Source organism: Methylorubrum rhodesianum, assembly GCF_014199985.1.
Lineage (GTDB): Bacteria > Pseudomonadota > Alphaproteobacteria > Rhizobiales > Beijerinckiaceae > Methylobacterium > Methylobacterium rhodesianum.
The window spans coordinates 1-56,773 of the sequence record NZ_JACHOS010000003.1; the positions used below are offsets into that span (position 1 = coordinate 1).

The window sequence follows — 56,773 nt, forward strand, 5'->3', positions numbered from 1 at the left end:
TCGACGACACCCTCACAGCAATTCCACCTCAGGCCGCCTGACCGATGGCCGCTCCAACTCCACCCCGAATTTCCACCTCATTGACGGACACGACCCGACCGGACCGTCATGCCGGTGCTTTGCTCCCTTTTGGCAGGACGCATCACGCGCCGAGGGGCGCCTCATACACCGGGATATGGATGTGGGTTTCTCCGGAAGCCTCGCGACCGTGCCGACGCGGGTATGCAGCAGCGCCCACAGGGTCCGAGTCCGGTTACGCGCTCTCAACCACGCCATCGTTTTTGCGGCGCGGGTAGCCTGGGCGTTCACGACTGCGAGTCTTGTTCCGTGCACCCTGTTCGCAACTTGGGGGGATACATGGACCAGCGGCTCCTGGCACAGCTAACCGGAATGGCCAACAAGCACGCTCAGGCGTTGAACGCCTTACCCGTTCGGGAACGCATGGAATACATGCGCTCGCTCGTCGGGTCGGCTGACTGTGCCTGGGCCGTGTTCCCGGACGGGGAGGGATCGGGCGTCCCGCACGTGATCCTCGTCAAGGGGAAGCGCGTGGGCCGGCGTATGGAGAAGTCCGGCCGCCTCAAGGGGAAGGTGACCGCGGTTCCATGCATCGACCGCTTCATGGCGGAGGCGTTGAACGATGCCTTCGGCGACGGGTCCACCACCTTGCCAGGAACTGCGCAACCCTCTCCTGAAGTCGCGGCCTTGCTGCGTGCGAACACGACCGAGATGCGCCGCCTTGTCGATGAGGCGAACCGAAACGGCGATCTCGTGAGGGACGGAAAGGTGACCGTGGAAGACCTTTTCCTCCGGGCCGACGTGGTGCACGCGGTCTGGTCGGACCCATCCTCTCCCGGTGGCGTCGGCAAGATGCTGGCCAAGGGCGAAGGCCGGCTCATGCTCATCAGCCAGGGCACCAAGGGCGTTCCCACCAGAACCGTGGCCCTCCGGTTCCTCGACCGCGTCCAGGCCGAGCAAGCTTGGCTCATTTACGGCGACGGACGCGGCGCGATGAGCCAGGCATCCTGAACCGGCCTTCGCGTTCGGCTTCACCCGTAGTCGCGGGCGAGCGGCGTGGCATTGCCGACCCGGGGTCACACGGGCCATCGGCACATGGGCTTGCGGTTCTCGCCGGGGACGACGGAGGCGGCATGACCTGCACGCGCCCGGGATCGAGGACGGTCGGCAGGCTTCGCGGTCTGCCACCCTCCTCAGGCGGACGAACGACGGCGCTGTCGCAACCCAAGAACGGTCCGATCAGGCCGGGGCGGTGAAACGCGTCGAACGGACCCCTGCCGTATCACGGACCGCGAACGCGCATGCTCCAAGGCAGAACAGGCACGCCGGCGAAGGCCGCTCCCTTGACCCGTGCGGCGCTTCGCACGAGGGCGAGGCTGTCCCTACACACGAACACGTCGATGCGTTGTTCCGGGGTGGGGCTCTCGAAGCGTCGCCGCTCCGGCATCCGAGCTGGATGGAACCACGACGGACCGGGTCGAGCATGACCGCGGGATCTGGCGGCGAAGGCCGCTGATCCCCATCCGAGGCGGGGAACCCCTGGCGGTGGTAGGACGAGGCCCAAGGATCCATAAATCCCATGGCCCTCCCAAGCCATCTCCCGACAAGTCACGGAGGGGAAAGAGTATTTTTCCAGTTCAATGGCTTAGCTCCGACCGGGGTAACGGTCCCCTCAGCTCCACCAGGTTTTCCCGGCGCGGAAAACCGAATGGTGGCAGGGACGTGGCGGATCAGCCGTCCCGGATTTTACACTCTCAAGCACAAGACGGATCGGCCGAGACCTTTGGCCTGAGAAGCTGGCGCGATCCGATCGCGCGCGGGCCGGGTCGGGCGGCTCCCACGGATACCGCGGCACGCGCTGAGAGCTGTGTCGGCGACCGGCGCACCGGCCGAACACACCGGATCCTCACCGCCGCGATGATCTCGACGCGGAGGCCAAGCTTGGCAGTTCCTCCGGCGGGATGAAGCGCTCGGCCCAGCATTCGAAATCGCCCGGCAGGTCGATCTCACGAGGCACGAGCGATGTTGGCCACAATAGCCAAGCTTGTATACATACAGCAATTCACCTGCGTCGCCGCAGACTTTTCCTGACAGCGCATTTTTTCACAGAACCCTTTCGACATTTGTGACGTTTTGAGGCGTCTTAAGATTTCGGAGGTCACGTCATGAAGACGATTGCGATAGGTCTCGCCGCGCTGTTGATGAGCACCTCGGTCTACGCTCAGAGCGCGGCCACTGGGGGGTCCGAGCGCGGCGGCATGCGGGCCGGCAGCGAGCAGTCCGGCGGGCAATCCGCGATGTCGGGCGGCGAGCGCGGCGGCATGGGAGCCAGGGGCAGCGAGGCCCGCGGCGCCATGGGCGGCGAGCGCAGCGCCTCCCGGGGCGATATGAACCGGGGAGAGACCGGCCAGGGCGGGGCGGATCGCGGCGACATGGCCCGCGGCGAGCGCGGTGCCGAGCGGGGCATGGAAGGCCGGGCCGGCCGCGACGCCGCCGAGCGCAGCGACACGGTCCGCAGCGGCGCGCGCGCCGAGCGTACCGACCGTGTCCACGATCGCACGCACGACCGCACGCATGTCAGCAGCCGCACCGATGTGCGCTCGACCACCGTGGACGGCGGCTATCGCCGCGAGGGCCGCTACGTCTTCATCGGCGGCCGCCGGGTCGTGTACGGCTCGCCCGAGTACCGCCGCCTGATCGTCACCGAGCGCCGCAGCACCGGTCCGCGCCGCTACGTCACCATCCGCGGCCAGCGGGTGATCTACGGCTCGCCCGAGTACCGCCGCCTCGTCAGCGTCGGCGAGACGCGCCGCTACGTGACGATCCGCGGCCAGCGCGTCCTCTACGGCTCGCCCGAGTATCGCCGCCTCTCCACCACCGTCTCGACCACCGAGCGGCGCGGCGGCACCGTCAACGCCGGCTTCCGCGAGCGCAGCGAGGTCCGCGGGTCGGAGACCCGCACCGACCTGCGCAGCCGCAGCAGCGAGACCCGCGGCAGCGAGCGCAACGAGACCCGCGCCTCCGATCAGGCCCGGAGCAGCGAGCGCGGCGGCCGCTCGATGGAGCAGGGCCGCGGCGGGGAAGGCATGCGCAACGTCGGCATGCGCGGCGAGGGCGGTGAGCGCGGCGTCCGCAACGCCTCCGAGCAGGGCGGCACCATGGGCGGCGAGCGCGGCGGCAGCCGTGGCGGCGCGCAGCGCGGCGGCATGGAGTCCGGCTCGCGCGGCGGCTCCGAGGGCGGCGCCGGCATGAGCGGCCGCTGACCGCCACGTCCCATCGCGGGATTCCAGAGGGATCATCCTCTGGCGGGGTGCCGGGGCAGAGCCCCGGCACTCGTCCGTTCAAGAACTCCGCAAGAAGTCGATCAGCGCCGCGTTGACCGCCTCCGGCGCGTCGTGCTGCACCCAGTGGGTCGCCTGCGGAAACCGCTGCAGACGGCCCCGCTCGCACAGGGCCAGGCTCGCCTCGGCGAGGCCCGTCTGAAGCGCCTGGTCGCGCTCGCCCCACAGGATGAGCGTCGGCGCGGAAATCTTCGGCGGGTGCCGCGCGCGGGGCAGGCGGGCGAGCGCCCGGTACCAGCTCAGCATCGCGGTGACCGCGCCGGGGCGCAGCCACTCCCGCGCATAGACGTCGAGGTCGGCCTCGCTGAAGGTGCCGGGCCGGCTGGAACCGCGCATCAGCGCCCGCAGGAGCCGGCCGCGGCGCGCCGTCAGTAGACGTTCGGGCAGCAGGGGGAGCTGGAAGAAGCCGGCATAGGCGCTGCGCAGGGCCTGCCCCGGATGGCGCCGGAGATAGGGACCGAACACGCCCGGATGGCAGGCGTTCAGAACGGCGAGCCGCCCGACCCGCTCGGGGTGGAAGCTCGCCACCCAGAACGCGACGAGCCCCCCCCAATCGTGCCCGACGAGGTTGACGCGCGCGAGCCCGCAGGCATCGGCCAGCGCGATCACGTCCTGGGCGAGCCGGTCGAGATGGTAGGCGGCGATGCCCTTGGGCCGGTCGCTGAGTCCGTAGCCGCGCTGGTCGGGGATCAGGAGGCGCAGGCCGCTGCGCGCGAGCGGCTCGATCTGATGCCGCCAGCCGAACCAGAATTCGGGGAAGCCGTGCAGCAGGATCGTCGGCGCCCCGTCCGCCGGCCCCGCCTCGGCGACGTGCAGGCGCAGACCCCGGAGGTCGATGTGACGGTGGCTGACGGCCGGTTCGGGCATCGTTGGGAGCAAACTCTCGGACTGGGGTTCGGGATGGGGATGCTCGGCCCAACCCGAGAGGGCCGGCGCGGTTCGGGAGCGGACGCGCTATAGGTAGCATCCGATCACGGGAGACGCCCTTCCCCGATGCCGCTGCTCCGCTGCCTTCTCGCCCTCGCCTGCCTGTGGCCCGCCCTGCTGTGGTCCTGCCTCGCGGGGTCCTGCCTCGCGGCGGCCCGGCCCTTCACCGACGCCGCCGGGCGCCGGGTCGAGGTGCCGGAGCGGGTGCTCCGGGTGCTCGCCGCCGGGCCGCCCGCGGCGGTCCTGCTCTCCACCCTGGCGCCCGACAAGATGATCGGCTGGCCGCGCGTGCCGAGCCCGGAGGAGCGGGACTTCCTCGCCCCCGCGCTGCGCGACCTGCCCGCCACCGGGCGGCTGACGGGGCGGGGCGGCAGCGCCAATGTCGAGGCGGTGCTGGCCTTGAAGCCCGACCTCATCGTCGATGTCGGCAGCACGGCGGCGACCTACGCCTCCCTCGCCGACCGGGTTCAGGCGCAGACCGGCATTCCCTACCTGCTGCTCGACGGGAGCTTCAAGGCGACGCCGGAGACCTACCGGACGCTGGGCCGGCTCATCGGCACGCCGGAGGAGGGCGAGGCCCTCGCCGCGGAGGCGGAGAAGATCCTGAAGTCGGTGGCCGACGCGGTGGCCGCGGTGCCGGAGGAGAAGCGCCCGCGCGTCTATTACGGCCGCGGCCCCCGCGGACTGGAGACCGGCCTGTCCGGCTCGATCAACACCGAGATCATCGAGGCGGCGGGCGGGCGCAACGTGGCGGGCGCCGGCGCGGGCGGGCTCGCGGCGGTCTCGCCGGAGCAGGTGCTGGTCTGGAATCCGGACGTGATCATCGCCCTCGATCCCGACTTTCCGAAGCTCGCCGCCGCCGACCCGCTCTGGAACGGGCTGAAGGCGGTGCGCGAGGGCCGCGTCCACGCCATCCCGACGCTGCCCTTCGGCTGGGTCGATGCGCCGCCGGGGGTCAACCGCCTGATCGGCCTGCGCTGGCTCGCCGGGCTGTTCTTCCCCGACCAGTTCCCGCAGACGCTGGGCGATGCCGTGCGCGACTTCTACCGGCGCTTCTACCGGGTCGATCTCACGCCCGCGCAGCTCGACCGCCTCCTGCGCGACGCCGCCGGACCGGGGCCGGCCCGGTGAGCGAGGCCGCGAGCGCCGCGCAAGGCCGACCCGCGCGGCGGCGCAGCCTCTCCCTGGCGGTCCTGCTGGCATCCCTGGCGCCGGTCGCGCTGCTCCTTCTCGTGCTGGTCTCCCTCGGCGTCGGCCGCTACCCCGTGCCGCTCGTCGACGTCTTCTCGGTGCTCGTTGCGAAGGTCTTCGGCCAAGCCACCTCGCTCGACCCCGCCCTCCAGACCGTGGTGCTGAACGTGCGCCTGCCGCGGGTGTTCGGGGCGCTGGTGATCGGGGCGGGGCTCGCCGCGGCGGGGGCGACCTATCAGGGGCTGTTCCGCAATCCCCTCGTCTCGCCGGACATCCTCGGAGTTTCGGCGGGGGCGAGCCTCGGGGCGGTGCTCGGCATCGTGCTCGCCCTGCCGGTGGCGGCGATCCAGGGGCTCGCCTTCGCCGGCGGGCTCGCCGCGGTCGGCGCCGTCTACGCCGTCGGCCTCGCGGTCCGCAGGCACGATCCGGTGCTGACGCTGGTGCTGGCGGGCGTCGCCGTGGGGGCCCTGCTCGGCGCCGGCATCTCGCTCCTCAAGGTGCTCGCCGACCCCTACAACCAGCTTCCCGCCATCACCTTCTGGCTGCTCGGCAGCCTCGCCTCCGTCAACACCGGCGACATCGCCGCGATCCTGCCGGCGACGGCGCTCGGCCTCGTTCCCCTGGTGCTGCTGCGCTGGCGCGTGAACCTGATGAGCCTCGGCGACGAGGAGGCGCGGGCGCTCGGGCTGGAAACGCGCCGGCTCCGCCCGGTTCTAGTGGCGGGCGCGACGCTGGTGACCGCCGCCGCCGTCTCGGTGACGGGGGTGATCGGCTGGATCGGGCTGATCGTGCCGCACGTCGCCCGCCTGCTGGTCGGGCCGGATTTCCGCCGCCTGCTGCCGGCCTCGATGCTGCTCGGGGCGAGCTACCTCACCGCGGTCGATCTGATGGCCCGCACGGTGGCCGCGATCGAGGTGCCGCTCGGCATCCTGACGGCGCTCGTTGGGGCACCGTTCTTCCTCTGGCTGCTGGCCGCGGGCAAGCGGGGCTGGGCATGATCCTGGAGGTTCGGGATCTCGCCTTCGGCTACGGCGCCCGCCCGGTCGGCTCCGGGGTCAGCCTGACGCTCCGCGACAGCGAGACCCTCTGCCTGCTCGGGCCGAACGGCGGCGGCAAGACCACGCTGTTCAAGACCCTGCTCGGGCTGCTGCGCCCGCTTGCCGGTCGCGTCCTCCTGGACGGTGCCGACCTGTCGGTGCTGCCACGCCGCGAGATCGCGAAACACATCGCCTACGTGCCGCAGGCGCACGCCGCCTTCTTCCCCTTCACCGTGCGCGACGTGGTGGTGATGGGCCGCGCGAGCCGGCTTCCCGCCTTCGCCAGTCCCGGCCCGGCCGACCGCGCCGCGGCCGAGCGGGCGCTGGCAACGCTGGGCATCGGCCATCTGGCGGAGCGGATCTACACCGAGATCAGCGGCGGCGAGCGCCAGCTCGCGCTGATCGCCCGGGCGCTCGCGGGCGAACCGCGACTCCTCGTCATGGACGAGCCGACCGCGAGCCTCGATTTCGGCAACCAGGCCCGGGTGCTGACCCAGGTGCGGCGCCTCTCGGAAACCGGGATCGCCGTGGTTCTCTCGACCCACGATCCCGGCCACGCCTTCCTCTGCGCCGACCGGGTCGCGCTGCTGCATGGCGGGCGCCTGGTCGCGCTGGGGCCGCCGGCGGAGACGGTGACGCCGGAGACCCTGCGGCTGCTCTACGGCGTCGAGGTCGCGGTGGTGCCGCTGCCGGGGCAGGGCCGGGCGGTCTGCACGCCGCTGATCGGGTGAAGCCTCTCAGATTCCGGCGTACCAGGAAAATCCCAGCTCCGAGACCATGCTGCCCCGGCCCTGGCCGAGCCCGTCCACCCGGTCGGTGGCCTCGATGCTGGCGAGGTATTTCAGCGACTTGTAGCCGAGCTGGCGCTCCACCCGCAGGCGCACCGGGGCGCCGTGGGCCACGGGCAGGTCGCGGCCGTTCATGCCGTAGGCCAGAATCGTCTGCGGGTGCAGGGCGTCGAACAGGTCGTAAGTATCCCACCAGCCGTCCACGGTGCGGATCACGATGAAGCGCGCCTCCGGCTTGAGGCCGACGCTCGCCAGCACGTGCGAGAGCGGCACCCCGGTCCAGCCGCCGATCGCCGACCAGCCCTGCTCGCAGGCGTGCAGCGTGATCTGCGTGCGGGCCGGCATCGCCCTCAGCTCGGCCAGCGTGAAGGCGGTGGGCCGCTCCACGAGGCCGCTCACCGGCAGGCGCCAATCGGAGAACCCGGCCGCCTTCGAGCGGCGGTAGGCGGGATCGTCCGGGTCGGTGGTGTTGATGGTCGGAAACACCGCCGAGATCGCCTCCGGGCCGAATTCCCGCACCAGGGGCTGGTCGCGCAGCAGGAAGCGCTGGGTGGCGAGGGTCAGGGTGTCGCTCAACCCGTAGAGACCCGGCCGGCGCGGGCCGTTCTCGATCAGCTCGCAGCCGCCGAGAAGGCCGCCGAGGGCACCGCCAAGTCCCAGCGTCGAGGAGCCGAGGACCAGCCTGCGGCGCGTGATCTTGCTCATCGCGGATCCTCCCCTGATGTCGCTCGATCGGCGCTCGTTCGGGCGGAGCGTCCGGTGATCATGCCCCGCATCAGGTCGAGCGGCCCGTTGGCGAGCACCTGCCAGACGTGGATGAGGAGAAAGCCGACGAGCAGGACCGCCGACAGGAAGTGGATCGTGCGCGCCGATTGCCGGCCGCCGAACAGGGTGAACAGCTCCGGGTAGGCCGCCGTGACGCCGGGCGCCATGGTCAGCCCCGAGAGCAGCATCATCGGCGCCAGCACGAGGATGACGGCGAGATAGGCGAGTTTCTGCAGGACGTTGTAGCGGCGCGCTCCCGCCGCACCCGAGCCGGTGAGCCGAAGATGCGCGCGGAGGTCGGCCGCGATGTGCCGGGGGTGGAGCTGATCGCGATCGGGCGTCAGGCGGCGCAGGAGATGCCCGCTCGCCAGCGCGATCAGCAGGTAGAGCGCGCCGTTGAGCACGAAGATCCAGGCGGCCAGGAAATGCAGGTTGCGGCCCCAGCCGGTCTGTTCGAGGTTCACCGGCAGCGGGAGCACGATCCAGGCCGGCGCATCGTTGGCGCCGGTCTCGCCCCAGAACAGCCGCGGCAGGGCGAGCAGGATGGCGACGCCGCTGACCGCGAGGGCCGCGAACGCGCCGGCATTCACCCAGTGGGCGAGGCGGACCCAGAGCGGGTGGCGCCGGACGGCCATTTCTGCACGCGCCGTCATCGCGCCGCTCATTGTGCCGCGCGTGGCATCGCTCATCGCACCGTTCGTGGCATCGCTCGTGGCATCGCTCGTGGCATCCGTCACGGCCTGTCCGTCCGCCGCAGCACGTCGAGGCGATAGGCCTCCGTTCGCGCGCCGGGCAGCCGCCGGCAGAAATCGGCCGTTCCCGCGAGGAACCCCTCCGCCGCCGCGTCGCCGGAGAGGGGATAATCCGTCTCGCCAAGCCAGTGCACGAGGAGGCAGTCGCCCCCCGGCTCCAGGCTCGCCTCCACCCGCGCGACGAGCCGCGCCAGATCCGGGGCGCTGAGGAAGTAGAGCATCTCGCCGAAGACGATGAGGTCGAACCGGCCCTCGGGCCAGACCTCCGGCACCGCGCCGCGGACGAAGCGCACCTGCGGGCAATCGGCGCAGCGCGCCCGCGCCGCCTCCAGCGCCGCCCCCGCGATGTCGAGGGCGGTCAGCGCCCCGCAGCGGGGGGCGAGCGCCCGGGTGAAGACGCCGATGGAGCAGCCGACCTCCAGGGCCCGGCCGTAGCGCGCCCGCGGCAGGGCGCGAAGCGTCGCGGCGTACTTGTCGGCCTCGTAGGCGCTGGAGGTGAAGCGCCAGGGATCGGGATCGGAGGCGTAGATCTCCGCGAAGTAGCGCTCCGGCAGCGTCTCCGTCCGCCGGCCGCTCATCCCACGGCTTCCGCGCTGCGCGGAGCGTCCGCGTCGGGCCGCATGCCGGGCTCCGGATCGGGTTCCATTTCGGGCCACAGGGCATGGAGCGGTTCGAGCGCCGCGAGCGCGTGCGCGGCCATGCCGGTCAGGGCGAAATCCGGGGCCGGCTGGCGCAGATAGGTCGCGAGATCGCGCATCCGGCGCTCCAGGGGATGGCTCTCGAGGAATCCCGCGAGGCCGATGGAGCGCTGCGCCAGGGCGATCACGTCGAGGCCCGCCTGCTCGACCGCGGTGCGGGCGAGGTTGACGTAGGCGATGACCCGCTCCGGCGATCCGGCTTCCGCGGCGGCGATCCGGGCGGCGCGGGCGACGAGCAGACGGCTCGTCTCCGCCGCGACCATGGCCTGTCCGAACCGGGCCTGCTGGTGCGGATCCTCCGCCCGGTCGGTGGCGGACAGATGCGCCCGGTGGGTCTCGATCACCGCCTCGATCCCGCCGAGTTGGACCGCCAGGAAGCGCCACGCCCCGGCGAAGAAGAACGGCTGGCGCCCGTAATCGTCGGGCGCGCCGATCACCTCGCCGTCGCGAAGGCCGAGGCCCGAGAAGTCGACCGTGCCGGTGGCGGAGGCGCGCATGCCGTGGGCGCGCCACGCCGACAGATCGGCCCGCGCGCCGGGTTCGAGGCGCATCACCAGCATCAGCCGGCGCCCGTCGGCGAGCCGCGCCGTCACGAGCGGCCGGGTGACGAAGCCCGCCCCCGAGGCGTAGCTCTTGGCGCCGTGAAGGCCGCCTGCGCCGTCGAGGACGAGACCGCCCTCCGCCGGCTCGGTGTTCCACACGCCGAAGAGGTGCCCCTGCGCCGCGTCGCGGGCGAGGCGCCCGGCGACGGCGGGCTCGGCGTAGCGCAGCACCAGGGCGAGGGCGTTGACGTGCCCTTCGTAGAGCCGCCCCACCGCGAGGTCGTCGCGACCGACCTCCGTCAGCAGCGCCCGCAGGGCGTCCACCCGGTCCGGCTCGCACAGACCGCGCCCGCCGAGCGCTTCGGGCAGGGGGGCGGCCAGCAACCCGATCCGGCGCAGCCGGGCCATGGCCCGGGTGGGAAAGCCGCCCTGCGCATCCTCCGCCCCGTCGCACAGCCCGTCCCCCGGTGCCGCAGGACGCCGCGCGAGGGGAAGGAGCAAGGTGGGGGACAAGAGCGGCTCAGGGTTCGAGACGGAACGACAGGAGCCCGTCCGGCGGCACCGGCGCCCGGGCGGGGGAGCGTTCGGTCCGCGGGCGGGCCGCACTTCTCGTGGGAGAGTTGCTGCAGCATCAACTAGAACACCGATCGCGTCTTCCTATGCGGCGCGGTTGCGGCAGATTGGATTCGTCACCGGCCTGCCGGCGGCGGAACCGCGGGGCGCCCCCCCGGCGTTCAAGCCTTCAGCCGGGCCATACGGGGCCGGGACGGCACCCGAAGAGGTCCCGGCGAGAACCCGGAGTGGACCCGGAGAGAACGATGGCGGACGACACCGATCGGCTCGGCCTCCTCGTGGGCGTGTTCGAGCTGGCGCTCAACCGCCTGTTCGAGGCGAGCCCGGAGGGCGGGCAGGCGCGCGACCGGTTCGTGGAGGACGTGCGGCGGCTCCTCGCCGACACCCGCGAGCTTCAGGCGGATTCCCCGGCGGCGCAGACCTACGAGGCGCTGCTGCGGCGTCTCGGCGCCACCCATCCCGGCGATGCGGACGGGCTCGGCGTCGTGCCGACGCCGGAGCAGGGCGTGCCACCGGTCGGGTCGGGCGTGTAGGCGGCGGAGGGCGACAGCGTGAGCGACACCGGAAACGAGACCGATGCACCCGGCGAACCGAAGCTCGCCGGCATCCTGACCTTCCCACCGGAGGTGGTGGCGGCGCTCGACGAGCATTGCGCGGTCGAGCGCCTGCCGCGGGACCGCGCGATCTGCGAGATCGTCGCCGAGTATCTGCGCGTCAAGGGCTATCTGCGGCGGCGGCCCGCCCACGCGCACCGCTCGCCCCAGGGCGAGACGACGGAAGGGATTTGAGCGATGGCCACCGCGTTCAAGGGCCTCCATCTCTGCCCGCCGAAGCAGCCGCGCCCGAGCCATGTCCGGGTTCGGGACGGGGAGGGCGGCGAGACGACCCTGCCCCTCGAGGAATACGAGGCCCGCGCCGGCCAGCCGCCCTGGCAGAGCCTGCCCTGGGAGGGCGAGGCCGGCCCCGTACCGGATGACGGCGAGAAGCACGGGCCCGAGATCAGCATGTGAAGGCCCTTCTCGGCTGATCGCTTCGACCGTGGCCGCATCCCCGCTCCCCTTGTGCGGGGAGAGGGGGTGCGGGCCCGCCTCACCAGGCCGTGGGCTTGGGGTTTCTCTCGTCGAAGCCGATCTGGTGCCAGTAGGGATAGATCGGCGTCTCGCGGCTCGCCGCGTCGAGGCGGGCGATCTGGTCGGCCGTCAGCGACCAGCCGACCGCTCCGAGATTCTGCTTCAACTGCTCCTCGTTGCGGGCGCCGATGACGATGTTGCACACGGTCGGTCGGGTCAGCAGCCAGTTCAGCGCCACCTGCGGCACGGTCTTGCCGGTCTCGGCGGCGACCGCGTCGAGGGCGTCGACCACGTCGTAGAGGGTGTCGTCGGACACGGTGGGCCCGCCCTCCGCGCCGGCGGCCGTCGAGAGGCGCCCGCCCGAGATCGGCTGCCCGCGCCGGATCTTGCCGGTGAGCCGGCCCCAGCCGAGCGGGCTCCACACCATCAGGCCGACGCCCTGGTCGAGGCCGAGCGGCATCAGCTCCCACTCGTAGTGGCGGCCGATCAGCGAGTAGTAGCCCTGATAGACGACGTAGCGGGCAAGCCCGTACCGCTCCGAGGTCGCCAGCGCCTTCATCAGCTGCCAGCCGGAGAAATTCGAGGCGCCGATATAGCCGATCTTGCCCGAGCGGGTGAGGTCGTCGAGGGCCCGCAGCGTCTCCTCGACGGGGGTGAGCGCATCGAAGCCGTGCATGAAGTAGACGTCGATGTGGTCGGTGCCGAGCCGTTTCAGGCTGGCTTCGCAGGCGCGGATCAGATGGTGGCGCGACGAGCCGACGTCGTTGACGTCCTCGCCCACCCGGAAGGTCGCCTTGGTGGAGATCAGCAGCCGGTCCCGGCGGCCCTTGATCGCCTCGCCGAGGATCTTTTCCGAGTCGCCGCTCGAATAGAGGTCGGCGGTGTCGAGGAAGTTGACGCCCGCATCGAGGCACAGATCGATCAGGCGGCTCGCCTCCGCCACGCCGGTGCTGCCCCAGTTCTGGAAGAACGCGTCCGTGCCGCCGAAGGTGGCGGTGCCGAGGCTGAGCACCGGCACCTTGAGGCCCGAGCGTCCGAATTGCCGGTATTCCATTGCGTCACTCCGCTGTGGCTGTCTGGAAACGGCCCCTGAAAGGCCGCCGGTCGCCGTCTCGAGAGGCCCGGCCCCGGCGGCGAAGCGGCGGGCCAGGCGGGCACCCCACGGGCCGCGAACGGCGCCGCTGCCATCATACCGCCGCCGGACGTCCGCGGTTCCGCCACCGAAAGGGTCAGGTTCCGCAAAGACTTCGTCAACCAAGAGCCACTATTAAAGCTCAAGTTTTACGGAACCCGGACACGGGTCGGGCCTTGTTCAGCGCACCCGGCGGCCCTGTCGCCAGCCGGCATCAACATTGGGATGTCGTCCGTGAGTTTCACCGTCAGCGCCGGCACCGCGTCGCGGAACTATTCCTGGCAGCACGGCTCTCTGCTGAGCGCCCTGGAGCAGGCTCTGTCGCTGACCACCTCCGGCCTGAGCGATGTCCGCATCGTCGATTCGGAGGGCCGCAGCCACAGCCCCTCCGCGCTCTATCAGCGGATGTTCGGGCCGCGGACGACGGACGAAGCCGCGCCGGCCCGCGCCCGCGCCGCCTGATCCGCTCCGGTCGGATGCGGCTCTAATCCCGGATCGCCGCCGCATCCGGCGCCACCACCGCGAACAGGTCGCTCAGCGCCGCGAGGCTCGCGGCCTGGAGCGCGGCCGCGGGGACGGTCGCGCCGTCCGGCCCCGGCAGAGCGCGGGTGGCGGTGGCCGCGGCCACCACGGTGGGGCGGAAGCCGAGATTGAAGGCGCCCCGCGCGGTCGAATTCACGCACATATGCGTCATGAAACCGGCCAGGATGACGTCCTTGACGCCCGCCGCTTCCAGCTGCGCCTGAAGGTCGGTGCCGACGAAGGAACTCGGATAGGCCTTGGTGATCACCGCCTCGCCCTCGCGCGGCGCGACCTCGTCGCTGATCTGGCCGATCGGCGCGCCGACGTCGTAGGGCGAGCCCGGCCCGGCATCGTGGCGCACGTGGAAGACCGGGATGCCGGCGTTGCGCGCCCGCTCCAGCAGGGTTCTGGCCTCCCGGATCGCCGGCTCGACGCCCTCCAGGCGCATGATCCCCTCGCGATAGGTGTTCTGCAGATCGATCATCACCAGCGCCGAGCCCGAGAGCGCGGCGGGCTCCGGCGGCAGGCCGGAGACGTGGCGAAGTGTCGTGAGATCGGTCTTGAGGTCGCTCATGGCTGAAGCCTTTTCCTGGGATGCGTTTCCGGGCGGGATGTGAGCCGAGCGGGGTCTCCCGCGCAACCTGCCGATAAGGCCAAGCGGGAGGCGGCCGCCGATCCGTTCGCCCCGATCGCAGCGGCGACCTCGCCCGGCGAGGCCGGCAGAAGGCCGCCGCGCGGGAATTCCTGCCCCTGCGCAAAAGCCCTTAGCGCTGCGCGAAAACCCTTCTCGCTGCGCGAAAGTCTTTATCGCTGCGCGGCTTGCATCGGCTTGTCCGATTTCGGCTGCTGCGGCGCGATGCGTCCGCCGTCCTTGAGATCGGCCGGGGGGCTCAGCACAAGGCGCTCGCCGCCCGAGAGCCCCTTGTCGACCTCGACCACCGTGCCCTTGTCGCGGGCGATATGGACGTCCGTCCAGGCGACGCGATCATCCTCGCGGGCGATGGCGACGCGGGTGCCGGACTGGTTGAACACCAGGGCCTCGGCCGGGACCGCCACCGTGGTGCCGCCGCTGCGCGGGATCGCCAGCGTCACGTAGACGTAGAGACCGGGCCGCAGGGTCCGCTCGGGGTTGGGCACGTCGACCTGCGTCGTGAGCGTGCGCGAGGAGGCGAGCAGCGCCACCGAGCTGCGCTCGACCTCGCCGGAGAAGCTGCGGTCGGGCATCTGCGGCACCTTGATCTGGGCCTTGATGCCGGGCTGAACCCCCACCGCCGCGTTCTGGGGCACGTTGACCGAGATGCGCAGCACGTCGTCCCGGTCCATCGACAGGAGCGGCGTGCCCGAGCCGGCATCGGCCTGGACGAGGTCGCCGACATCGACGTTGCGGGTCGTCACCACCCCGTCGAAGGGCGCGGTGACGATCTCGAAGCCGGTCAGCGCCTTGAGGCGGCCGACCGTCGCCTGCTGCGCCTTGATGTTGGCCTCCGCCACCTTCACGTCGGCCTGCGCCGAGGCGAGGTTGGCGGCCTGCGAGAGCACGCCGGCCTGGGTGTTGTCGGCGTTCTGCTTCGAGGCCCAGCCCTGGCCGGCGAGCGTCGAGGTGCGCGCGTTCGTGACCTGGGCGAGGTTCACGTTGGCCTTGGCCTGATCGACCATGGCTTTCGCCCGCAGCAGCTGCGCCTCGAGCTGGCCGAGCTGGGCTTCCGCCTGGGCGAGCTGCTGGTCGAGGTCGGGCGCGGCGATGCGCAGGAGCACGTCGCCCTTCTTCACCCGCGCGCCGATGTCGACGTGCCGCTCGGCGATATAGCCGGTGGCCCGGGCGTAGATCCGCGCGGTGGCGAAGGGCTCGGTCTGGCCCGGCAGGGTCAGCTCGATCGGTCCGTCGAGGCGCTTGGCCTCCTCGGTGCGGACCTTGGGCACGAACTCGATCTGCTTGGACCGCGTCGCCTCGGCCCGGGCCGCCCGCTGCCAGTGGCCGTAGCCGCCATACGTCAGGAGGCCGAGCGCGATCAGCCCGGCCAGCACGAAGCCGCCCTTGCCCGGCGGCGGTGGAATGTCCTTGTCGTCCCCGGTCCGGGCGGGCTGACTCACGGGCGGGTCCTTCCCTTTGCGCTGCGGCGGGGATTGGCGGTCATCATACATAATCCTCGAGCGGCTTGGCCTCGCCCCGCCGCAGCAGGCTGTAGAGGAACGGCACGAACAGGAGCGTCGAGGGCGTGCCGAGCGCGATGCCGCCCATCACGGCGCGGGCGAGCGCCGCGTTCTGCTCGCCGCCCTCGCCGGTGCCGAGCGCCATCGGCACGAGGCCCAAGAACATCGCGCTCGCGGTCATCAGCACCGGCCGCAAGCGCGTCTCGCCCGCCGCGATCGCCGCCTCGTGCGCCGAGCATCCGGTGGCCTCCCGGTGCTCACGCGCGAAGGTGACGAGCAGGATCGAGTTGGCCGAGGCGATGCCCACCGACATGATCGCCCCGAACAGCGAGGGAATCGAGAAGGCGGTGCCGGTGATGAACAGGCTCGCGACGATGCCGCAGAAGGCGACCGGCAGGGCGGCCAGCACCACGAAGGGATCGCCCCAGCTCTGGTAGTTCACCGCCATCAGCAGGTAGACCGCGACGATCGCGATGCCGAGGCCGATCCCGAGGCGGAAGAAGGCCGCGCGCATGTTCTCGATCTGCCCGCGCACCGTGATCTTGTCGGGCGCCGGCAGGGTCTTCTGCTCCTCGGCGACGATCCGATCGATGTCGCGGGCGACCGCACCCAGGTCGCGGTCCTGCACCGCGGCGTAGACGTTGAAGGTCGGCTGCGTGTTGACGTGGTTGATCACCGTCTGCGTCGGCTGGCGGGTGATCGTGGCGATGCTCGACAGCAGCGTCAGCGCGCCGGGGCCGTTGCCGGCGGCGCTGGCCCGGGCAAAGAGCGGGGTGTTCTGCAGCGCGGTGAGCGAGGCGTTGCGGTATTCCGGCGTCTGGACCCAGAGCTGGTAGGGAATGCCGGTCTTCGGGTCGGTCCAGAAGTTCGGATTCACCTGGAAGGAGCCCGACAGCGACACGTTGAGACTCTGCGCCACCTGCTGCTGGGTCAGGCCGAGTTCGGAGGCGAGCCGCCGATCGACATCGACGAAGAATTGCGGCGTGTCGACGATCTGGTGCAGGTGCACGTCGACGAGGCCGGGCGTCTCCTTCAGCCGCGCCTCGATGCGCCGGGCGGCCTCCAGGTCCTTGACGGTGTTGCGCCCCGAGACCTGCACGTCGATCTGGGCGATGACGCCGAAATTGAGGATCTGCGTGATGATGTCGGAGGGCTGGAAGTAGACGACCATGTCGGGGAAGCGCTCGCGCAAGACCTCGCGCAGGCGCCGCTGATACTCGGCCACTGGACCGTGCTCGTCCTTCAGGTCGATCAGCATCTGCCCGTCGTTGTAGGAAACGAAGGAGCCGTCGGAGAAGGCGAAGTTGTAGTTGTTGGAGGGCAGGCCGATATTGTCGAGGATCTGGTCGATCTCCCCCTCGGGGATCACCTCGCGCACCACCTTCTCGACCTCGGCGAAGGTTTGCTCGGCGGTCTCGATGCGCATCCCCGGCCGGGTGCGCAGGTGCAGCGTCATCTGGCTCGATTCGACCTGCGGGAAGTAATCCTGCCCCGTGAAGACGAACAGGCCGCCGGTGCCGGCAAACAGCAGACCGACCACGACGATCGTCGCGATCCGGTGGCGCAGGACCGCGTGCAGCAGGCCGACATAGCCGCGGTGGAAGCGATCGAACCGGGCCTCGAAGCCGCGGCGGAAGGCGCCGGCCAGGCGGAAGACCGGGGAGAGCAGCCAAGCCAGCGCCCGCTCGATCCGACCGCGGCGCGGGGCCTCCTCTTCGCCGCCATGGTGCTGGAGGTACTCGCGCGCCACCAGCACGTCGATCAGCACCGGCACCAGGGTGCGGGTCAGCAGGTAGGAGGTCAGCATCGCGAACACGACCGCGAGCGCCTGCGGCGTGAACAGGTATTTCGGGGTGTCGGTGAGCGCGAAGACCGAGACGAAGGCGGCGCAGATCGACAGCGTCGAGATCAGCGCCGGTTTGGCGATGCCGGCCGCGCCCTCGACCACGGCGTTGCGGAACGGCTTGCCCTCCTCGAACAGGCGGTAGGTGTTCTCGATCGCCACCGTCACGTCGTCGACGAGGATGCCGACCGCGAGCGCGAGACCGCCCAGCGTCATCACGTTGATGGTGTGGCCGAGCGCCGCCAGGAGCGCCAGCGAGGTCATCAGGCAGAGCGGGATCGAGATCAGCACGATCAGCGTCGAGCGCCACGATCCGAGGAACAGGAGGATGGTGAGGCCGGTGAGGCAGGCGGCGATGACGGCCTCGTGCCACACGCCCTCGATCGCGTTCGAGACGAAGACCGACTGGTCGAAGAGCGGCTTGATCTCCATCCCCTCGGGGGCCGCCGCGCGGATGTCGGGCAGCGCCGCCTTGACGTTGTTGACCACGTCGAGCGTCGAGGCGGTGCCGTTCTTGAGCACGCGCATCAGCACCGAGGCCTGCCCGTCGGCGCGCACCACGTTGACCTGCGGCGGGCCGCCGTCGCGGACATAGGCGACGTCGCGCACCAGCACCGGCTGGCCGTTGACCACCTTGATCGGGATCTCGTTCAAGGCCGCGATCGCGTCCGGCGTGGCGTTCATCTGCACCGGGTATTGCTGCTCGCCGATCTTGGTCAGGCCCGAGGGGATCGTCAGGTTCTGCGAGGTCACCGCGTTGGTGACTTCCAGCGGCGTCAGCCCCAGCGCCTGGAGCGCGTGCAGATCGAGATCGACCATCACCTGCCGCGGCGCACCGCCGAAGGGGGAGGGGAGCGTCGAGCCCGGCACCTGGGTCAGGCGCTGGCGGATGCGGTACTGGGCGTAGTCGTAGACCTTGTTGAGGCTGTCCTTGGCCGAGGTCAGCGCGAGCTGGATCACCGGCACCGAGGAGGCGGAGAAGCGCACGATCACCGGCGGCTGCACGCCCGGCGGCATCAGCGCGCGGATCGAGTTCGTGGAGGAAACGACCTGGGCGATGGCGAGATCGATGCTGACGCTCTGGTCGAAATAGATCTTCATCACCGACGTGCCCTGGAGGCTGGTCGATTCCATCCGGGCGATGTTGTTGACGTTGTTGGAGATTCCGAATTCGGAATAGGTCGTGATCCGCTTCTCCATCTCCGGCGCGGACAGGCCCGTATAGGTCCAGACCACGACAACCACGGGGATGTCGACGGCGGGCAGCACGTCCTTCGGGGTCACGACGATCGCGCCCGCGCCGCCGAGCATCATCAGCACGGCGAGGACGTAGGTCGTGACGCGGAACTTGAGGGCGTACTGGACGAGTCCCATGGGTCTCCGGTGGGTGATCCGGTGAGAGTGCCTCTCGAAGCTCCCGGCCGCCGAGAACCCCTGTCCCGGCGATGCCGGCGGGGCGGGCGCTTCGTGAGGGACACGCGCCTGCCGGAGCCGGGGCGGGGCGACCCCACGGATACCGCACGGCCACTGTTTCTGTTCTATGTCCGATTGCCGCCAGAAACACAGGCGTGCCGCGATGCCGCATCGGCGTCTGTCCCCGCTGTTCAGGCGCGCTCCCTTCGCCGGACGGAAGTAGGGTTAGACTGAAAATAACCTTTGCAACGATCGGCTCAGGCCGTCCGCGACGGCATCGGGGCCGGATGGGCGTCCGTTCGCAGCGCTTGCGCCGCCTCTTGCTGCGCGACCTCCTGTTGCTGCGCGACCTCCTGCCGACGCGCCTGCGCTCGGCCGAGCCAGAGCGCGTTGAGGAGCCACGCCGCCGAGAGCGGCACCGCCACCACGGCCGCGGCGTGGCCGCCGAAGCCGAGGGCGGAGAGCCCGGTATAGGACCAGGCGCCGACCTGATCGCCGAGGCGGTAGACCACCGTGTCGATGAAGCTCTTCGCCTTGTAGCGATCCTCGCGCGGCACCACCGTGAACAGCACCTCGCGCACGGGGCGAGCGATGGCGAAGTTGCCGGCCCGGCGCAGCACGTAGATCACCACGACCGAGGCGACGCTCGGCGACAGCGCCAGCGCGGCGAACCCGACGATGCTCGCCGCCGGCAACAGCGCCAGGGTCACGCCGACGCCGAGCCAGCGGGTGATGCGCCCGGTGAGGAAGAGCTGCACGCCGAGGGTCAGCACGTTCACGGCGAGATCGACGCTGGCGAAGAAGGCGGTCTGCGCGCCGCGGTCGGGGAAGCTGCGCTTGGCGATCCCCGCCTGCTCGAAATACAGGAAGGTCGCGGTGACCGAGAACAGCGCGAGAAACAGCGCGATATTGAGGAGGTAGGGCGAGGCGAGGGTGCGCCGGATGCCGGCGAGCACGTCGCCGCCGATCACGTCGCCCGCGCGGGACGCCTCGGGCACTTCGTGCAGCCGCCCGATCAGGCGGGCGAGCCCCCGCATGGCGAAGACCGCCGCCTCCAGCAGGACGGCGGCCGCCAGCAGCAGCGCCCAGGTCGGCACGTCGCGCGCCAGCGTCGCCGTCACCGCCGAGCCGCAGATGGCGCCGAGCGTGGCGCCGGCGGCGATGAAGCCGAACAGGCGCTTGCCCTGTTCGGTCGAGAACACGTCCACCACCGTGGCCCAGAAGATCGAGACCACGAACAGGTTGAAGATCGAGAGCCAGACGAAGAAGGCGCGGCCGACCCAGAGAGCGGTTTCACCCTCGGCGACGGCGATGAGGCCGGCGAAGACCAGGATGTTGAGGATGAAGAAGCGGTAGGTGAGGGGCACGAACCGTGCCCGCGGCAGGCGCTTGACCAGCCACGCGAAGGGCAGGTTGAGCGCCAGCATGCCGACCAGCGTCGCCAGGAACAGCCAGGGCAGGTTTTCGAGGCCGCCCGCCACGCCCATCTGGTCGCGGATCGGGCGCAGCACGTAGTAGCTCGCCAGCAGCGCGAAGATGTAGGCCCAGGACCAGGCCAGCGCCGGGCCCTCGCCCGGCCTCACGTCGATGAGGCGGGCGAGGCGATGGGAGAGAGGGGAGCCTGCCGAAGAGCCTCGGGCCTCGCTCAAGGCTTCACCCCGAGCTTCTCCTTCAGTTCCGCCGCCGAGAGGTCGTGGCCGAAGCCCGGCGAGCCCATGGCGAAGGTGTCGGCGGCCTTCAGTTCGCCGACGACCACCGGATCGAAGCCGGCATCCGAGACCAGGGTGCGGGCGGTCTCCAGCGCCTTGGGATCGTTGCCGGCGATCGGCACCGCCATGCGCGGCTCGGGCCGGCCGGCATTCTTCTGGAAGATCTTGTAGTTCGCCGCGTTGAAGGCGCGCACCACCCGCGCTCCGGCGAGATACTTGGCGGAAGTCGCGCCGATGCCGTCGCGCTCGACCTCGTCGTAGACCGCGCCGTCGCGGGCCTTCACCGCGTTGCCGGCATCGATCACTACCTTGTTCTTCAAGCCGGCGGCGTTGTCCTTGCCCAGTTCCGGATAGGCCTTGTAGGGCACCGCGATCAGCACGGCGTTGCCGAAGGCGATCGCCTCCGCCGGGGTGCCCGCCCGGGCCTTGGGCCCGAGCTCCTCGATCAGCGCCTTCAACTGCTCCGGATGGCGGGAGGCGAAGAACACCTCGTAGCCCGCCTTGATCCAGAGCCGGCCGAGCGTGCCGCCGATATTGCCGGCCCCGACGATCCCGATTCTTTTGGGATTTTCGGATTGGGCGAGAGCGGGCAGGGCCGGGAGGACGAGCGCGCCGGCGAGCAGTGCCAGCGCCCCGCGCCGACCCAGGCAAGATCCGAAAAACTCAGACCGCATCGATGAAGGCCTCCATCTTGCGCCGCTCGGCGGCGTCCGGCAGCCGCCCGGTCGCGGCGGCGAGGTTGTCCTCGACATAGGCCGCCTTCGCCATGCCCGGGATCGGACAGGTGACGGCCTCGTTGGCCAGCACGTATTTGAGGAAGAACTGCGCCCAGCTCCTGCAGCCGAATTCGGCGGCGAAGTCGGGCAGGGGCTTGTCCTTCACCGCCTTGAACAGGCGGTCGCGGCCGAAGGGCACGTTGACCATCACCGCCACGCCGCGCTCGGCGGCGAGCGGCAGGACGCGCTCGGCCGCGAGCCGGCTGTCGAGGGCGTAGTTCACCTGCACGAAATCGAGCCGTTCGCGCTTCATCACCGCCTCGAGCTCGGGGAACTGCTCGTCGCGCCAGACCGTGACGCCGACATAGCGGATGCGGCCCTTCTCCTTGAGCGCGCGCAGGACGGCGAGGTTCGTCTCCGTATCGATCAGGTTGTGCACGGCGATGAGGTCGATCGTGTCCGTGCGCAGGCGCTGGAACGAGCGCTCGATCTCGGCCTGCGCCGCCTCCCGGCCGCGGGCCGCGACCTTGGTGGCGAGAAAGACCTTTTCCCGGAGCCCGTCGAGGATCAGGCCGAGAACCTCCTCGGCCGTTCCGTAGCTCGGGGCGGTATCGATCACCCGCCCGCCGAGCGCCACGAAGCGTTCCACCGCCTCCCGCAGGGGCGCCGTGGCCTCGGGCGTCACCGCCACCTCGTAGCGGCGCGAGGTGCCGATCCCCATGGCCGGCAGGCGCTCCCCGGAGGAGGGGATCGGCCGGGTGATCAGGGCATCCGCCGCGCGGGCCGGGCGCAGCAGGGCCGGTGCGAGGCCGGCTCCGGCGAGGGCGGCGGTGCCCAGCAGCAGGGTTCGGCGGGAGAGCGGCGACAAGACGGGCGGCATGGGCGCGAGCCTCTTTCGCGGACGGGCATGGCCCGAGCGAGATAGGGCAACCTCAACGCATCGGCGACGCGCTCACCCCTCGAAGCGTCCGAAGGTCACCGCCGTCTCGCCGTAGCTGCGCCGCTCCAGCTCCTCGAAATCGGGCGGCAGGACCGGACCGGCACCGGCCGCCTCCTCGACCAGGATCAGCGCGCCGGGAGCGAGCCAGCCGCCGCCCGCCGCGGCCGTGAGCGCCGCGGGCGCCAGGTTCTTCCGATAGGGCGGGTCGCAGAAGACGAGGGTCGCCGGCCCCTCCGTCGCCGGGCCGAGCCGGGTCGCGTCGCGGGGGATCAGCCGGGCGCGGTCCCCGCAGCCGAGGGCGGCAATTCCCTCGCGGATCAGGCCGCCGGCCTGGCGCCCCTCGTCCACGAAGATCGCGCGGGCCGCACCGCGGGAGAGCGCCTCGAAGCCGAGGGCGCCGGTACCCGCGAACAGGTCGAGCACCACCGCATCCTCGACCGCGTCCTCGTAGGCGTGGGCCAGCACGTTGAACAGGGCCTCGCGCAGGCGGTCGGAGGTCGGGCGGATGCCCTCCGCCTTCGGCCCGGCGAGCCGGCGCCCGCGCCATTCGCCGCCGACGATCCGCACGCGTCAGGCCTCAGGCGCCGCCGCGCGGCGGACGGCCGCCCCCACGGGGGCCCGGCTTACCCCCGGGACGGCCTCCGGGGGCGCCGCCGGGTTTGCCGCCGGGGCGCCCACCCGGGCGCCCGCCAGGCCGGCCACCACCGCCGGGTTTGAAGTCGCCCCGCGGGCCACCTTTCGCACCGCCCTTGAAGTCGCCGCGGGCCCCGCCCTTGAAGCCGGGCTTGCCGCCCGGACCGGCACCGGGACCCTTGCGGAATCCGCCGCGCTCGGGCGCGTCGGCGCCGCGCGGGGCGCGGGCCGGACGCTCGCCCTCGGCCGTACGGGGACGGTCGCGCGGGGGACCGCGGCGCTCCGGCGCCCCCGCCTCGGCGGGACGCTCCCGGCGGGGCGCCGCCTCGCCGCGATCGCGCGAGGGACGCCCCTCGCTGCGCTCGCGCGGCGGACCGCGCCGCTCGGCCGGTGCGGCGTCTCCGGCCTCGCGGCGGCGGGGGCGGGCATCGCCCGCGGGCGCATCCCGGCGCGGCCGGTCCTCGCGGGGGCGCTGATCATTGCGGCCGCGCTCCTGGCGCTCGGGCCGCTCCTCGTCCTTGCGGAAGCGGACGCGGCGGTGCGGCTCGGGGGCGGGCGTCTCCAGCGTGGGCTGAAGGCGCTCGACCAGCACCCGGCGCTCGCCGGCCGCCTGGATCGCGCCGACCCGCTCGCGGCCGCGCTCGGCCGCCGCCGCGCGGGCGGTCTTCGGGTCCAGGCCGCGGCGCGGCACCTTGCTCGCGCGGGGGCGGGCCTCGTCGTCGGCCCGCCACACGGTCGGCGAGGGCGCCCGCTGGGCCGGGCGGGCCGCGCGGGCGGGAGCGGCGGGCCGGGCCGGGTCGCGGGGCGGACGGCCCGGCCCGTCGGCGCGGGCTTCCCCCCGGCCGCCGGAGCGGGTCTCGCCGCGCGTCTCCGGCCGGCCGCGCCCGGCGGGCGCCTCGGCCTTCGCGGCGCGTGCGGCCTTCTTCGGGCTTCCGAACGGGGCGATGGTCTCGCGCACCGGGCTCTCGAAATCGACGCCGGCCTGCTCGGCGAGGCTTTTGCCGAGCTGCTCCTTCAGGACCTTGGTGCGAATCTCCTCGACCAGTCCGACCTCAAGGTCGCCGAGCTGGAACGGTCCGAACGAGAGCCGGATCAGCCGGTTCACGGAGAGGCCGAGATGTTCGAGGATGCGCTTGACCTCGCGGTTCTTGCCCTCGCGCAGGCCGAGCGTGAGCCAGAGATTGTCGCCCTGGACCCGGTCGAGCGTGGCCTCGACGGGGCCGTACTCCATCCCGTCGACGGTCACGCCCTTCTTGAGCCGGTCGAGGTCGGCCTGGGTGATGTCGCCGAAGGCGCGCACCCGGTAGCGGCGCAGCCAGCCGGTATCGGGGTGGGCGATCACCTTGGCGAGCCCGCCGTCGTTGGTGAGAAGCAGCAGCCCCTCGGTGTTGATGTCGAGCCGGCCGATGGCGACGACCCGCGGCAGGTCGTCGGGGAGCCCGTCGAACACGGTCGGGCGCCCTTCCGGGTCACGGGCGGTGGTGACGACGCCGCGCGGCTTGTGCAGCAGCCAGAGCCGGGTGCGCTCGCGGGCGGGCAGGGGCTCGCCGTCGACCGTGATGCGGTCGGCTTCGGTGACGTTGATCGCCGGCGAGGTCAGGACCTTGCCGTTGAGGGTGACGCGGCCGGCCTCGATCATCGCCTCGGCGTCGCGGCGGGAAGCGATGCCGGCGCGGGCGATGGCCTTGGCGATGCGCTCGCCCTCGGGCGCGGCGGGCTGGTCCGCGGGCGCGGCCGGGGAGGGGTCTGAATGGTCGGTCATCCGCGCCCCTTACCAGAGCGGCGGTTCCCGCAAAAGGAAAAGGCGGCCCCGCGCGGGGCCGCCCTTCCGTAGATGCTTGCGACGAAGAGGTGTCGTCACAACCGCGGGGAGCGGCCGCGCACGGCGCCCATCACCGCCGAGATCAGGAACAGCGCGATCGCGACGAAGAACACGATCTTGGCCGCCTCCATGGCGGTGCCGGCGATGCCGCCGAAGCCGAGCAGAGCGGCGATCAGAGCGACGACGAGAAAGGTAACAGCCCAACCGATCATGGTATCCTCCTGACGTGCGTCTTGGACGGTGCTTGGACGGTGTCTTGAAAGTCTGTCCTGGCCTGGAAAATTGCCAAGCTGCCGGAATCGTTCCGTCGATGGGGCTGAAAACGGTTGCCGGCACGAAGCGTTCCGGAGCGCGCGGCCGGCACACGGGGCCAGCAGGCGCGGTTCCGGGGGCCGTTCCCGGGGACGCGTGAGACGATTTCGTCCGGACGATCTCGTCCGAAGGTCCGTCAGGCCGCCAGCGTCCGTGCCGGCCGCCCCTCGGACGCGGCACCGGCCTCGAGCAGGGCGGCGATCTCGTGGACCGGCCGGGGCGGGCTGAACAGGTAGCCCTGCACCTCCTGCGCGCCCTCCGCCCGGATGGTGGCGAGCTGCGGCTCGGTCTCGACACCCTCGACGAGCGTGGTGATACCGAGGCTCGCCCCCAGGCTGACGATGGCGCGGATGATCGCTCCGGCCTCCGACTGGGCCGCGCAGTCGCGCACGAAGGACCGGTCGATCTTGATCTTGTCGAAGGGGAAGCGGCGCAGGTAGCTGATCGAGGAGTAGCCCGTGCCGAAATCGTCCATGGAGATGCGCACCCCGAGCTTGCGCAGGGTGTGCAGCGTCTCGAGATTCATCTCGGTGTCGTCGAGGAGCACGCTCTCGGTGATCTCGAGCTCCAGGCGGCTCGCCTTCACGCCGCTGCTCGCGAGGGCGCCGAGCACGCTCTGGACGAAGCTGCGGTGGCGCAGCTGCAGCGGCGAGACGTTGACCGCGACGCTGATCCCGTCGGGCCAGGCGGCTGCATCCCGGCAGGCTTGGCCCAGCACCCACTCGCCGATCGACACGATCAGGCCGGTCTCCTCGGCCAGGGGGATGAACACCGCCGGGCTCACGAGGCCGCGCTCGGGATGGCGCCAGCGGACCAGCGCCTCCATCCCGGTGATGCGATTATCGGACAGGTCCACGAGCGGCTGATAGTGCAGTTCGAAGCGGTTCTGCGCGAGCGCCTCGCGCAGTTCGCGTTCGAGGTCGAGCCGCTCGCGCAGGGTCTCGTCCATCTGCGGCTCGAACAGGCGGACGGTGCCCCGCCCTCCGGCCTTGGCCTCGTAGAGGGCCATGTCCGCCTCCTTGAGGAGGCGCTCGATGTCCTGCGGCACGCTGCCCTCGGCCAGGGCGATGCCCGCGCTCATCCCGATCTCGACGGTGACCCCGTCGAGGCGGTAGGGCGCGGCGACCACGGCGATCAGGCGCTCGGCCAGCACGATCGCTCCGGCCGCATCCTCGACGCGGGAGATCACCGCGAATTCGTCGCCCCCGAGCCGGGCCACCACGTCGTGGCCGCGCACGTGCCCCCGCAGCCGCTCGGCCACCGCCCGCAGCAGGGAATCGCCCACCGCGTGGCCGAAGCTGTCGTTGACCGGCTTGAACCGGTCGAGGTCGAGACAGAGCACGGCGACCCGCGTCCCCATGCCGGTGCTCGGCATCTCGATCAGCTCGGCGCCGATCTCGCGCAGGCGGGTGCGGTTGGGCAGGTCGGTGAGCCCGTCGTGGCGGGCCATGTGGATGATGCGCGCCTCGTTGCGCCGCCGCTCGGTGATGTCCTCGAAGGTCGCCACCCAGCCGCCGCCGGCCATCGGCCGGTGGGTCACGGCGATGACCCGTCCGTCGGCGAGTTCGCGCAGGACCGAGTTCAGCCCGACTTCGGTGAGCGAGGTGCGGGTCCCCTCGCTGATCGCATCGACGGTGGCGCCGCGCTTGTAGCGCCCGAGCGCCACCAACGCCTCGATGATCGCGCGCTGGCTCATGCCGACATGAACCGCGTCCTCCGACAGGCCGAAGATCTCCAGGTAGCGCCGGTTCCACACCAGGAGACACTGCTCCGCATCGAACATGCACAGGCCGTGCGTCATGTTCTCCAGGGCGGCATCGAAGCGCCGGTTCTGCTCGCTGAGCTGGGCATGCGCCTCGACGAGGGCGCGCCGGGTCCGATGCTGCTCGGTGACGTCGCTGCCGACGCCCTGATACCCCAGGAACTCGCCCTCGGGCGAGAAATGGGGCCGGCCGCTGATCTCGAACCAGCGCGGCGCGCCGTCGGGATGGCGATAGACGTAGGTCAGGTCGCGGAACGGGCGGCGGGCGGCGATCGCCTCGCGGTATTGCGGGAGGTTCGCCTCCTCCCCGGCCAAGGCCAGGGTCTCGCGCGCGCGCCCGATCAGGCTCTCCGGCGGGCGGCCCAGAAGGCGCTCGGCACCGGGGGAAAGATAGCGGAAACGGTCCTCGGCATCGGTGGCCCAGAGCCAGTCGAAGGCGATCCGCGCCAGTTCTTCAAGGTCGTTCAGGGGCATGGCACCACCGTAGGCGTGCCGGATTCTGCGAGGTCAAATGTAAATATTTCCTCATGCCCACATCTTCGCCATGTTGCCTAAATTCTTGCCTGACCTGCATCGATCCAAGTGCAGCGGAGACGGATGACCGTCACCTGGATTGCGCAGGCACGTGGAAATACCGCCAGGTTGCATCGACCAACCTCAAGTTCGTGATGGCCGTGACGACCCTGAATGGCCCTGCCGCCACCGGCGCCGGAGACTTCCCCGCGCGGAACCGTTATCCGTGGCACGGGAGCAGCGGAGCGGGAAGGACGGCGGATGGCGGAAGGCGACGATCTGTTTCCCGGCTTCGAGCCGCTCTGGATCGAGGGGCCGGCGGACCGCTGGTTCGGACGGGCCGGCGGCCCGCGGGACGCACCGCCGCTCCTCCTGCTGCACGGCTTCCCGCAGAACCACGCCATGTGGCACCGCCTGGCACCGGCGCTGGCCGAAACGCACCGCGTCATTGCCCTCGACCTCAAGGGCTACGGCTGGTCGGCCGCACCCGACTCGCGAGGCGGGGAGAACGCCTACGCCAAGCGGCGGCTCGGGGCGGAGATCGTCGCGGTGATGGAGCGCCTCGGCCATGTGCGCTTCGCGCTGGCCGGCCATGATCGCGGCGCCCGCGTCGGCTACCGGCTCGCCCTCGACGAGCCGGGCCGGATCGAGCGGCTCGCGATCCTCGACATCGTGCCGACGGACGTCCAGTGGACCCGCATCGAGGCGAAGCCGGGCGCCAATCCGCACTGGCCGTTCCTGGCCCGCCCCGCCCCGGAACCGGAGGAGGCGATCCGCCGCGACCCGGACGGCTATTTCGAGGGGCTGCTGCGCGGCTGGAGCGCAGGCCGCGACCTCGCCGCCTTCGACGCCCGCGCGCTCACCCTCTACCGACAGGCCTGGAACGTGCCCGAGCGCATCCACGCCATGTGCGAGGATTACCGGGCGGGCGGCGCCGACGGACCGGACCGCGCCGCCGACCGCAACGACCTCGCCGCGGGACGGACGCTGGCGATGCCGGTGCTCGTGCTCGCGAGCGAGTCCTATCTCGATCACGACAAGCCGGAGACCGCGCTGGCGGCATGGCACCGGACCTTCGCGCCGCAGGCGCAGGGCGCGCGGATCGCCTCCGGCCACTTCATGGCCGAGGAGGCGCCGGAGCCAACGCTGCGGGCGCTGCAGAGCTTCCTGGCGGCGTAGATGTCCGACCGATCGCCTCGGTGCCGGCTCCCGTCATCCCGGGGCCGCGGAGCGGAACCCGGGATCTATCGGTGATGCGGGAAACACGGCGCCGTCGAGGCCCGCCGTGGATTTCGAATTCGCCTATCGCGCCTCGGAATGACGGAAGCCGCACCGAACCAACGACCGGCGACGGCCCAACCCCTCAGAAGCTCTCGACCCACGGGCGCAGGGCGATCTCGTCGGCCCAGGCGCTGCGATCCTGGCGCAGGAGCGCGAGGTAGCTCTTGGCGATCGCATCCGGGTCGAGGGTTGCGTCGGGGCGCCCCTCCGGATCGGGACGGGCGGCGGAGCGGATCGCGCCGTCGATCACGATGTGAGCGACGTGGATGCCCTGGGGCTGCAACTCGCGGGCAAGGCTCTGGGCGAGGCCCCGCAGGGCGAACTTGCCCATGGCGAAGGGGGCGGAGCCGGCGAACCCCTTCACGCTCGCCGAGGCACCGGTGAACAGGATCGCGCCGTGGCGATGCGGCAGCATCCGCCGGGCGGCGGCCTGGGCCACGAGAAAGCCGCCATAGGCCGAGACCGCGAGCGCGCGGGCCACTGCCTCCGGATCGAGATCGACGGTGGCGCCGCGCAGCCGGCCGCTGGCATTGTAGACCACCACGTCCGGCGCGCCGCCGAGGGCCGGTTCGAGCCGGGGGAATAGGGCCTCGACCGCGCCCGGATCGGTGGCGTCGCAGGCATGGAGCACGGCCCCCGTCTCCGCGGCGAGGCCGCCGAGTTTTTCGGTGTTGCGCGCGGCGAGCCCGACCTTCAGCCCCTCCGCCGCGAACAGGCGCGCCAGCGCGGCGCTCAGGCCGGGGCCGGCCCCGACGATCAGGGCGCGCTGGTAGGTCGGGACCATGCGAGGGCTCCGGTTCGGTTTGGAGGACGAGGGATCGAACGCGCCGCAGGCCGCCGCGGTTCGACGCCCGACGCGGCGCCCCCGTCGCCGGGGCGCCCTCCGGATCACCGCCGCTGCGTGAAAAACGCCCTGAGGAGGCCCGCCGCCTCGCCCTCGCGAAAACCCGAATACACCTCCGGGGCGTGGTGGCAGGTCGGCTGGTTGAACACCCTCGGCCCGTGCTCGACGCCGCCACCCTTGGGATCGGCGGCGGCGTAGTAGAGCCGGCGGATGCGGGCGAAGGAAATCGCGCCCGCGCACATCGGGCAGGGCTCCAGGGTGACGTAGAGGTCGCAGCCGGTGAGCCGTTCGTCGCGCAGCGCGGCGCAGGCGGCGCGGATCGCCAGGATCTCGGCATGGGCCGTGGGGTCGGACAGGGTCCGCGGCCGGTTGCCCGCGACCGCGAGCACGGTCCCGTCCCGCACCACGGCCGCACCGACCGGCACCTCGCCGAGCGCCGCGGCCTCACGGGCGGCGGAGAAGGCGAGGTCGAGGAAATCGGGCATTACGCGTCGGTGGAAGCCGCCTCGCGGGCGACCTCCCGGCCGCCGATGTCGCTGCGGAAGAATCCGTCCGGCCAATCGATCCGCCGCACCGCCGCGTAGGCGCGGTCCTTCGCCTCCCGCACGCTGGCGCCAAGCGCCGTGACGGCGAGCACCCGGCCGCCATCGGCGAGCAGCCGGTCTCCGTCGCGGCGGGTGCCGGCCTGGAACACCAGGACCGTCCCGTCCTCCGCCACGCCCCCCGCCGCCTCGGCGCCGCGGATCTCGGTGCCACGGGTCACCGCGCCGGGATAGCCCCGCGCCGCCATCACCACGGTGAGCGCGGCGCGGGAGGCGTCGAAACCGATCGAGACGCCGGAGAGATCCCCCTCGGCCGCCGCCAGCAGCGCCGGCACGAGGTCGCCGGACAGGCGCGGCATCAGCACCTGCGCCTCCGGATCGCCGAAGCGGGTGTTGTACTCGATCAGCTTCGGGCCCTCATCCGTCAGCATCAGCCCGGCATAGAGGATGCCGGCGAACGGCGTGCCCCGGGCGGCCATGCCGGCCAGGGTCGGCGCGATGATCCGCGTCATCACCGTCTCGGCGATCTCCGGTGTGACGATGGAGGCGGGGGAATAGGCGCCCATGCCCCCGGTATTGGGGCCGCGGTCGCCGTCATGGACGCGCTTGTGGTCCTGCGCGGTGCCGATCGGGATCGCGCGGGTGCCGTCGCAGAGCGCGAAGAAGCTCGCCTCCTCGCCGAACAGGCATTCCTCGATGACGAGAGCGCCCCCCTCGCTGCCGTCGAGGATCGCCCGCACGGCGGCCTCCGCCTCGGGCAGCGACTCGGCCACCGTCACGCCCTTGCCGGCGGCGAGGCCGTCGGCCTTGACCACGATCGGCGCTCCGCGCTCGCGCAGATAGGCGAGCGCGGGCTCCAGTTCGGTGAAGCGGGCGAAGGCGGCGGTCGGGATGTCGTGCTCGGCGCACAGATCCTTGGTGAAGCCCTTCGAGCCTTCGAGCTGCGCTGCAGCCTTGGTCGGGCCGAAGGCGGGGATGCCGGCGGCCTGCAGGTCGTCGACGAGCCCGGCGACCAGCGGCGCCTCCGGCCCCACCACCACCAGCCCGACCTTCTCGGACCTGCAGAAGGCGACGACGGCGGCGTGATCGGACACGGCGAGATCCGGCCGGTTCTCGCCGTGCCGGGCCGTGCCGGGATTGCCCGGCGCGACGAACAGCTTCGCGCAGAGCGGCGATTTGGCGATGGCCCAGGCCAGGGCGTGCTCGCGCCCGCCGGAGCCGATGAGCAGGATGGAGAAAGGCTCGGTCATGACGAGACCCTATCCAAAAAATCTTGGGCCGGGGGAAGGGCGTTTCGCGTTTGCCCCGGCAACGCAAGGGAGAACCCGCCGCATGGCACCGCGAGATCGTCACCAGGACAACCATCGGCGACCGGATCGGACGCGGCGCCGGCTCGGCCTGGAGGGTGCCAACACCCTGGTGCAGACCCTGGCGATCCTCGGAGCCGGGGCCTGGGGCGTCTACACCTTCGTCTACGAGGCGCGGATCAAGCCGGGGCTCGCCCCGCCCTCGGTCTCGGTGAAGACGGACCTCGCCCGGGTCGGCGAGCGTGGCGACCGGGTGGCAATCCGCTCGACCGTGACGCGCACCAATGTCGGCCAGGCGGGCGTGCGCGTGCTCGGGCTTACCTACACCGTGGTCGGCCTGCGCACCCGCTTCTCCGAACCGGGCGCGCAGGGGGAGGCGGAGCGGGCGGAACGGGCGGCCGCCTTCCGGGCCTCCCTGTCCGGCACGGCGAGCGTCGATTCCGCCCGCGACTACCGGCGCGAGAACGGCGCGCCGATGCTGCGTCAGGGGCTGCTGTTCTCCGGCGCGACCGCGCTCCCGAGCGAACCCTCCGAACTCAATCCGGGCGAGTCCGTCTCCCGCGACGTCATCGTCTACGCCGACCGCAAGGCCTTCGATGCCGTGCGCTTCGAGGTGCGGCTCGCCTACGCCAGGGAGGACGACCCGCCGGTGCGCCTGCGCTTCGAGGAGGGGGCGGATGGAGGGCTCGCGACCGTGCCGGCCGATCCCTGCCCGGCGCCGAAATGCCCGTTGCGAACGACGGATTTCGCCACCGAGTTCTCGCTGTGGTGAGCGGCCGGTGCGGCCTCTCGTCCGCCTTGCGCCCGGGATCACCTTATCCCGCGCGCCGGACGGAACGGTTAGCCGGACTCGCCTGTTGATGATCGCCATGCCGATCTGTCGCCACTCGATCGCCTCCCCCTCCCGCCCGCCCCGCGAGCGTCCGATCGTTCGGCTGTCGCACTACGTGGTCCAGCGCCGTTCGGCGCCCCGGGCCGCCAACGACAACCGTCACTCCCGCCTCGGCCCGGTCTGGCCCTGGGCCATGGCCGCTGCGGCCGCTCCGACCGTGATGGCGGCGCTGATCCTCACGCGTCTGATCTGATCACCGGGCTCCCCTCGCCGCCGACCGCACCTCCTTGAGGGTCCGCCGCATCCGGAGCGCCGTCTCGTGCAGGACGTGCGCGCCTCCGCCCAGGCCCGGCCGCCGACGCAAGGCGGCGGCCTGCCACTTCGGAGCGATGCGTTCCACCTCCTCCGGAGATGCCAAAGCACCCGATCCCGCCTCACGTCGCGGCTCGCCCGGATCTTCTCCGCATCCGCCAAGCCGGCGCGCGCCCGGTCGAAACCGACCTGCTCCGGCGATGATCTGATGACGCGGCTGCGTGCCGGTCTCCGATTGAGCCTTTACGGCCTTCCCTTTCGTCGGCACCGCAGGTCCGCCAGACGGCAGATGTATTGATGGCGTTTTTGTCGCGATTTTTCCCTTCTTCGACGCCGTAGCGGCGGATTTCAAAATATCGATCGCGCGCAATCGGGAATATGCCAACCTTTTAACTGCTACCCGTGCCGAGCAAAACGATTTAGGTCTTCCACATGGGCAAATTTGCCCGATTATTGCGCTTCGACATCGAAGATGACGGCGCCGATTGCTGGGTATGGCTCGTGCCCGCCCAGGGGCGAAGAGGGATGCGGACGCGGCCGCCGCGCCACACCCGCCCGCCCTTCCCCAACCGATCGGCTGCCCGGCCTTTACCTCCCCGAGCCCGTTCCCTAGCGTCCGGAGCCATGCCGCTCGTGCCCCCGCCACGTCCTGCGACCGCCGCCGCAGCCCCGTCGCCGGGGGAGCCGGCGCCCTCGGCGCTGCTCCAGGCCAACGCCCCCGAATGGTCGGTCGGCGACCTCGCCGCCGCCCTGAAGCGCACCCTGGAGGACGCCTTCGGCCATGTCCGCCTGCGCGGTGAGATCTCGGGCTACCGCGGGCCGCACGGCTCGGGCCACGCCTATTTCTCGCTGAAGGACGGCACGGCGAAGATCGACGCGGTGGTGTGGAAGGGCGTGCTCGGGCGCCTGCGTCAGAAGCCCAAGGAGGGGCTGGAGGTCGTCGCCACCGGCAAGATCACGACCTTTGCCGGAAAATCCTCGTACCAGATCGTCATCGACGCGATGGAGCCCGCCGGCATCGGCGCCTGGATGGCGCTCTTGGAGGAGCGCAAGCGCCAGCTCGCGGCGGAGGGGCTGTTCGAGGCGGACCGCAAGCGGCCGATCCCGTTCCTGCCGCGGGTGATCGGCGTCGTCACCTCGCCCACCGGCGCGGTGATCCGCGACATCCTGCACCGGCTGGAGGACCGCTTTCCGCGCCCCGTGCTGGTCTGGCCGGTGCGGGTGCAGGGGGAGGGGGCGGCCGAGGAAATCGCCGCGGCGATCCGGGGCTTCAACGCGCTCGCCCCCGACGGGGCGATCCCGCGGCCGGACGTGCTGATCGTCGCCCGCGGCGGCGGCTCGATCGAGGATCTCTGGGCCTTCAACGAGGAGGCGGTGGTGCGCGCCGCCGCCGAATCCGGGATCCCGCTGATCTCGGCGGTCGGCCACGAGACCGACACCACGCTGATCGACTTCGCCTCCGACCGCCGCGCGCCGACGCCGACGGGCGCGGCCGAGATGGCGGTGCCGGTGCGCGCCGAACTCAGCGCACAGATTCACGATCTCGGCGCCCGGCAGGCGGGTACGATGCTGCGGCGGATCGAGCGCGAGCGGGCGGATTTCCGCGCGCTCGTGCGGGCGATTCCCGGCGCCGACGCGTTCCTTGCCGCCAAGCGACAGCGCCTCGACCTCGCCGACGCGCGGCTCAGGCCCGCGCTCGCCGCCAACGCCCGCGATTCCCGCGAGCGCCTGAACCGCCTCGCCGACCGGCTGACCCGGCGCTCGCCGGCGATCGCGCTCGCCGAGGCGCGGGCGCGGCTCGCCGGGATCGACCACCGCCCGCGCACGGCCATCGCCCGCATCGTCGAGCGCCGCCGCGACCGGCTCGGGGCGCAGGCCGGCCTGCTCGGGGCGCTGAGCTACAAGGCCGTGCTCGCCCGCGGCTACGCGCTCGTGCGCGACGCCAACGGTCTGCCGGTGCGCTCCGCCGAGGCCGCCGCCGAGGCCGCCCGGCTCCAGCTCCAGTTCGCCGACGGCGCGGTTTTCGTGCGTCCCGAGGGTGCGCCGACCGATCCCGCTGCCGCGCCTCTTGCTGCGCTCCCTGCCGACGCCCCGACCCCGCCGCGCCCGAAGCGCGCCCCGCGCCGGGCCGCGCCCGAGCCGGCGGCCAAGGCCACGGAAGGCCCCACCGAGCCGGCGGCGCGTCAGGGATCGCTGTTCTGATGCGGTGAACCCCGCGTGATCATGCTCGCCCCGCCCCCGCGTCACCCCCTCCCTGCACGGAAGGCGGCTTGACCGGCCCGGCCGGCTCTGCGACCGAGCGGCACGGCTCCTGCCTCAGTGGCGGCGGGCCCCGGCATCCCGCAGGAGAGGCGCGTGACCACGACGATCGACTCGGACCAGAAGCTCCACCTCGTGTTCGGCGGTGAGCTGGAGGATGTCTCGGGCGTGCGCTTCCGGGACATCAAGGATCTCGACATCGTCGGCATCTTTCCCGACTACGCCTCGGCCCAGACCGCGTGGCGCTCCAAGGCGCAGGCGACCGTCGACAGTGCGCAGACCCGCTACTTCATCGTCCATCTCCACCGCCTGCTCGAACCGTGACCCCGGTTGAGCGGGACCGGATCCACGAAACCATTGTGACGGCAGGGTGTCGCTGGTATGAGCCGCGCGGCCGGATGCTTGTGCGGTCTCGGACGTAATCGTTTCGCGCGCGTCCCGCGAATGACTGAAGAGTGAGCCGAGAGACGCCCGGCATGACGTCGTCCATCAAGATCATCGCCGGCAACGCGAGCCGCCCGCTCGCGGAGGCGATCGCCGCCTACCTCGAATTGCCGCTGGCGAGCTGCATGGTCCGGCGTTTCGCCGACATGGAAATCTTCGTCGAGCTGCAGGAGAACGTGCGCGGCGAGGACGTGTTCATCGTCCAGTCGACCTCGTTCCCGGCCAACGACCACCTGATGGAGCTGCTGATCATGATCGACGCCGCGCGTCGGTCCTCGGCGCGGCGCATCACGGCGGTGATCCCGTATTTCGGCTACGCCCGGCAGGACCGGCGCACCTCGGGCCGCACGCCGATCTCGGCCAAGCTGGTCGCCAACCTCATCACCGAGGCCGGCGCCGACCGCGTGCTGACCCTCGACCTCCATGCCGGCCAGATCCAGGGCTTCTTCGACATCCCCACCGACAACCTGTTCGCCGCTCCCGTGATGGTGCGCGACATCAAGGAGCGCCTCGCACCCGGCGAGCGCATGGTGGTCTCGCCGGACGTCGGCGGCGTGGTGCGCGCCCGGGCGCTCGCCAAGCGCATCGACGCCTCGCTGGCCATCGTCGACAAGCGCCGCGAGCGGGCGGGCGAGTCGGAGGTGATGAACATCATCGGCGACGTCGAGGGCCAGTCCTGCATCCTCGTCGACGACATCGTCGATTCCGGCGGCACCCTGGTGAACGCGGCCGAGGCGCTGCTCAACGCCGGCGCCCGGGACGTATCGGCCTACATCACCCACGGCGTGCTCTCCGGAGGCGCGGTCTCGCGCATCGCCGCCTCGCGGATGAAGGAACTCGTCATCACCGACTCGATCCTGCCGACGCAGGCCGTGAAGCTCGCCCGCAACATCCGCGTGATCTCGATCGCGCCGCTGCTCGGCGAGGCGATCGGACGCACGGCGACGGAATCGAGCGTATCGAGCCTGTTCACCTGATCTGAGTTCGCGCTCCCAAAGGGCGAGCCCTTTGGCGGGGTGCCGGGGCAGAGCCCCGGTTTTCCTTAGACCAGGGCTCTGCCCTGGACCCGTGGACTGGTCCTTTCGAAAACTTTCGACCTCCGCCTCAGCGGATCTCGGCGATCTCGAATTCGTGGTCGTTCACCGTGACGGTGTCGCCGACGCTCTTGCCGGTGAGCGCGCGGGCGAGCGGCGCGACGTAGGAGATCGAGCCGGACGCGGGGTCGGCCTCGTCCTCGCCGACGATGCGGAAGGTCTGCCGGGTGTCGTCCTCGCGCAGGACGGTGACGGTCGCGCCGAAGCGGACGACGTCGCCCTCGAACGCCTCGACGAGCTGCGCCGAGTTCTTGCGCGCGCTCCAGTAGCGCAGGTCGCGCGAGAGGCGGGCATGGTCCGCCTTGTCCTGCTGCGGCGAGAGCCCCGACAGCTCCTGTTCCAGCCGCACCACCTCGGCCTCGATCTGGGCGAGCCCCTCGGGCGTCACGAAGTTGGTGTGGGACGAGATCGGGCGGTCGGGAAGATCCTCGAAAGCCTCACCGCCTTCCGGTTCACGGACGAATGCTCTGCTCATAAGATACGCAATCTCTAAGCCTGCACCGCGGTTCCCGCGCGTGCGGGTTCAGCCGATGGCGACGACCGTGCGGCCCCGCACCTGCCCCTCGAGCAGGGTCTCGGCGAGGCTCCCGGCTTCGTCCAGGGCAACCGTCCGCGTCATCCGCCGCAGAAGGTCGCGGTCGAGGTCGCGCGAGAGCCGGGCCCAGGCCTCGCGGCGGGGCTTTTGCGGCGTCGTCACGCTGTTGATGCCCAGCAGCGAGACGCCGCGCAGGATGAAGGGCGCGACGGAACTCGGCAGATCCATGCCGCCGGCATTGCCGCAGGCAGCGATGGCGCCCCCGCCACGGGTCATCGACAGGGCGTTGGCGAGAACCCGTCCGCCGACCGCATCGATCCCGGCGGCCCAGCGCTCCTTGGCCAGCGGACGCGGCTCGCCCGCTAGCGCCTCGCGCTCCAGGATCTCGGCCGCGCCGAGGCTCTTCAGGTAATCGGCCTCGCCGGCGCGGCCGGTCGCGGCGATCACGTGCCAGCCGGCCTGCTCCAGGAGGGCCACCGCCACCGAGCCGACGCCGCCGGAAGCGCCCGTCACCAGGGCCGGCCCGGCCTCGGGCGTGAGCCCGTGCCGCTCCAGGGCGAGAACGGAGAGCATCGCCGTGTAGCCGGCGGTGCCGATCGCCATCGCCTCGGCCGGGCTCAGCCCCTCGGGCAGCGGCACCAGCCAGTCGCCGCGCAGGCGGGCGCGCTCGGCCAGCCCGCCGAGATGGGTCTCGCCGACGCCCCAGCCGGTGAGCACCACCGCATCACCGGGCTTGTAATCGGGATGGTCGGAGGACTCGACGGTGCCGGCGAAGTCGATGCCGGGGATCATGGGGAAGCGGCGCACCACCGGCATCCGGCCGGTCATGGCGAGCCCGTCCTTGTAGTTCAGGCCAGAATGGGAGACCCGCACGGTTACGTCGCCGTCCATCAGGTCGGCTTCGTCGAACTCGCGCAGGGCGAGGCTCTGACCGGTCTCGCCCCTCTCGATCACCCAGGCTCTGAACGCCGCCATGATCTGCTCCCTCCCGCTCGCGCCGGAGAAAGAGCTACGGCGATCGCGCCTCGAATCAAGCCCGCCGGCGCGGGCGTCCGAGAGGGCGTCTCAATACCCGTCGTAGATGCTGCCCCGCGAGAAGCCGAGGCCCACGGAGATGTCCGCGGAAGAGGCACCGGCAAGGCCGAAGGCGTCCGGGATCGAGCCGACTCCGGCGGCGGCATAACTGGGACCGGGGCCGTAATCCAGCCCGGCGCCGGCCGGCACCCAGGCGGCGCGAGCGGGTTGCACCAGCACGCGGCGCTGCGTCGTGGTGTAGACCGGCGGCAGGGTCTCCGGGATCGCCTCCGGCGGGCGCACCAGCACGCGGCGGGTCTGCACCGCGTAGCGCGGCGGCGTGGTGATCCAGCAGCCGACGAGCTGGCCGTTGGCGTCGTAGCGCGTCTCCCAGCGGCGCCCGCCGGGGGCGACCAGAACCTGCTCGGACACGGTGTCGTAGACCGGCGGCGTCGTGCGGTAGACGGTGCGCGGCGGCTGGACCAGCACCCGTTCGGACACGGTATCGTAAACCGGCGGCGTCACGACGCGACGATAGCATTCGGCGCTGACGCAAGCCCCCCCGGCCCGTGCCGGCACAGCGAGGGCAAAGACCGAGGCGAAGACCGGAACGGCAACGAGGGCAAGGGAGGAGAAGAGGCTCGGGCGGAGCAGGGGGACGGCCATGGAACAACCTCGGGACACGACGTGACGTCGGGACGATCTCGGCACCACCGCGTGCCCGGTCCGGGGTTTTCGGCGGCGTGCCATTCGACGTCCAGATAGCGGCCAAGGTTGCCTGCTGGACAAGTTCAATTGCCGAAGACAGTAAAATTAACCAACGACTAAGACTACGCAGGTCTGAACGCGCCGGATCGACTTGTCGTCTTGTCCTCCGGGCGGAGTCGGACGAGGTCGCGGCGGCGCGAGAGGGCGTTGCCGAAAAACCCTCCACGCCGCGCAGGGGAGGGCAGGCGGAAGGGCGTGCTTGTCAGCCCTTCGGCCAGGGGCTAGAGCGCTTCCAAATCGGGCGGCGGCGGCGCCCGGATCGCGACCCCGCCGCACGAGGGGATCGCATCCGCGCCAAGGCCGCGGGTGGCGGGCCGATGAGAGGCTCGCCCGACCCCGCGAGGACAAGCGGATCTAAGGACCGAACGGCCCATGACCTACGTCGTCACCGACAACTGCATCAAGTGCAAGTACATGGACTGCGTCGAGGTGTGCCCCGTGGATTGCTTCTACGAGGGCGAGAACATGCTCGTCATCCATCCCGATGAATGCATCGATTGCGGCGTGTGCGAGCCGGAATGCCCCGCCGAGGCGATCAAGCCCGACACCGAGGGCAACCTCGAGAGCTGGCTGAAGCTCAACGCCGACTACGCCAAGACCTGGCCCAACATCACGCAGAAGAAGGACGCCCCCGCCGACGCCAAGCAGTGGGACGGGGTGAGCGGCAAGCTGGAGGCGCACTTCTCGCCCAATCCCGGCTCCGGCGACTGACCGCCTCCGCCGCGGGGCGAAACGCCCTGCGCAGCGGAGCGGCCTCTCGCCGCAGGCCGCCGGTCCAGATCGGATATCCGAACGCGCCGCGGCCTCCCTCGAAAGATCCATCGAAGGCTCCGGCAACGCTCTTTCCGAGCCGTGCAAAACCTTCGATCCTCCCATGCGGAGACGCGTTCGCGCGCCGGCAATCCTTTGATTCGCCGGCCCGTTCGTGTTACATGAGGGCTCGCCGTCGCTCACGCCCGATGCGCCCCCTCCTCTCGCTCACTCGGCGAGTTCCATCTTTCTGGAAAAGAGGTTGGCTGCGATCGACCGCCGGAAGCATTTCGCTCCCGGCGCGTTCTTTCGTGTGGTGGGAGCAACGCGAGAGCCCGGGAACCGGCCAGCGCCTCGACGGCGCGCTGCCGGACAGGGGCATGCGCCGGGTGTCCCGCCCCGGAGGTGACGAGCGTGCGGGCGTGGACGCGCCCCGCGTGGATGACAGTGGAGGCTCATTCCGCATGACCACAGCCAAGAAGACGACGGCAGCAGGCCGCCAAGGCTTCAAGACCGGCGAGGCGGTCGTGTATCCGGCGCACGGCGTCGGGCGGATCACCGCGATCGAGGAACAGGAGATCGCGGGCTACAAGCTCGAATTGTTCGTCGTCTCGTTCGAGAAGGACAAGATGGTCCTGCGCGTACCCACCGCGAAGGCCAACAGCGTCGGCATGCGCAAGCTCGCCGAGCCCGAACTCGTCAAGAAGGCTCTCGACGTGCTGACCGGCCGCGCCCGCATCAAGCGGACGATGTGGTCGCGCCGCGCCCAGGAATACGAGGCCAAGATCAATTCCGGCGACCTGATCTCGGTGACGGAAGTGGTGCGCGACCTGTACCGCTCCGAGGCCCAGCCCGAGCAGTCCTACAGCGAGCGCCAGCTCTATGAGGCCGCCCTCGACCGCGTCGTGCGCGAGATCTCCTCGGTGAACCGGATCACCGAGACCGAGGCGCTCAAGCTGATCGAGCAGAGCCTCGCCAAGTCGCCGCGCCGCGCCAAGGCCGATGCCGAGGCGGAAGCCGACGCCGAGGGCGACGACGACGTGCAGGAGGAGGCCGCCTGAAACGGCGGACGCCGAATCGGATCGCTGCACGGTTCGTATTTGTTAACCAGAGGGCTCGGCGCCACGCCGGGCCCTTTTTTCATGTGCCGCCCATATGCCTCTTGACCCTTTCGTCGCCGGCGCCACGCGCCCGCAGGGAACAAGCGTCGCACGGATGTGTTGTGCCTCTGCCACGGATGGCTCGCCCCATGGTCGCGCCCGGCGTTTCGCCGGCCGAGAGACGCAGGCGGGTTGATCCGGAACGCTCGAACCAAGAACGCTCGAACGAGAGAGGCGGGGATGGCAGAGATCGCGGGGATGCGGCGTCAGTTCATTCGGACAGCGATGGAGGCGCCGTTCCTTGCGAGGGAAGAAGAACGCGGGCTGGCGGTGGCCTGGAAGGAGGCGCGCGACGAGCGTGCCCTGCACCGCCTGATCTCCGCGCATATGCGCCTCGTGATCGCGCTTGCCGGCCGCTTCCGCCATTACGGACTTCCGATGGCCGACCTCGTCCAGGAGGGCCATGTCGGCCTGATGGAGGCGGCCGCCCGCTTCGAGCCGGAGCGGGATGTCCGCTTCTCGACCTATGCCACGTGGTGGATCCGCGCCTCGATCCAGGACTACATCCTGCGCAACTGGTCGATCGTGCGCGGCGGAACGAGCTCGGCGCAGAAGGCGCTGTTCTTCAACCTGCGCCGCCTGCGCGCCCGCCTGATGCAGTCCACCGAGGAGCAGGTCGGCTCCGAGATCCACGGACGGATCGCCAGCGCGATCGGCGTGTCCCGCGAGGATGTGGCGCTGATGGATGCACGCCTGTCCGGTCCCGACATGTCGCTGAACGCCCCCGTGGGCGAGGAGAGCGAGGCGTCTTCCGAGCGGATGGATTTCCTCGTCGACAACGCCGCCCTTCCCGACGAGACGGTGTCCGCGCTGGTCGACGGCGAGCGCCGGCTGGTCTGGCTGCGGCAGGCGCTCACGGTGCTCTCGGAGCGCGAGCTGCGCATCCTGCGGGAGCGGCGGCTGGCCGAGGATCAGGCGACCCTCGAGGCGCTGGGCCATCGCCTCGGCATCTCGAAGGAGCGCGTTCGCCAGATCGAGAACCGGGCTCTGGAGAAGCTGCGCCGGGCGCTCGCCGAGAAGTTCCCGCAGGCCCCGAGTAGCGTCTACGCCTGATCGTCCGACCGCGCCGAAAGCGAAGGGCGACGCCACCGCGTCGCCCTTTCTGCGTTCGAGGCTCGGGGGGCCGCTTCGACCGCCTTCAGGGCGACAGGGCGACCCGCTCGGCGGAACGGCCGGCGCGCGCGCCGCCGCGGCGCGTGTCGCCCGAGGCGTTGGCCAGCACGGCGGCGAGGCGCTTCGTGGCGAAATCGATGAAGCTGCGCGCTTTCGCCGGCAGGAGTCGCGAGGTCGTGACGAAGTAGACCGGCGTCGAAGGCAGGTTCCAATCCGGCAGGACGCGCTGGAGGCGCCCGGTGGAGAGGTCGTTGTCCACGTTGATGACGTTGGCTCGGGTCAGTCCCTGACCCGCCACAGCAAAACGCCGGGCCAGGCTCAGCGAGTTGCAGGACAGGGGACCGCCCACGGTGATCGCGACGGATTCCTCCCCGCGTTTGAGCGTCCAGGTGGCGGAGGTGCCCTGCATCGGCAGGATGACCTGGTGGTCTTCGAGATCGATGGGCGACACCGGCGTGCCGCGCTCGGCGAGGTAGGCGGGCGAACCGAAGATTCCGTTCTCGACCTCGGCGACCTTGCGCACGATCAGCGAGGTCTCCCGAGGCTCCTCAATGGCGACGGCAAGATCGTAATTGTCGCCGACCAGATCGATGGGCGCCGGCTTCAGATCGACATGGACATGGATGTGCTCATGGAGGGCGGAGAACTCCGTGATCACGCCCGACAGGTGGCGCAGCACCCAGAAATCCGGCGGCGCGGCGAGCTTGAGAAAACCGCTCGGCCCCTTGGCCACGGCCATCATGTCGTCGAAGGTCCGCTGCGCCTCGTCGACGAGGCGGGAAACCTGCGTGAGGTAGGCTTCGCCGTAGGAGGTCAACGCCAGCTTGCGGGTGGTGCGATCCAGGAGCCGCAACCCCACCATCGACTCAAACATAGTAATTCGGCGAGACAGGGAAGAAATCGGCATCCCGAGCGCCGCCGCGGCCTGACTAAAGCTTTTTCTTCGGGCAACTTCGACGAAGAGCGCCATGTCGCGTAGCAGTTGAGGATGCGGCATCTTTGCGCGGTCCACCCAGTCATTACGTGACTGCGCACCCGGCCGCTGAACGGAAGCCACGCGCAACCCTCCTTGCCGTCTAACACATCCGCCCATAACCACAGCGAGCATAGCAGAGTTCGCGCGGAAAAATAGTTTCGCACTATGGAACAATAGCCGCACAACCTTTGGCTGCTCCGACCGATCCCGGGGCTGGCACGGAAGGAGCCGCGGGGAGGCTTGCGAGACGGCCACCATGGCCTCGGGTCCCGTCCTCGGGATCTGGCCGCGTGGGTCCGGTCTGCCCAAGCCACTCTCGCCGCGCGGATGCGTCCGTTACGGCTCGATCCGTGTGAGACGCGCACCGGCGCAGGCCAGGACGCTGGATTCTCCGGACGCGTCATCCGATCGGCCTGAAGGTGAGCAACCGGCGCGAAGACACGCCGGCGGGCCCCCCCCTCGCGGCACCTCGGCCCGGCGTGTGAATTTTTTAAATACCGTTGCCGCACATAGGCTTACCCGTGACTTTCCCCTGTCCAGCAGGGCAAAATGGCTCCGCTGAGCCGAAAGAAGCGCCTCGAAAGGCGGCAACCCGCTTGCGACCGGGAAAAGTGCCGGCTATAAGCCCGCTCGCCGGCCCTCGGGGGGCGGCATCGGAGTGTAGCGCAGTCTGGTAGCGCACCACGTTCGGGACGTGGGGGTCGCAGGTTCAAATCCTGCCACTCCGACCAAGAAAGAAGAGAAACGCCTGGAAAGGCGTCGAGGAATGAAAAAAGGGCGCCCGTAGCTCAGCTGGATAGAGCACCAGACTACGAATCTGGGGGTCAGAGGTTCGAATCCTTTCGGGCGCGCCATTTTCCTTCAAAGAGTTAGCTTGCAAGGCATCGCTGATGCGCTTCCCAGAAATTTGGCTTGGGAAGCACATGGGAAGCGGGGAAGGTAAAAGCCGAACCCCTACGAGGGATCGGAAAAAAAATCGAAGCTCATCTTTTGCCACGGCATACCACTGAGCGATGCTGGTGAGTTTCATGGGTGATCCTGCCCCTCACCCCTCATCCACACCAACCGAATTTTTTGTCCGCCGGTGAACGATGTTCGGTCGGTAGGTTCGCTAAAGTGCTCATCGAACGTCGGTGCGTGGGCCTAGCAGACACTGACTGCTTTCCATCCCACGGAATGCGATTCGACGGTCGGCCCCATGTGGACGATGCGATGCTGCGAGCTGAGTGACGCGCAGTGGAAGCAGATTGTCCTGCTGCCTTCGCACCAGCCGCGCACGGTTAGGCCAGCCGAGGATTTCTGCCGAGCCCTCAACAGCATGCCTTATCCTGCGCACGAGTGGCTCCCTAAAAGGGCCCTACCAGCGCGCTATGGCGTTGTCGGGACCATGTCGAGCAGGGCTCAACCACTGTCGTAGAGCAAGCGTCTCCGACCAATTGCTGCAGCAGCTGCAGGCGCAGGCGGATACGGGCAGCGACCTCGACTGGGACCTGCACTTCTTGGATGCCGCGGTGGTGCGCACTCGCCAGCACGCCGCGGACCACGTTAGTCAGGAGCAATCGAGTGGGCGAGGCGGCAGCAGAAGTGCGGGCGAGGGGCTCAGGCGCACTCAGAACCTGTTTGAGTCGCGGTTTTAGGCTGGATTGTAGAGGGCAGTGACGGCCATGAGGCGGCGACACAGGCGAGGCGGCCGGTCGCCACGTCGAGGCGGCCTGCGCGCTCGTGCAGCAGGCAGCCCCAGTGGCTGAGCCAGCCGAAGGTGCGCTCCACGAGCCGGCGCCGCTCCAGCACGACGAAGCCCTTCTGATCTGGGTTCTTCTCAACAACGCGGTGGCGCATGCCGTGCAGATGGCACCGCTCGGCGGTGAAAGCGCCGTCGAGAAGGGCCAAGCGCAGGTTGGGCCACGCCGCCTTGCCGTTATCAAGGGCCGTCAGGGTGTCGCGGTCCTGAACGTTGGCGGGCACGACAGCCAGTGCCAGGACGTGGCCTTCTGCACCGACCAGCGCCACGCGCTTGCGCCCAACCAGCTTCATGGCCCCGTCGTAGCCACGCGGCCCGCGCACCCCGAGGCATCTGACGTTGCGCGCGTCGATGATGGCAAGGCAGGGCGTCGCACGGCGGCTGCAACGGCGACGCTGTCGGCGCGCCAGAGCGCGCATCAGGCTCTCGAACAGCCCCTTCTCGATCCGGCGCCGGAACCAGACGTAGACCGTGCGCGAGGGCGGAAAGCCGGCTGGCAGCGCCCGCCAAGCGCCGCCGACCCGCCGGGGCCAACCTCCGCTGAACCGCTCGATGCTGCAGATCCTGCTGAAACGCAGGCGGCGAAGCCCGCAGTTCACCGCGAAGGCGCCGGTCAACCCCAAAAGCCGGTGGGATTAAAAAGCGGTGAGCCTGTCACGTCACCGGACTTCGCCTGTCATCACAGCGCAACAGGAAGCCCTCGCATTAGCCGATGGTGTTGCGAGCGCGGCAGAAAGAGCTCGCTGCCGTTCGGCTGGGCTACGGCTACCGGCGATTGCACATACTGTCACGGCAGAGCCGTGAGCTAGAAGAGCACCTACCAACTCTATCAGAATGACGGATTGTCGATGCGCATCAAGCTGCGGAGGCGCAAGCGGGCTTGACGCTAACGGCAAGGAGGCTCCCAAACCGGCAGTTCCCATGAGGCCTGGGCGAGGCATTTCGAGTGGGACCGCCAATTCAAAAGGCGCCGGATTGGAGCTCAACCTCACATTAACTTCTATACGTAAGGAGCTTCCAAGGCGCAGAATCCTCAAAGCTACTGATAGAGTGTAGATTTAAAGAAGGAGCTTACGTGAATATCAATTGTCAAAAAACCCTTCCAAATCTTGATCATTTTCTCCGATAACTCGCATATTAACGAATTCAAGCCGCTCTGAAAGCGGTTTGAGTATATGTTTTTTCTCAAACTCGAATATATCCAGAGCGCGCCGCCTCGCAAACTCTTTGTAATCCTGCAAGCGCGCAGCCTCTATAGCGTAATCAGAAATTATGTGCCGCTCCCTAACATCGTCGCTGAGCGCGCAATTTGTAATCTGAGCTCTCAACCGATGTGAATCTTCAGGATTGATCAGAAATCGCCCACCTGGATCACCTCGTTCAACGTTCGGCAATGCAAGGAAATGAAAAGCCTCAGCACCGAATTCTCTTATGAGGTTGGATCCCGACCTCGACTCGACTTGATTCGACCGGTAAGCCAACGCCAGCATGAGGGCTTTTACTCGAGCCGCTCTGAAGTCACTTTTTACCGAGGCAGTGCTTCGAACAGTGGGCTGTTGACGCAGCGACCAAAATAGAAGCCCTGTCTCAACGTAATTCAAGAAATCGCCAATTGCACTCTCGGATTGCCGCCCGCTCCCTCCAAATAATTCGGAGTAAGTGGTCAACCAAACCCAGTCCTCTAGAAGAAGTCTATAGTGATCGGAGTACCCGCTGCTCAAAGCGGTCGCAATCGCCACTATCTGAATCCGATAAGGAACCAACGCCGGATCAGTTATGCCAAAAGCCTGATCAAAGAAAATCGCGCACGAACGAAGGCCATTGAATGTGCGATACAGCGCCTGAGGATCTTCCTTTAATCGCCTACTCACTTCATCTGGATTTGTCTTATATATATCCGCCTTCAAATTGGCTTTGATGCACCTCAAAACGACATCGGTGTCCACTTTCTCCCAGCCCACAGCTGCAAGTAGATCACTCCTATATTCATTGTCGAGCTTCAATAAGTCAAACTTCGGCGAGTAAGAAAGAGCGTTGAGCATATGTAGCTCACTCATGTCGGCTCCCCGACTATTGATCCGCTCAAAACTTTTTGTAACAACTTCCAGACTTGCACTATTTAACGTTATTAGCGGAATTTTGTATGAACGAAATGCGGCAGCAACTTCATCGGCCATGTCGATGCGCTTTTCGTCCGCATTCGCCAATGCTCTCTGAAATTTTAGAAGCTCTTTACTCTGCAAAATGATGTTAAGCGGCAGGTAACGAGTTGGATCGGATTTAAGGGCCTCAGATCTAATGTCGATTGAACGCTTGAACCGTTCGGACTCGTCTGCAGCATCGAGATCTGCGTAAACAACAAAGTCTCTCAATTCAAAGTCGTTAGTTTCATCGAACGACTTCCAGCTCTCGGTAGCTCGCAAAGCTCCGAAGAGTGTCGATATGCGCTGCACGCCGTCCATGAGGTATCGATTTTCTATCGATTTAACCATCGGCGGGAGGCGGTGCGGGCCTAGGCTATCGTAACAACCAATTTCTTCATTCGACGTTGCCCAAATCATTAGCGCGCCAATAGGCAACCCGGCGAATATGCTTTCAAGAAACTCCCTCCGGTGATTCCACGTCCAAACAAGCGGCCGTTGGAAGCGGGGAATCCGAATGCGTCCGGTCGAAAGGTCGTCGAGCACCGACGTGAGAAACACCACGGTGGGATCAGCTGAAAATGTTTCACGCATAAGGGACCCGAATCCAGTCGGCGAGTTGATCCACGGTTTTCTGAACCCCCTGATCCATGCCGTCTCTCACGGCCCAGGCTTCGATTGAAGCATGGTGAGTAACATACACCATCGCGATATCCCCGGCGATGCCCTGAGCTAAAGTCATATGATCGGCGGTAGCGACGGAGGAATAGAGCGCTGAAACTGGGGGTGAGGGCGAGCTATCCCATCCCGACTTGAGACGAAAATGATAGCGTTGTTCCGGCGTCATCCTGAAAAACGCGTCTACTATTTTTTTCCGTCTCCCTCGTTCTTTTCCGCCTTTTTCAAAGACCCACGCATAGAGGGCTGACTTTGGGATGTAATTTTCTATGGCTCTTCGGCTCAAGCAGTGATGCCGCAAGCTGGCCTGCTGACAAAACTCAGTCATAAGTGCTGCTTCAGCACTGATATTTCCGGGCGTTCCTGCGTCACTGTCAAACAAAACCATTGAGTCATGCTTGTCAATTATACTGCGAGTGAACAACTCCTGAAGAGCCATCCTGAGTTCGCCAAGCCCACCTCGGCTATCAAATTGCACTAAACGCTGCTGCTCCATGTCGAGAAAGAATTGTCGGACATCTGACCGCATGTGACTCAGCCAAAACTGGCGGTCATTGCGATCATTTTCAATCCAAATCCGCATCGGTCGAGTAACCCGCCCAATTGCGTCTTCGAGCGTGAAACGTGGAGGTGTCGCTTGCCTATCTGGCGTCCCTGTTACTATCCACGTCCTCAATCTATATAGTCCGCTGTCACGGACCGACCAACTTGAAACGTCGTTCCAGGCCTGCTGATGGACTTTTCCAAGTTTTTGGTACCACGCGGCAAATCCTTGCCCGTTTGCCTGATACGCATCAAGATAACAGCGCTTACGGACTGCAATGTGCAGAATAGTGTTTAACGCAACCTCGTTTTCTGGATTGCCGAATACGTCATCCGCGATCAGAACGCGCATTAGTTTACACCAGTCTCGATACGCAGTTCCGAAAGCCTCCTCGATTGGTCTAATGTTTCACGAAATACACCTTGTGGCCAACCGCCTATCGGAAACCCTTCATCATCGAAGGTGATTGGACGCAAGTGCGTTCCGGCATCGTCATTATTTACCCAGTATACAATTGCATCACTCGGCTTGATGCGTTTTTCTACGATTGCGATTTGCACAGCCAGCAGCATACTCTCTGCGTGCGTCTCAATAACGTGACGCGCCTCAGAATTACTGACCACACACGATATGATCTCATCCGCGAGTTGAACGGTGGCAGTGGGATGCAAATGCAACTCGGGCTGCTCAAAAGCGAGAATAGGATGCGGCCCTAGCTTTCCAAGCCTAGCCTGATGGCAGATCGTAACTACAGGTAGAGCCTGCGCAATTCCCTCGCCAATGTCCTTAACTGCAATTTGAGCACCGGATTTTAGCGTTACATTGAACGGGAATACTTGCCGGTTAAACACTGCGACACTTGAACTAGCGGAGCTACTAAGCATACAGTTGCAAGTTTTTTCTAGCCAGGCTGAAACCGCTTCCGATATGCCATCACCAACCATACTGCTTTGGCGAAGCGCTTGAGCCACACCTGAGCCGTCGGAACTTATACTTCCATCTGATCCCAGCGTAAGCTCGAAGAACCGTGGAACGCTAGAACGTATCGCCTCTAGCCAGAATACAGATTCGCCAAAAGCGTCCAAGGATTCCCGCAATTGCTTAGCGGTTTGGTTTTCCTCCGTTCCCTCAGCGATTGAAGGCCTAATTCCTTCAAGCTTCCAAATATCAAAACGGTTTTCACCATCGTACGCGATATCAAACGAACTGTAATCAGGTGCTGCGGCCTTGGGATTGCTCGCTACAGACACTTCCCCACTAAAGCAGCTAATAGGATTCTTGAGACAAAAATTTGTTACTATTTCTGTGCTCTCATCAATATTTCTAATACTGAATTGATAGGATAAATCAGGCCACTCGATAGAGAAAGTCATGGCAGAAGAAATCTGTCCGTTACTGATGATATCGCCGAAATTTGCTCCGCGTAGCGCTGGCGCCGAGTAATCTAATACAGACTTGTTGCCTCGGCGTTTTCGAGACGCAGCAGATAATATCGGAAGCAATCGCAATGACGCACTTTTGCCAACACTATTGCGGCCGAAGAGCAGCGTGATAGGCTTGAGCTCTAGAGTTTGCTCTTCATAAAACCCCCTATATTTTTGGAATTTTATATTTTTTATAGGAGTCGACTTGATCATATTTCCCATTGATAGCATGTCCTATAAAAACTAGATCGACTCACATTTTCTAGTTAGGCTATTTATGTCGACTTAGCTTAAAAAAGAGGCAACCCTCTTGCCCCTGATATTCCTTCATTGGCCAGCCTACTCGAGTTAAGGGTAGGTTCGCAATATGGCACAGCAATTATTATACATAATAAAATACTCAGAATCGATAATCCTATCTTACGCACACATACAACTTGATCGGTCCAGCACAAATATAACAACGGCGCTCATGGACGCCGGCGCTTATTGAAGATTTCAACTTCATATCAAACCTGGGATTCACTTGTGGCACCTGACTGTTTTCGAACACCCCAAAATCATTGCAAATCACGATATCGCCACATAGGTAAAGTATCGTTTATTTCTATCATTCAGTGAACCGGTCCTAGAGTTCATGTAAAGGCCAGTCTATTCCACGTTTGGGCGTGCAAAGCTGCAAAAAAAGTATCAGACAAAAGAAACGCAGGTGAAACTCAATTATAATCGCCATTACTTCTATCAACGTGCAGATATAATAATCATTCGGACCATTTGAGTATGAATTTTGCTGCTTCAACACGGATGTAAGCAGGCATTTTAGGATCAACCGCCAATGCTCGGATTTGGCGAACGGCCAGCGGTGTTGGATGATTTCTGCATCCGTCGATACGTGCCTGTGCGGTACGCGCCAGATCATTGTGGCGTGTAATCCTGCGATCCGCTTGCTCTCGCGCCCTCGCCCGATCCTTGTGCCACTGGGCGTCCCGCGCGCGGTCCCTACGGATTTGTTCATGGAAGCATCGCGCCGCCTGGGTTTCATCTTTGCGACTTTTTTCGCTCCGCCGCCTCTTCACGTTGATACTCCAAGCGTGGAAGGGGTTAATCGGGCCACCGGCCAAGCATGTGAGTGAAGTCACAAATATCTCGCGCAGCGGTACTCGATTTTGAAGCCCGCCATGAGCCTCTCCCCGATACCAGGGGGTTTATTCTTCGAGATTGGCACGCATTCGAAGGGTCTGTTCATCCTCTGTTTTCATACCTGCCATTGCGTCAATCAGCAGCGCTTAGAGAAAAACGTTGCCGTCTGTTCGATCCTTTGCTGTAACATGGCCATATGTGCGTATGGCTATGTTACACAACGAGGGACGCATCGATGCCCGACCCCGCTCGCACCCTGATTTCCTACCTCCGCGTCTCGACCGACCGGCAAGGCAAGAGCGGCCTTGGTATCGAGGCACAGCGCGCCGCGATCGAGACGTTCGCCCAGGCCAACGGCTTTGCGATCATGGAGGAGCATGTCGAGGTTGAGACCGGGAAGGGCAGTGACGCACTGGGCCGGCGTCCGCATCTCGCCGCGGCGCTCGCCGCCGCCCGCAAGGCCAAATGCGCGGTGGTGGTCGCCAAGCTCGACCGGCTATCGCGCGACGTGGCATTCATCGCCGGGTTAATGGCGCAGCGGGTGCCATTCGTCGTGGCGGAGTTGGGCGAGGATGCCGACCCCTTCATGCTGCACCTGTACGCGGCGCTGGCCGAAAAAGAGCGGGCATTGATTGCCGCTCGCACGAAGGCCGCCTTGGCCGCCAAGCGGGCTCAGGGTGTCCAACTCGGCAATCGCACCAATCTGCCGCTGGCGAGCCGCGCAGGGGGCTTGAGTACGGCCCGTGCGGCGGATGCCTTCGCAGCGAACGTCCTGCCCATCATCGCGGGCATCCAGGCGACGGGGACGACATCGCTCCGGGCCATTGCCGCCGAATTGAACGCCCGGCGGGTCGAGACCGCACGGGGCGGAGTATGGTCCGCAGCGCAGGTGCAGCGTGTCATTGCGCGGGCTGGCACCGCAGGCAACGAGGCGGAATAGCATCGCGGCAAGGGTATGCCGTGATACAGGTAGGTGTGCTTGGGTATGCCTAAGATATGTCAATTCAGCCGGCGCCCTGGCAACAGGGCACCGTGTGGCAGCAGAGCCCGAGAGTTATCGGCCCGCCGTCGCCTGATGGAGCACTGTCTCAGGTTGCATCAGCAGAGCGTGCTGAGGACGTGAGGGCATGGAACAGGCCATTTTGGGTACTGTGCTCTACAAAAATGACCCTACCGAAATAAAAAAAAGACATTTTCTTATTTCACATTCCTTTTTACTTCTTTTCCCTACACATCTTACTTTCTTCATGTCCTCCATGTCCTCCATGTCCTCGCCAGAAAATAGAAATAGGATAAATATAAATGGCATCAATTACTTAGATATTTTCTAAAATTTTTTCCAAAAAACAGTGCCTCATGTCCGGGCCGATGTCCTCATTCAGGCCACCCATGTCCGGGACGCTCTATGTCTACTATCATATATTCGCTCCAAAACAGGCCGAAAAGTGAGCGTAAGGACATGAACTGGCCTTTGAGGACATGCGAGGACATGGACCCGGCCCGTCCGAAATCGCACATTAAGCACGCGGCTTGTAGCGAGGGCATACAACCTGAGATTTTTAATAATTTGGGTGGGACAGGCATTGCCGCCCACTCCACCCCCTGCTCGATCCGCACGCCGAACAGTGCCCAATCGGCCCCTGGCGCTCAATCGGCCTCGACGCCCGGTCAAACCCGGCGATGGGCCCTCATGGCGACCACGTTGCCCCGCTCGGGCGCATCGGCATCGTCCGCGTCGTCCCCCGCGATGCGATCGACCACTGGCGCCATTGGGCCAATCCGCACGTCATAGGGCTTGGCCCGCACCCCATCCGTGAGAGGGCGATTTCGCCGGTCGCACTGCATAGCCGCGGACAACTCATTCCATTGCATATCCTCGATCGGCACCGTGCAGCCTTCGAGCGCATAGACGGTGGGTGCACGCATCGAGCCCCGGCCGATTTTCGTTTCCCGCTTGCGGGTTCTCTCCGCGAGCCAATTCAGGGCTTTTCCACGAACCGGCGCCGCGCCGCCAGACACCGAACCTATCGGGCTGCCGACCTTGTAGAGATCGGACAAACCGCCATCGTCGCCGTCCTCGACACGCGCGGCCCAATTCATCAGGGGCACGATGTCGTTCATGGTTGCCAATCCACGGCCCGCTTGCCGCAAGGTGTCAAGCGCAACTGCCATGTGCCGCACCGAGCGCTCCATGCTCCGGTATTGTGCGGATGCTTTTTCGGCTGTGACCGGGGGCGGTGCGTCAGCACGATAGTGCCCGATTGCACGGTCCGCCAGATAATCCCAAACCGCTGCTAACCGTTCAGGGTCTTCCATGATTTCCCCAAGACGCACGTAGAATTCCTGATCAGGCCGATTGGCCTGTGTTATGCGGAACCGCACGGGCATTAAGCGGCGGTCACGTTCCTCAATCGGGATCACGTTTTCATAATTTGTCGTGGCGATGATGTAGCTGTGATTTTCAACGGAACGGCTGTCTTCGCCCTTATTTTCGATATCGATGTAATCACCACCGGAGCCGGCATCGACCATTTGTTTCACGGTCGAAATAAGTGCCGCCGTTTCGCCCCGCCCGGACCCATCCGGCAATTCTTTGATTGAGCAAATGCGGCAGCCTTCAATGCGTCCGAAGATAAATCGCAGAGCGGCCTCATTCATCAATTTGGCCCCATCAATTCGGCTTCTCACGTGTGGCCCGGTGCCATCGAACAGCGCGATCAAAAATTCCGCGAACAAGGATTTTCCAACCCCAGGCATGCCTTCGATCACCAGCATGTGCCCCGGCCGCCTACCGGTTTGCACCATATATGCCAACGTATCGAGCAAGTATTCTGTGATCTTCCCATCCCCAAAACCGCGGCGCATGAAATCAAGAAAATGATTTCTGTCCGCTTTTGCGAATGCGGGATTGCGCCGGGGGTGCTTAGCGGCGTTCTGCGCTTGTGAACGCTGTCGCACGTTCAATGCTCCATTTGGGTTTCCCCGCGTGTCGAACCGCTCGACCACCTCACCATAGTCAAATCCAGGATGCCTGATTTCGTGTGTGAAAAATGCAAACGGATGTGCGTTTTCCAACTCACGGAGAAAATCGTATAACCCGGTCTTTTTGTTCGGGTAATTGACATGCAATTCTTGCAGAATACCCGTGTTTAAGTCTGGGGTTTTGCCGTCCCACCAATCGGCAGCACTCCACACACGTTCCGGGTATGCCCGCAGTCGCATTGGCTGGCGTATGTTGCGGGATGCCGCACGTGTCGCTGTGCCCATGTGCTGGAACCTGTAGGCATTTGCAGCGCGGGTAAGCAGCGGCCCATTCTTGGCAGCCCTCGTCACCTTGTCGGCGGCCTTGTGCCCGTGGATTTGCCGTGATGCGTCGGCAGCATCGAATGCTCCACCATCGTCCTCGAAATCAATACCGTCGAAATCGTGCACGTCGTGCTTGCGCAGAATGACAGAAAGCCGACCACGGCTGCACTGCACTCCCGATCGCAGGCTGTCCCAAATCTTGTCAAAATAGTCGTCGTCGCAAAACCCTTCGCTGGTATCGACAGCCCACCGGCGCACGTCGTCCTCGAAGTCCTGATCCAGGGCACGGTGCCCCGCTGCCGCACGGACGGCGGACAGAACCCCGATTAGATCATCCCGCCCCGGAAAATTGGCTTCCGTGTTCGGCACTTCATAGAGTGCATCAATAATGCGATCGGCGTCCGCAATGGGCTCATCCCGGCTATAATCGTGCGTACGCCCGCCGCTGGCACCGCGCCCGTTGTCACCGGACACACGCACCGTCCCCCCGATTTTCCGCACCGTGCTTTCAAATGCTTGCCGCAGGCGGTCTATGTCGGCGCTTTCGATGAGTTCAACCCGATTGGCTTTCACCATCTCGCAAAGGTCTGACGTCCCCCCATCGCTTTGGTCCGGCGTGAGTGCGAGTTTTCCGGTTTCGTGAGCCCCTGAGGGGAGGAGCAGAGCCGTGAAGAAGAGCAGGTTCACCGAAGAGCAGATCGCCTTCGCGCTGAAGCAGGCCGAGACCGGGACACCGGTCGCGGAGGTGCTGCGCCGGATGGGCATCTCCGAGCAGACGTTTTACCGCTGGAAGAAGCTCTACGGTGGCTTGGGGACGGGCGAGTTGCGGCGGCTGAAGCAGCTTGAGGACGAGAACCGCAAGCTCAAGCAACTCGTGGCCGATCTGAGCCTCGACAAGCACATCCTGCAGGACGTGCTCGCAAAAAAGCTCTGACGCCTGCTCGGCGACGCGAGCTCGTGCACCAGGTTCAGGAGGCGCACGGGGTGAGCGAGCGGCGCGGCTGCGCCGCGCTCGGCGTCGGTCGGTCGGGCGTCCGCTACCGCTCGACCAAGCCCGATCAGGCACCGCTGCGGATGCGCATCTGCGATCTGGCCAAGAGCCGGGTGCGCTACGGGTACTTCCGGATCTACATCCTGCTGCGCCGGGAAGGTTGGCGGGTGAATCACAAGAGGGTCCACCGCCTCTACAGGGATGAGGGCCTCAGCCTGCGGCTCAAGCGGCCGCGCCGGCACGTCAGCGCGGCACACCGTGAGCGTCAGCCTGCTGCGCTCCGGCCGAACGAACGCTGGTCGATGGACTTCGTCTCCGACGCGCTGTTCGACGGCCGCCGGCTGCGGGCCCTGACGGTCGTCGATGCATTCACGCGCGAGGCTCTGGCGATCGAGGTCGACCAGGGCATCAAAGGCGAGCAGGTCGCGGCTGTCGTCGGCCGCTTGACGCTGCTGCGCGGAGCACCATGCGCGATTCAGGTCGATAACGGGCCTGAGTTCGTCTCGAAGGCACTCGACCGCTGGGCCTACGAGAACGGTGTCACGTTGGACTTCTCACGGCCCGGCAAGCCGACCGACAACGCGCTAGTCGAGTCGTTCAACGGCCGGCTGCGCGACGAGTGCCTGAACGCGAACTGGTTCTTGTCGTTGGCCGACGCGAGGAGCAAGATCGAGACGTGGCGGCGGCACTACAACGAGAGCCGTCCTCACACCGCCCTGGGGTGGCGAACACCCCAGGAATTCGCCCTAGCGGCGGCCCTGCAGGCCGCCGAATGAGATCCGGAAGCTCACCTTCCGGCCGGACCAAAATCCGGGGGACCCTCAGGCCAACCCGGCACTAACTTAGAACTTGGACCACCGCGTGGGGGCCGATCAGTCGCGCTCCGCGTGCCACTCATAGGCATCCCCGGATGGGTGCGCGCCCGCAGCAACGAATTGCTGCCCGTACCCCAGGATATCGACCTTGTGCGGTGGGGCATCGTCCCGATCGCCAGGAAGCCGGAATTCCCACGTCGCTTTGCGCACGCGGCGGCTTTCTTGCAAATTCGGATTGCTGCGGAAGGCAAGCAGGCGGCGAGGGCCGTCACCCCGGAGGCGTTCGGCATAGCAATCACCGAGTACCGTGCGCACCACCCGCTCCACAAGCTCCCGAGCGGCATCCGAATTCACGTCGCAATCAATGGCCGGGAATGCCCGGCACACGATGCCGACATTGCCGGTAGGCCAATTCTCAGCACCCGCGCCGGTGCGCTTGTCGATGCCTTCAGTGATGGCATCCCCCCTGAGACCCGTCCATTCTTGCCGGTGCGCATCGAAGCGGCCGGGCACCTTGCCCAGGCTTTTGCGATTACGGGCGAGGCTGGAATTCTCAGACACCACGGCATCCGGCGGTGCGATGGGTAACAGCGCGCGGGAGGGAATGCCGGCAGCGCGGAACGGCTTGGCGGCCTCGCCGAAAGTGGGCGAGCGCGTTGACTTATTGGCCAAAGTCATGACGAATTGCCTTGTGAATTGGATTATTGGCCCGGCACCTTTTTCGAGGTTCCGGGCCATTTTTATTCATTAATTAGTGCGGTCAGTGCAGCACCTGCTCACGCCCAATCGCTCAGCGAGCCTGTATCAGGTGCGCGGCGTCCATCGTCGCGCTCGTACCAGGGCTGATAGATTTGCGCGTCGCGATAAAATCGCGGTGTCCCGGGTGGCAATTGCTTGCGCGGCTGAAACCAGCGCCGCTTCCGGTTCATTTCAATATGTTCAGCAATTCGCTCATGAGCAGGCGGCCCATGCTCTATTTCCGCAGGTCCCCTTTCGCGGAACTCCGCCATGAGGATGCCTGCAAAAATTGCACTTTTGTATTCGGCGGCTATGAGGGCGCGGGCTCGATATTCCAGCACGCTCCGATCCAGCCAAAGCGGGAAGGCGCGACCTTCGTAAAATCCGCCGTATGACGGCAGCCCAGGTTGAATGTATCTACGCGCCTCAGGGTCCTCAACGAATTCGAAATATGGACTTATGCCCCGCTCTTTTTCGTCTTCGAGAAGACGCGAATGATTGACGTGATTTACTTCACGCTCGAACAAAAAATCATTCAATTCTGCATCGGAATTAAAGCACCGTGTGTCGGGGTGCGTTTCACCCGGTTCTGGACGGCGCGGAGAAAAACTTCCGTTCCCATCCTCGAAAGCAACGATCGGATTGCCGATGTTGAGAGCGCTTTCACCCTCAAGGCGGAGAAAATGCAGGCGATGCTTGAACCCATGATAGGTGTAAGGTGAATTGGATTTTGTCATTTCTTGATTTCCTTATGCTGCGCTGAATGCGCACTTTCGATTTATCCATCGTATTCAAGCCTACGAGCGCCTTGGGGGAATTTCCGATATTCGCGTGGTTCAAATCTCGGTCAGGCC

At 67.4% G+C, this 56,773-nt stretch carries 50 protein-coding genes and 2 tRNA genes; 22 read left to right on the forward strand and 30 right to left on the reverse strand.

Annotation, left to right across the window (positions count from 1 at the left end; genetic code table 11):
* Positions 1–357: 357 nt before the first annotated feature.
* Both HNR01_RS04670 and HNR01_RS04675 read left to right on the forward strand, forming a co-directional pair.
* On the forward strand, positions 358–1,029 hold the full coding sequence (locus HNR01_RS04670) for a hypothetical protein (RefSeq protein WP_012455900.1): 672 nt from the start codon (positions 358–360) through the stop codon (positions 1,027–1,029).
* 1,154 nt (positions 1,030–2,183) lie between these two features.
* Entirely contained in the window at positions 2,184–3,281 is a 1,098-nt protein-coding gene (locus HNR01_RS04675; RefSeq protein WP_183666909.1) for a hypothetical protein, read from the forward strand.
* Between the two features lie 78 nt (positions 3,282–3,359).
* Here HNR01_RS04675 and HNR01_RS04680 read toward each other — a convergent pair whose 3' ends face one another.
* A complete protein-coding gene (locus HNR01_RS04680) occupies positions 3,360–4,226 on the reverse strand; it encodes an alpha/beta fold hydrolase (RefSeq protein WP_183666910.1) in 867 nt (288 codons plus the stop codon).
* 126 nt (positions 4,227–4,352) lie between these two features.
* Here HNR01_RS04680 and HNR01_RS04685 point away from each other — a divergent pair, with 126 nt between their 5' ends.
* The 3 genes from HNR01_RS04685 to HNR01_RS04695 are packed head-to-tail and all read left to right on the forward strand — an operon-like array spanning position 4,353 to position 7,245.
* Complete coding sequence (locus HNR01_RS04685) at positions 4,353–5,417, forward strand: iron ABC transporter substrate-binding protein (protein WP_183666911.1); 1,065 nt, start codon at positions 4,353–4,355, stop codon at positions 5,415–5,417.
* Positions 5,414–6,475: a FecCD family ABC transporter permease gene (locus HNR01_RS04690; protein ID WP_183666912.1), complete on the forward strand. Its 1,062-nt coding sequence runs from the start codon at positions 5,414–5,416 to the stop codon at positions 6,473–6,475. The genes HNR01_RS04685 and HNR01_RS04690 overlap by 4 nt, the downstream gene beginning before the upstream one ends.
* Complete coding sequence (locus tag HNR01_RS04695; RefSeq protein WP_017484318.1) at positions 6,472–7,245, forward strand: ABC transporter ATP-binding protein; 774 nt, start codon at positions 6,472–6,474, stop codon at positions 7,243–7,245. Before HNR01_RS04690 ends, HNR01_RS04695 begins: the two co-directional genes overlap by 4 nt.
* Before the next feature lie 6 nt (positions 7,246–7,251).
* On the opposite strand, the gene HNR01_RS04700 is transcribed toward HNR01_RS04695, so the two are convergent.
* The 4 genes from HNR01_RS04700 to HNR01_RS04715 form a co-directional block, all read right to left on the reverse strand.
* Positions 7,252–8,007, reverse strand: a complete 756-nt coding sequence (locus HNR01_RS04700) for a molybdopterin-dependent oxidoreductase (protein ID WP_183666914.1) — start codon at positions 8,005–8,007, stop codon at positions 7,252–7,254.
* On the reverse strand, positions 8,004–8,732 hold the full coding sequence (locus HNR01_RS04705) for a cytochrome b/b6 domain-containing protein (protein ID WP_183667181.1): 729 nt from the start codon (positions 8,730–8,732) through the stop codon (positions 8,004–8,006). Before HNR01_RS04705 ends, HNR01_RS04700 begins: the two co-directional genes overlap by 4 nt.
* A 68-nt stretch (positions 8,733–8,800) precedes the next feature.
* A complete protein-coding gene (locus tag HNR01_RS04710) occupies positions 8,801–9,397 on the reverse strand; it encodes an SAM-dependent methyltransferase (RefSeq protein WP_017484315.1) in 597 nt (198 codons plus the stop codon).
* Entirely contained in the window at positions 9,394–10,572 is a 1,179-nt protein-coding gene (locus tag HNR01_RS04715; RefSeq protein WP_246417393.1) for an acyl-CoA dehydrogenase family protein, read from the reverse strand. The genes HNR01_RS04710 and HNR01_RS04715 overlap by 4 nt, the downstream gene beginning before the upstream one ends.
* A 305-nt stretch (positions 10,573–10,877) precedes the next feature.
* On the opposite strand from HNR01_RS04715, the gene HNR01_RS04720 reads away from it, so the two are divergent.
* The 3 genes from HNR01_RS04720 to HNR01_RS04730 are packed head-to-tail and all read left to right on the forward strand — an operon-like array spanning position 10,878 to position 11,642.
* On the forward strand, positions 10,878–11,165 hold the full coding sequence (locus HNR01_RS04720) for a hypothetical protein (RefSeq protein ID WP_153874890.1): 288 nt from the start codon (positions 10,878–10,880) through the stop codon (positions 11,163–11,165).
* An 18-nt stretch (positions 11,166–11,183) separates the two neighbouring features.
* Entirely contained in the window at positions 11,184–11,420 is a 237-nt protein-coding gene (locus HNR01_RS04725; RefSeq protein ID WP_017484312.1) for a hypothetical protein, read from the forward strand.
* A 3-nt stretch (positions 11,421–11,423) separates the two neighbouring features.
* A complete protein-coding gene (locus HNR01_RS04730) occupies positions 11,424–11,642 on the forward strand; it encodes a hypothetical protein (RefSeq protein ID WP_017484311.1) in 219 nt (72 codons plus the stop codon).
* A 79-nt stretch (positions 11,643–11,721) separates the two neighbouring features.
* Here HNR01_RS04730 and HNR01_RS04735 read toward each other — a convergent pair whose 3' ends face one another.
* A complete protein-coding gene (locus HNR01_RS04735; RefSeq protein WP_017484310.1) occupies positions 11,722–12,756 on the reverse strand; it encodes an aldo/keto reductase in 1,035 nt (344 codons plus the stop codon).
* A 303-nt stretch (positions 12,757–13,059) separates the two neighbouring features.
* Between HNR01_RS04735 and HNR01_RS04740 the strand changes: the two genes are divergently transcribed.
* A complete protein-coding gene (locus tag HNR01_RS04740; RefSeq protein ID WP_153874892.1) occupies positions 13,060–13,296 on the forward strand; it encodes a hypothetical protein in 237 nt (78 codons plus the stop codon).
* A gap of 22 nt (positions 13,297–13,318) precedes the next feature.
* Here HNR01_RS04740 and HNR01_RS04745 read toward each other — a convergent pair whose 3' ends face one another.
* The 10 genes from HNR01_RS04745 to HNR01_RS04790 form a co-directional block, all read right to left on the reverse strand.
* Positions 13,319–13,930 (reverse strand): cysteine hydrolase family protein, encoded by a 612-nt coding sequence (locus tag HNR01_RS04745; RefSeq protein WP_183666916.1) that lies wholly within the window; start codon positions 13,928–13,930, stop codon positions 13,319–13,321.
* A gap of 230 nt (positions 13,931–14,160) precedes the next feature.
* Positions 14,161–15,498 (reverse strand): efflux RND transporter periplasmic adaptor subunit, encoded by a 1,338-nt coding sequence (locus HNR01_RS04750; protein WP_246417394.1) that lies wholly within the window; start codon positions 15,496–15,498, stop codon positions 14,161–14,163.
* Positions 15,491–18,724: an efflux RND transporter permease subunit gene (locus HNR01_RS04755; RefSeq protein ID WP_183666920.1), complete on the reverse strand. Its 3,234-nt coding sequence runs from the start codon at positions 18,722–18,724 to the stop codon at positions 15,491–15,493. The genes HNR01_RS04750 and HNR01_RS04755 overlap by 8 nt, the downstream gene beginning before the upstream one ends.
* A gap of 296 nt (positions 18,725–19,020) precedes the next feature.
* Positions 19,021–20,412: an NTP/NDP exchange transporter gene (locus HNR01_RS04760; RefSeq protein ID WP_183666922.1), complete on the reverse strand. Its 1,392-nt coding sequence runs from the start codon at positions 20,410–20,412 to the stop codon at positions 19,021–19,023.
* Positions 20,409–21,146, reverse strand: coding sequence for an NADPH-dependent F420 reductase (locus HNR01_RS04765; protein WP_183666924.1), 738 nt, complete (start codon positions 21,144–21,146; stop codon positions 20,409–20,411). The genes HNR01_RS04760 and HNR01_RS04765 overlap by 4 nt, the downstream gene beginning before the upstream one ends.
* Positions 21,136–22,068 (reverse strand): aldo/keto reductase, encoded by a 933-nt coding sequence (locus HNR01_RS04770; RefSeq protein ID WP_183666926.1) that lies wholly within the window; start codon positions 22,066–22,068, stop codon positions 21,136–21,138. The genes HNR01_RS04765 and HNR01_RS04770 overlap by 11 nt, the downstream gene beginning before the upstream one ends.
* Positions 22,069–22,140: 72 nt before the next feature.
* Positions 22,141–22,695 (reverse strand): 16S rRNA (guanine(966)-N(2))-methyltransferase RsmD, encoded by a 555-nt coding sequence (gene rsmD, locus HNR01_RS04775; protein WP_017484302.1) that lies wholly within the window; start codon positions 22,693–22,695, stop codon positions 22,141–22,143.
* A 10-nt stretch (positions 22,696–22,705) separates the two neighbouring features.
* Positions 22,706–24,523, reverse strand: coding sequence for a pseudouridine synthase (locus HNR01_RS04780; protein WP_183666928.1), 1,818 nt, complete (start codon positions 24,521–24,523; stop codon positions 22,706–22,708).
* A 95-nt stretch (positions 24,524–24,618) separates the two neighbouring features.
* Positions 24,619–24,795: a DUF1328 domain-containing protein gene (locus HNR01_RS04785; protein ID WP_012456035.1), complete on the reverse strand. Its 177-nt coding sequence runs from the start codon at positions 24,793–24,795 to the stop codon at positions 24,619–24,621.
* 236 nt (positions 24,796–25,031) lie between these two features.
* Positions 25,032–27,131: a putative bifunctional diguanylate cyclase/phosphodiesterase gene (locus HNR01_RS04790; protein WP_183666930.1), complete on the reverse strand. Its 2,100-nt coding sequence runs from the start codon at positions 27,129–27,131 to the stop codon at positions 25,032–25,034.
* A gap of 300 nt (positions 27,132–27,431) precedes the next feature.
* Here HNR01_RS04790 and HNR01_RS04795 point away from each other — a divergent pair, with 300 nt between their 5' ends.
* Positions 27,432–28,349: an alpha/beta fold hydrolase gene (locus tag HNR01_RS04795; RefSeq protein ID WP_183666932.1), complete on the forward strand. Its 918-nt coding sequence runs from the start codon at positions 27,432–27,434 to the stop codon at positions 28,347–28,349.
* Positions 28,350–28,533: 184 nt separating this feature from the next.
* Here the strand turns inward: HNR01_RS04795 and HNR01_RS04800 are convergent, their stop codons facing one another.
* The 3 genes from HNR01_RS04800 to purD all read right to left on the reverse strand — a co-directional run bounded on the left by HNR01_RS04800 (position 28,534) and on the right by purD (position 31,087).
* Positions 28,534–29,235, reverse strand: coding sequence for an SDR family oxidoreductase (locus HNR01_RS04800; RefSeq protein WP_183666934.1), 702 nt, complete (start codon positions 29,233–29,235; stop codon positions 28,534–28,536).
* A gap of 104 nt (positions 29,236–29,339) precedes the next feature.
* Entirely contained in the window at positions 29,340–29,780 is a 441-nt protein-coding gene (locus HNR01_RS04805; protein ID WP_017484297.1) for a nucleoside deaminase, read from the reverse strand.
* Entirely contained in the window at positions 29,780–31,087 is a 1,308-nt protein-coding gene (gene purD / locus HNR01_RS04810; RefSeq protein ID WP_183666935.1) for a phosphoribosylamine--glycine ligase, read from the reverse strand. Before purD ends, HNR01_RS04805 begins: the two co-directional genes overlap by 1 nt.
* Before the next feature lie 82 nt (positions 31,088–31,169).
* Between purD and HNR01_RS04815 the strand changes: the two genes are divergently transcribed.
* The 5 genes from HNR01_RS04815 (at position 31,170) to HNR01_RS04835 (ending at position 35,968) form a co-directional block, all read left to right on the forward strand.
* Positions 31,170–31,916, forward strand: coding sequence for a hypothetical protein (locus HNR01_RS04815; protein ID WP_183666937.1), 747 nt, complete (start codon positions 31,170–31,172; stop codon positions 31,914–31,916).
* A gap of 88 nt (positions 31,917–32,004) precedes the next feature.
* Positions 32,005–32,229: a hypothetical protein gene (locus HNR01_RS04820; RefSeq protein WP_017484294.1), complete on the forward strand. Its 225-nt coding sequence runs from the start codon at positions 32,005–32,007 to the stop codon at positions 32,227–32,229.
* Between the two features lie 683 nt (positions 32,230–32,912).
* Positions 32,913–34,490, forward strand: coding sequence for an exodeoxyribonuclease VII large subunit (gene xseA / locus HNR01_RS04825; protein ID WP_183666939.1), 1,578 nt, complete (start codon positions 32,913–32,915; stop codon positions 34,488–34,490).
* A 153-nt stretch (positions 34,491–34,643) separates the two neighbouring features.
* Positions 34,644–34,871 carry a DUF4170 domain-containing protein gene (locus tag HNR01_RS04830; protein WP_017484292.1) on the forward strand — a complete coding sequence of 76 codons (228 nt, stop codon included), beginning with the start codon at positions 34,644–34,646 and terminating at the stop codon, positions 34,869–34,871.
* A 152-nt stretch (positions 34,872–35,023) separates the two neighbouring features.
* A complete protein-coding gene (locus tag HNR01_RS04835; RefSeq protein ID WP_017484291.1) occupies positions 35,024–35,968 on the forward strand; it encodes a ribose-phosphate pyrophosphokinase in 945 nt (314 codons plus the stop codon).
* Positions 35,969–36,095: 127 nt separating this feature from the next.
* Here HNR01_RS04835 and greA read toward each other — a convergent pair whose 3' ends face one another.
* From greA to HNR01_RS04850, 3 genes are all read right to left on the reverse strand, one after another.
* A complete protein-coding gene (gene greA, locus HNR01_RS04840; protein WP_017484290.1) occupies positions 36,096–36,560 on the reverse strand; it encodes a transcription elongation factor GreA in 465 nt (154 codons plus the stop codon).
* Between the two features lie 48 nt (positions 36,561–36,608).
* Positions 36,609–37,595, reverse strand: coding sequence for an acrylyl-CoA reductase (NADPH) (gene acuI, locus HNR01_RS04845; RefSeq protein ID WP_183666941.1), 987 nt, complete (start codon positions 37,593–37,595; stop codon positions 36,609–36,611).
* Between the two features lie 90 nt (positions 37,596–37,685).
* The gene (locus HNR01_RS04850) at positions 37,686–38,300 is read right to left on the reverse strand and encodes a hypothetical protein (protein ID WP_183666944.1); all 615 of its coding nucleotides are present in this window, start codon (positions 38,298–38,300) and stop codon (positions 37,686–37,688) included.
* Positions 38,301–38,774: 474 nt separating this feature from the next.
* Here HNR01_RS04850 and fdxA point away from each other — a divergent pair, with 474 nt between their 5' ends.
* The 3 genes from fdxA (at position 38,775) to HNR01_RS04865 (ending at position 41,365) form a co-directional block, all read left to right on the forward strand.
* Positions 38,775–39,113, forward strand: coding sequence for a ferredoxin FdxA (gene fdxA, locus HNR01_RS04855; RefSeq protein WP_017484287.1), 339 nt, complete (start codon positions 38,775–38,777; stop codon positions 39,111–39,113).
* Positions 39,114–39,616: 503 nt separating this feature from the next.
* Entirely contained in the window at positions 39,617–40,213 is a 597-nt protein-coding gene (locus HNR01_RS04860) for a CarD family transcriptional regulator (RefSeq protein ID WP_012456050.1), read from the forward strand.
* A 279-nt stretch (positions 40,214–40,492) separates the two neighbouring features.
* Entirely contained in the window at positions 40,493–41,365 is an 873-nt protein-coding gene (locus HNR01_RS04865) for an RNA polymerase factor sigma-32 (RefSeq protein ID WP_017484286.1), read from the forward strand.
* An 85-nt stretch (positions 41,366–41,450) separates the two neighbouring features.
* Here the strand turns inward: HNR01_RS04865 and HNR01_RS04870 are convergent, their stop codons facing one another.
* On the reverse strand, positions 41,451–42,482 hold the full coding sequence (locus HNR01_RS04870; RefSeq protein WP_309236162.1) for a LysR family transcriptional regulator: 1,032 nt from the start codon (positions 42,480–42,482) through the stop codon (positions 41,451–41,453).
* Between the two features lie 573 nt (positions 42,483–43,055).
* Between HNR01_RS04870 and HNR01_RS04875 the strand changes: the two genes are divergently transcribed.
* Positions 43,056–43,132 (forward strand) — tRNA-Pro (locus tag HNR01_RS04875).
* A gap of 46 nt (positions 43,133–43,178) precedes the next feature.
* Positions 43,179–43,255: transfer RNA gene (locus tag HNR01_RS04880), tRNA-Arg, on the forward strand.
* Between the two features lie 745 nt (positions 43,256–44,000).
* On the opposite strand, the gene HNR01_RS04885 is transcribed toward HNR01_RS04880, so the two are convergent.
* The 4 genes from HNR01_RS04885 to HNR01_RS04900 form a co-directional block, all read right to left on the reverse strand.
* Positions 44,001–44,759 carry a transposase gene (locus HNR01_RS04885; RefSeq protein ID WP_183666946.1) on the reverse strand — a complete coding sequence of 253 codons (759 nt, stop codon included), beginning with the start codon at positions 44,757–44,759 and terminating at the stop codon, positions 44,001–44,003.
* A 465-nt stretch (positions 44,760–45,224) separates the two neighbouring features.
* Positions 45,225–46,877, reverse strand: coding sequence for a DUF262 domain-containing protein (locus tag HNR01_RS04890; protein WP_183666948.1), 1,653 nt, complete (start codon positions 46,875–46,877; stop codon positions 45,225–45,227).
* Complete coding sequence (locus tag HNR01_RS04895; protein WP_183666950.1) at positions 46,870–47,856, reverse strand: hypothetical protein; 987 nt, start codon at positions 47,854–47,856, stop codon at positions 46,870–46,872. The genes HNR01_RS04890 and HNR01_RS04895 overlap by 8 nt, the downstream gene beginning before the upstream one ends.
* Positions 47,856–49,151, reverse strand: coding sequence for an AAA family ATPase (locus HNR01_RS04900; protein ID WP_183666952.1), 1,296 nt, complete (start codon positions 49,149–49,151; stop codon positions 47,856–47,858). Before HNR01_RS04900 ends, HNR01_RS04895 begins: the two co-directional genes overlap by 1 nt.
* 1,153 nt (positions 49,152–50,304) lie before the next feature.
* On the opposite strand from HNR01_RS04900, the gene HNR01_RS04905 reads away from it, so the two are divergent.
* Positions 50,305–51,009, forward strand: coding sequence for a recombinase family protein (locus tag HNR01_RS04905; protein WP_183666954.1), 705 nt, complete (start codon positions 50,305–50,307; stop codon positions 51,007–51,009).
* Positions 51,010–51,737: 728 nt separating this feature from the next.
* Here the strand turns inward: HNR01_RS04905 and HNR01_RS04910 are convergent.
* Positions 51,738–54,062 carry a primase-helicase family protein gene (locus tag HNR01_RS04910; protein ID WP_183666956.1) on the reverse strand — a complete coding sequence of 775 codons (2,325 nt, stop codon included), beginning with the start codon at positions 54,060–54,062 and terminating at the stop codon, positions 51,738–51,740.
* Between HNR01_RS04910 and HNR01_RS04915 the strand changes: the two genes are divergently transcribed.
* A protein-coding gene (locus HNR01_RS04915; protein WP_133091994.1) for an IS3-like element ISMex11 family transposase occupies positions 54,043–55,142 on the forward strand; the annotation gives its coding sequence in 2 pieces (ribosomal slippage) (positions 54,043–54,295 and positions 54,295–55,142; 1,101 coding nt in all). The two genes, HNR01_RS04910 and HNR01_RS04915, sit on opposite strands and share 20 nt — an antisense overlap.
* A gap of 96 nt (positions 55,143–55,238) precedes the next feature.
* Here HNR01_RS04915 and HNR01_RS04920 read toward each other — a convergent pair.
* Both HNR01_RS04920 and HNR01_RS04925 read right to left on the reverse strand, forming a co-directional pair.
* Positions 55,239–55,919, reverse strand: a complete 681-nt coding sequence (locus tag HNR01_RS04920) for a bifunctional DNA primase/polymerase (RefSeq protein WP_183666958.1) — start codon at positions 55,917–55,919, stop codon at positions 55,239–55,241.
* A 38-nt stretch (positions 55,920–55,957) separates the two neighbouring features.
* On the reverse strand, positions 55,958–56,656 hold the full coding sequence (locus HNR01_RS04925) for a hypothetical protein (RefSeq protein WP_183666960.1): 699 nt from the start codon (positions 56,654–56,656) through the stop codon (positions 55,958–55,960).
* Positions 56,657–56,773 lie beyond the last annotated feature (117 nt).

Coding starts and splice junctions, on each gene's coding strand:
- HNR01_RS04670 (WP_012455900.1), top strand. CDS start 358: ATGGACCAGCGGCTCCTGGCACAGCTAACCGGAATGGCCAACAAGCAC.
- HNR01_RS04675 (WP_183666909.1), top strand. CDS start 2,184: ATGAAGACGATTGCGATAGGTCTCGCCGCGCTGTTGATGAGCACCTCG.
- HNR01_RS04680 (WP_183666910.1), bottom strand. CDS start 4,226: ATGCCCGAACCGGCCGTCAGCCACCGTCACATCGACCTCCGGGGTCTG.
- HNR01_RS04685 (WP_183666911.1), top strand. CDS start 4,353: ATGCCGCTGCTCCGCTGCCTTCTCGCCCTCGCCTGCCTGTGGCCCGCC.
- HNR01_RS04695 (WP_017484318.1), top strand. CDS start 6,472: ATGATCCTGGAGGTTCGGGATCTCGCCTTCGGCTACGGCGCCCGCCCG.
- HNR01_RS04700 (WP_183666914.1), bottom strand. CDS start 8,007: ATGAGCAAGATCACGCGCCGCAGGCTGGTCCTCGGCTCCTCGACGCTG.
- HNR01_RS04705 (WP_183667181.1), bottom strand. CDS start 8,732: ATGAGCGGCGCGATGACGGCGCGTGCAGAAATGGCCGTCCGGCGCCAC.
- HNR01_RS04710 (WP_017484315.1), bottom strand. CDS start 9,397: ATGAGCGGCCGGCGGACGGAGACGCTGCCGGAGCGCTACTTCGCGGAG.
- HNR01_RS04720 (WP_153874890.1), top strand. CDS start 10,878: ATGGCGGACGACACCGATCGGCTCGGCCTCCTCGTGGGCGTGTTCGAG.
- HNR01_RS04730 (WP_017484311.1), top strand. CDS start 11,424: ATGGCCACCGCGTTCAAGGGCCTCCATCTCTGCCCGCCGAAGCAGCCG.
- HNR01_RS04735 (WP_017484310.1), bottom strand. CDS start 12,756: ATGGAATACCGGCAATTCGGACGCTCGGGCCTCAAGGTGCCGGTGCTC.
- HNR01_RS04740 (WP_153874892.1), top strand. CDS start 13,060: ATGTCGTCCGTGAGTTTCACCGTCAGCGCCGGCACCGCGTCGCGGAAC.
- HNR01_RS04745 (WP_183666916.1), bottom strand. CDS start 13,930: ATGAGCGACCTCAAGACCGATCTCACGACACTTCGCCACGTCTCCGGC.
- HNR01_RS04750 (WP_246417394.1), bottom strand. CDS start 15,498: ATGTATGATGACCGCCAATCCCCGCCGCAGCGCAAAGGGAAGGACCCG.
- HNR01_RS04755 (WP_183666920.1), bottom strand. CDS start 18,724: ATGGGACTCGTCCAGTACGCCCTCAAGTTCCGCGTCACGACCTACGTC.
- HNR01_RS04765 (WP_183666924.1), bottom strand. CDS start 21,146: ATGCGGTCTGAGTTTTTCGGATCTTGCCTGGGTCGGCGCGGGGCGCTG.
- HNR01_RS04770 (WP_183666926.1), bottom strand. CDS start 22,068: ATGCCGCCCGTCTTGTCGCCGCTCTCCCGCCGAACCCTGCTGCTGGGC.
- HNR01_RS04780 (WP_183666928.1), bottom strand. CDS start 24,523: ATGACCGACCATTCAGACCCCTCCCCGGCCGCGCCCGCGGACCAGCCC.
- HNR01_RS04785 (WP_012456035.1), bottom strand. CDS start 24,795: ATGATCGGTTGGGCTGTTACCTTTCTCGTCGTCGCTCTGATCGCCGCT.
- HNR01_RS04790 (WP_183666930.1), bottom strand. CDS start 27,131: ATGCCCCTGAACGACCTTGAAGAACTGGCGCGGATCGCCTTCGACTGG.
- HNR01_RS04795 (WP_183666932.1), top strand. CDS start 27,432: ATGGCGGAAGGCGACGATCTGTTTCCCGGCTTCGAGCCGCTCTGGATC.
- HNR01_RS04800 (WP_183666934.1), bottom strand. CDS start 29,235: ATGGTCCCGACCTACCAGCGCGCCCTGATCGTCGGGGCCGGCCCCGGC.
- HNR01_RS04805 (WP_017484297.1), bottom strand. CDS start 29,780: ATGCCCGATTTCCTCGACCTCGCCTTCTCCGCCGCCCGTGAGGCCGCG.
- purD (WP_183666935.1), bottom strand. CDS start 31,087: ATGACCGAGCCTTTCTCCATCCTGCTCATCGGCTCCGGCGGGCGCGAG.
- HNR01_RS04815 (WP_183666937.1), top strand. CDS start 31,170: ATGGCACCGCGAGATCGTCACCAGGACAACCATCGGCGACCGGATCGG.
- HNR01_RS04820 (WP_017484294.1), top strand. CDS start 32,005: ATGATCGCCATGCCGATCTGTCGCCACTCGATCGCCTCCCCCTCCCGC.
- xseA (WP_183666939.1), top strand. CDS start 32,913: ATGCCGCTCGTGCCCCCGCCACGTCCTGCGACCGCCGCCGCAGCCCCG.
- HNR01_RS04835 (WP_017484291.1), top strand. CDS start 35,024: ATGACGTCGTCCATCAAGATCATCGCCGGCAACGCGAGCCGCCCGCTC.
- greA (WP_017484290.1), bottom strand. CDS start 36,560: ATGAGCAGAGCATTCGTCCGTGAACCGGAAGGCGGTGAGGCTTTCGAG.
- acuI (WP_183666941.1), bottom strand. CDS start 37,595: ATGGCGGCGTTCAGAGCCTGGGTGATCGAGAGGGGCGAGACCGGTCAG.
- HNR01_RS04850 (WP_183666944.1), bottom strand. CDS start 38,300: ATGGCCGTCCCCCTGCTCCGCCCGAGCCTCTTCTCCTCCCTTGCCCTC.
- fdxA (WP_017484287.1), top strand. CDS start 38,775: ATGACCTACGTCGTCACCGACAACTGCATCAAGTGCAAGTACATGGAC.
- HNR01_RS04860 (WP_012456050.1), top strand. CDS start 39,617: ATGACCACAGCCAAGAAGACGACGGCAGCAGGCCGCCAAGGCTTCAAG.
- HNR01_RS04865 (WP_017484286.1), top strand. CDS start 40,493: ATGGCAGAGATCGCGGGGATGCGGCGTCAGTTCATTCGGACAGCGATG.
- HNR01_RS04890 (WP_183666948.1), bottom strand. CDS start 46,877: ATGCGTGAAACATTTTCAGCTGATCCCACCGTGGTGTTTCTCACGTCG.
- HNR01_RS04895 (WP_183666950.1), bottom strand. CDS start 47,856: ATGCGCGTTCTGATCGCGGATGACGTATTCGGCAATCCAGAAAACGAG.
- HNR01_RS04900 (WP_183666952.1), bottom strand. CDS start 49,151: ATGGGAAATATGATCAAGTCGACTCCTATAAAAAATATAAAATTCCAA.
- HNR01_RS04905 (WP_183666954.1), top strand. CDS start 50,305: ATGCCCGACCCCGCTCGCACCCTGATTTCCTACCTCCGCGTCTCGACC.
- HNR01_RS04920 (WP_183666958.1), bottom strand. CDS start 55,919: ATGGCCCGGAACCTCGAAAAAGGTGCCGGGCCAATAATCCAATTCACA.
- HNR01_RS04925 (WP_183666960.1), bottom strand. CDS start 56,656: ATGACAAAATCCAATTCACCTTACACCTATCATGGGTTCAAGCATCGC.